Raw genomic sequence first — 57671 nt, 5'->3', positions numbered from 1 at the left:
TATCTAGCAAAGATAAACAATATTTTATCTATTCTGAAATTGAGCGTAATGTAGTCAGATTAAAATCCTCACGATAACGAAAACCAAAGGGACATTTCATGGCACGAGTACATTTTGATTGGCAAGATCCATTAAATCTAAATAGCTTATTAACTGAAGAAGAGCGCATGATCCGAGATATGGTTCATGACTATGCACAAGACAAGTTAATGAGTCGTGTGTTAACGGCCAACCGTGAAGAGCGTTTTGACCGCGAAATCATGAACGAGCTTGGTGAGCTAGGGTTATTAGGTTCTACGTTGCCAGAAAAGTACGGTTGCTCAAATACCAACTATGTCAGTTATGGTTTGATTGCCCGTGAAGTTGAGCGTGTGGATAGTGGCTATCGCAGTGCCATGAGCGTGCAATCGTCATTGGTTATGCACCCAATTAACGAATACGGCACAGAAGAACAAAAACAAAAGTATCTACCAAAACTCGCAACGGGTGAATGGGTAGGGTGTTTTGGTTTAACCGAACCAGATGCAGGTTCTGATCCGGGAGGCATGAAAACTCGTGCCGAGAAAATTGATGGTGGTTACCGATTAAACGGCAGCAAAATGTGGATCACTAATTCTCCGATTGCTGACGTGTTTGTCGTATGGGCAAAATTAGACGGTGAAATCCGTGGTTTTGTTTTAGACAAAGGCTTAGAAGGTTTATCGGCTCCTAAAATTGAAGGCAAGTTCTCACTACGAGCATCGATTACCGGTGAGATTGTGATGGATAACGTTGAAGTGGGCGAAGATGCGATTTTCCCTGATGTGAAAGGACTTAAAGGGCCATTTGGCTGTTTAAATAAAGCGCGCTATGGCATTGCGTGGGGATCATTAGGCGCTGCCGAATTCTGCTGGCACGCTGCTCGTCAATATGGCTTAGATCGTCATCAATTCAATAAACCACTTGCGGGAACTCAACTATTTCAAAAGAAACTGGCCGATATGCAAACTGACATTTCGACCGGTTTGATGGCTTGTATTCAGGCTGGGCGTTTAATGGATCAAGGTCAATTACCTGTTGAAGCCATTTCTCTTATCAAACGTAACTCTTGTGGTAAGGCACTCGATATCGCACGTGTTGCTCGTGATATGCACGGTGGTAACGGCATTGCAGACGAGTTCCATGTTATTCGTCATGTGATGAACCTTGAAGCGGTAAATACCTATGAAGGTACACATGACATCCACGCCTTAATTCTTGGTCGTGCTCAAACGGGTGTACAAGCCTTTATGTAGTCTCACTCACAAAGGGTAGAGCTGAGTATTCCTACCCTTCAAAACACAAATAATAATGTGAAGTAGAGGGTAGGAATGGAAGATAGAGCAATTGCCGTTGATAGGCAGTTTATCGAAAAAATTTTAAATCATGAATTTAATAATTTTCATCAGGGTTGGGATCATAAGCGTTTAGGATTAAGTGATGCTGATTTTGTTGGCATGTTTGAATCTCAATTAAAAAGCCGCTTGTTAGATATAGAATCACGACAAATGCGGGCTCGTAATCAAGGCTTTTATACGATTGGCAGTTCAGGGCATGAAGGTAATGCTACATACGCTAAAGCACTGCGTACTTCTGATATGGCATTTTTGCATTACCGCAGTGCCGCATTTTTGATTGAGCGTGGCCGCCATGAAGCGGGCGAAACTCAGCTTTGGGATATGTTACTTTCGTTTGCGGCGTCGAGTGACGATCCTATCTCTGGTGGTCGTCATAAAGTACTTGGTAGCAAAACTTTATTTGTACCACCGCAAACATCAACCATTGCTTCACATTTGCCTAAAGCAGTGGGCGCAGCGCTCAGTATTCCACTGACTGACCGATTAGACATAGACGCAGAACTTCCTCATGACGCAATTGTACTGTGCAATTTTGGTGATGCATCTGCGAACCATGCTTCAGCACAAACCGCAATCAATGCGGCGGGGTGGGCGTCTTATCAGCAAGTGCCGATGCCGTTACTTTTTGTTTGTGAAGACAACGGCATTGGTATTTCGACGTCAACACCGACAGGTTGGATTGCAGAAAACTTCAAACAACGTGGTGGCGTTAAGTACTTCCATTGCGATGGCCTAGATATTCTTGATTGTTATCGAGGAGCCAAACAAGCCGCTGATTGGGTACGTTTGCATCGTAAACCCGCATTTTTACATGTTCGAACCGTGCGTTTAATGGGGCATGCAGGCAGTGATGCTGAAATCGCTTATAAAACTCGCGAACAAATTTTAGAAAATGAAGCGCTCGATCCGCTGATTAACAGTGCAGCGCAGCTCATCGACGCAGGCTTGCTTAGTGCAGAGCAAATTATCAGTTGGTATCAGCAGTTAAAACAACAAATCGCTGCCGTGGCTCAAGTGGCAACCACTCGTCCAAAATTGCAAAACATTACAGATGCGATGAAGTCGATAGTCGCAACGGCACCAGATAAAGCGAGAGCTGAGAACGAGTTAACAACAGCTGAATTCAATCAGTTGATGAAAGCCGACAAAAACTCAATTGGCAAACCCGTGCATATGGGTAAGCTGATTAACTTAACCCTTACTGAGCTCATGGCACATCACTCAAACATCGTTGTGTGTGGTGAAGATGTCGGTAAAAAAGGGGGGGTCTATCACGTAACTTCAAGGTTGGTGGAACGCTTTGGTCCAAACCGAGTCATTAATACCTTGCTCGATGAAACCTCAATATTAGGCTTAGCCATCGGTATGGCACACAACGGTATTTTGCCAATCCCTGAAATCCAGTTCCTCGCTTACGTGCATAACGCTGAAGATCAAATTCGTGGCGAAGCTGCAACGCTGCCGTTTTTCTCAAACGGTCAATACGCCAACCCAATGGTGATTCGCATTGCAGGTTTAGGTTATCAAAAAGGCTTTGGTGGTCACTTTCATAATGATAATTCGTTAGCGGTGTTCCGTGATATTCCGGGGCTGATTCTCGCCTGTCCATCCAATGGTGCAGATGCCATGGGCATGTTACGAGAATGCGTTCGACTCGCACAAGAAGAAAAACGTTTAGTGGTATTTATCGAGCCAATTGCCTTGTACATGACACGTGACTTGCATGAAACAGGCGATAACCTATGGGCGAGTGAATATCAAAAACAATCAGAAGCCAAACATCTACCGTTCGGCGAAATTGGCGTTCATGGCAAAGGCAAAAAGCTTTGCATTATCAGTTATGCCAATGGTTACTACCTCAGCCGTCAAGCGGAACAGCAATTAGCCGAACAAGGCATTGAAACCACTATCATTGATTTACGCTATCTTGCACCGCTGAACGAGCAAGCCATCGCTCAAGTTGCGGGTGAGTGTGAGCATATTTTGATTGTCGATGAATGCCGCCGCAGTGGTAATGTCAGCGAGGCGTTATTCACCTGCTTGCAAGAACAGTTAGGGAAGAATTGTCCACCTGTTGCTCGTTTAACAGGTGCTGATTGTTTTATTCCATTGGCGGATGCCGCAACACTGCCATTGCCAAGTAAAGACGCCATTGTCGAAGCGGCAACAGCATTAATTAACAACAATAATTGAGACGTAAACATGAGTTCGAATGCAAAGGAAAGGGTCATTGTCGTTGCACCGGGAAGAGGTTGCTACAACAAAGAAGAGTTAGGTTATTTAGCTCGCTTTCATGCGGATAAGCTAGAGTTCATAGAAGAAATTGATGAATATCGTGCTGAGCAAAAACAGCGTTCCATTGCTGAGTTAGATGCTGCAAACAAGTATTCTTTTAAGCTGCACACTCCGGGCGAAAATGCCTCTGCACTTATTTACGCTTGCGCCTATGGTGACTTCTTAAATATTGACCGTGATAAATACGATATCGTGGCTGTAACAGGTAACTCGATGGGCTGGTACATTGCACTTGCGTTATCAGGTGCACTTCAACCTGAAGCTGCGATTCAAGTGATCAATACTATGGGCTCGATGATGCAAAATGGCTTAATTGGCGGCCAAATCATTTACCCAGAGATTGATGAAAACTGGCAAATGGACGCCAGTAAAACTGAACGTCTTGATGCAGTGGTTGAAGAGGTCAATCAACATGAGGGTTGTGAGCTCTTTACTTCTATTTACCTTGGTGGTTATCGAGTTCTCGCAGGTAATGAAGCAGGGTTAAAACTGGCAGAAGAAAAGTTACCTCAGCTTGATGCTCGTTACCCAATGCGACTTTATAATCACGGTGCGTTTCATACTCCACTCTTACAGGACATCAGTGATAAAGGGTTTGAGTTGCTGGGCGAAGATTTGTTTGAAAAACCAGAACTGCCACTCGTGGACGGTCAAGGTAATATTTGGAGCCCTTATTATTGTGATTTAGATGCACTGCGTGATTACACCTTAGGGCATCAAGTTACCGAGCCTTATGATTTCAGCAAAGCGATTGAAGTTGCGATTAAAGAGTTTGCACCAGATAAGATTATTGTTTTAGGCCCAGGGAATACCTTGGCGGGGCCAGTGGCTCAAGAGTTGATTAAACACAATTGGTTTGGTTGGCAGTCAAAACAAGATTTTGTTGATGCTCAAGCGGATGAACCTAAGTTGATTGCAATGGGGCATGGGGAGCAGCGTTCGTTGGCGGTATGATTTTTATCATACCCAAAGGTGATGAGTTGTGACTTTTGCTGTCACACTGATAAAAGCAGAAACTTCTTCGAAGTTTTTTAAAGTCGCGGAGTTGCACTCCACACCGGAAAAACCTTGGACTTTCAGTCCAAACCTGACCAAGAAAGGGTTCACCAGCAAACCCTCTCTTGGATCTCTCCGTGCCGCCCCGCAAAGTTAAACGTTATTCCTCTTATGACGCAAAATGCCTAACATTTTCGATGGTGCATCCTTGCACCTCGAAAATTAACGATGCGTCCATGCATCGTTTACGGCATTTTTCATCAACGATGAATAACAACTTTGCCATGGGGAAATGTTGTAGCCTGCAAGGTTTTCGGTAATAAAGCTAAGAGCAAAAATTTCACAGTTATTAACAAAAAAACCGTTCAAGGGCTGAACATTCCCATTTATCATGGGCAATTTCACGAAACTCCTGCGAAGTTTTAAAGTCGTGGAGTTGCACTCCACACCGCCCAAAGAGGAAACGAAGTAACGACAGTTTTGTATGTCGGTAATTCTCCAGCAAATTCCCCTTTGGAAACCCCAGTGCCGCCCCGCAAAGTAAAGCGTTATTCCTCTTATGACAACTTTCTATTTTAAAAGAGTATCTAACGCTTCTGATGGTGCATCCATGGACTCCAGAATCGAGCGCCGCATCCATGCTGCGCTTACGATATTTTTCACCAACGATGAATAACAACTTTGCCACGGGGAATGTTGTAGCCTGCAAGGTAGCTTGAAAAAATTTAAGAAAACAGGTTTTCTTTTATTTATTCCAATAACGTTCAAGGGCTGAACTCTCCCGTCGAAGCTGTTGAAGATATTGTTGAATACGAAATGACGTGGGCGAGACATGGACGTCGAGCCAAGCTCTGGGGTACAGGATGTACCATCAGAGCTGTTAGGCATTTATTCAACAATCTCTGAAACGCTTAGCTTCGTTGGGGCGGCATGGGATGATGCAAGAAGGGATTTGCTGGAGAATCCCTTTTTGCTCCGGTGTGGGTGGAAACCCACGACTTTTAAAGTGCGAAGCACTTTTTAGTGTTAATACCCCCAAATGTGTTAACTGATGATAATATGTTCAATTAAAAGGAGTGAGTAAAAATTTTTAATTTAATGAGGGAAGCATGATACAAAAAGGTAAAGACTTACGGTTTATTCTGATTACTGGTTTCATATTAATTTTAGCTTTATTTTGTTTTTATATATTTAACTTCCCAAATGGTCTATCTAAACTTAATGCTGATTGGGGGGCGTTTGGTTCATTTTTTGGTGGAATTCTTGGCCCATTGTTTAGCTTTGTAAGCGTAATTTACATTATAAAATCAACGAAAGAGCAAATTGCAGCAATGTCTGCGCTTACAAATAATCAAATTAAATCAGCAAATAAAAACTTTAATGAAGAAATTAGTGAATTGAGAAAAGAAAACCGCATACTAAAAATTTCCGATGTGTTAGATAGAATTGTTCAATCAGTTAATGATAAAGTTCTTAAAGAACGATCTTCATACAAGACTGTCCTCACCATTGTAGAAGAGTACCCAGATAATCTAGAGTTGATATCAGAAGAATCAGATAAAATTTATGTAATTAGAGAAAAGTCGACTGGTATAGAAACTAGAACTAAAAATGAACTCAATGCGCTTCAATGTCTTGCATACTATCAAGAAGTTGTAAATAAAGTAGAAGAGATTAGGGCAATCGAAAGTGATCCTGTTAAGTTTTCATACGAAAAAACAGTTGAAGATTTGATCAACAAAGATAGGGCATATATCTCTGGTGAAATAAATAACTTTAATAGTCAGTGCAGAGAAGTGTCGCATTTACTAAATAATATTGTCGCTGAGGGATATGATTTAAGCTTAACAAGGTACTACACAAATATATTTCTAAATCCATGTGTTTTTCTTTCCAGATTTTCATTAATTGATCAATATTCTCTAGCTAAGATAGCTTACATAGCATCTGCACCCGTTAAGCTAAACATGAACTTTGAAGCTGTTTTTACTTCCTTATTAAAAGAAGAGCTGAATGGTTGTATGCAAAAATCTTTTGAACCAAAACATTTAAAGTTAATATATCAAGATTGTAATATAAATCCTTTTGTAGATAATGATGTTTGTTTCGAATTTACTTTTGAACACATACCATCAGGTCAGAGGTTTCATCGCAGAAAACCCAAGGATTGGGTTATTTATCCTAACTAGAACGCTGTAAGAATTGTGTTCTTAAAAGTTTGCTAACACCAATTATAGTGCCGGCTCATTTATGTCAAAATAAAGAGCAGCAATAATCTTGCTGCTCAAAACTATGCCAAAAACCAATGCTGTGATTCCAACCACTTAATTAACAGGCAAAATAAAACCAGTCAATTTAACCAAACTCCTTAAACGTCTTACTAATAAACAAATCCTTTTGTTTAAGGTTTACCAAACATCCCCATGTTGAAACGGCAAATGGCAATTGCACAACTCCTGTCTTTTGGCCTGTTGCTACAAGTGCCATAAATGGGTGACGTTTGTACGGTTTGCTGGATGTTCTTTTTAGTTCACGTATAAATTTTGTTTAAAAACTCATGATTGGGTAGTGCTTCTTTAAAATGAAAAAACGCCTCATAAGCTAGAGGCGTGATAGGCCGTTATTGTTGAGTTACAGTCAAACTATATCCAGAAGTAGATTCTGTATCGGTTTCAATAATCATAAATAATTCTTTGGACTCTTCATTCAACGTTAACTCTGTCGAGTGAAGGATCGTGCTACTACCATCAAACGTTGCAATAGCAAATACTTGGTAAGTATTATTGATCAAAGTGATAGAGTTAGATTCTTCATAATCTACAATAGAGCTGTATTTCGCTGTTTCGATAGTTTCGTCACTGCGGACAAAGAAGAATTCAACGCTTTCGAAGTCATCATGATCTACAAGGTTTACCATAGTGATACCATGATCGTAGATACTTTCACGCTGACTATTAGGAACAATGATAGAGTTAATTTTTACTTCATACTCATCAACTTCCCCATCATCGTCTTCATCTACATCTCCGTCACCATCTTCATCTACCGCTTCTTCTTTGAGGTAGAAAAATACCGTACGAATTGCATTTTCAGGCATCGTCAGCAAGTGGTTTTTGAGTAATGGATCAGGTTCATTAGTTGCGGTAATGTCTATTCCGTAGTCACCCTTAGATAAGACTAAGTAGTCACTAAACACTCCAGCTTTTAATGATGATACATCTGCGCTGTCATCAACACCGCCAACATATAAGTCAAAGCTTGATTCGTAGCTTGGTATCAACTCATGCTCAGTAACGCCGTTATAAACTTTGAACATAGCGCTTGCATTTAAATCTTGATGTTCAGTTGTTGATGACGTTGAAACTCGATCCAAAGTATAGGGTGAATTCCCTGCACCCGAATTTCCCCTGATAACTAAAATATACTGTGAGGGATAATCAAAGCTCATTTCATCAGAGGTAAATAAAACGTCGGTTTCACCTGCTTCTGTAAGATAAAATGTGTAGTCATCTTGATCAAATTTTATATTGTCTGAAAGCTCTTTAGACTCTAACTGTACAATCGGTTTAGCTTCATTAAACGTTTCATTAGATTTAGAGAAGTGCAGTTCAATGCTCTTTGCGTTAGGGTGAACATTTAACGCTCTAAAATTAAATAAATCGTTATCATCATCGTCTTCTTCATCGATAACAGGGATATCGTAAAGAGTGGTTTCAGGCTGCACAATATCGCCAGTTAAAACGATGAGTTGAACCGCTTCATCTTTTATCTTTACTTGACCTTCTGCGATAAGCTGCAAGTCATCTCTGTCTTTGCTGTCATCATCTTGCCATCCTAATTCGTAAAATTGGTTTCCCGTAGGTACTGATTTGTCTGAAGTTGCAAAACCATATTCAACAGCACTGTACGTATTTTCAAAATCATCACTGTCGTTTGAGTTCAGATCTTCATCAACGGTCAAAAAAACCGCAGGTGCATTCTTGGAGGCGTTGTAAAATTTGATGTAACCTGTTTTATCATCATCATCACTACTGCCACAACCTGACAATCCGACAACAGAAGCTAATAGCAAAAACTTAGTTTTAGTAAAATAAGAAATACTACTTTTGTTCAAGTTCATTATTTTTCCTATCAAATGATTATCCATTAAAATTGGTACCTATTGCGCAGTAGGTTTTATGCAAATTTATAGCTTTAAATTCCAGTGTGTAGATAGGGGTAAAACGAAAAGGTTCAAAAGTAATAATAAATATTTTTTTGGAATATAAGCGAACTTTATTTTGAAAGGTGTTGTCGTAATCGATAATTGAACAGGTTTAGTAGCTATTGTTAAACTTAGGTTTATGGCATTAAAAAAATGTTTTTTTTAGGTGTATGATGTATAAGTTTGTGAATTTATATGCATTGAAGGAGGTTGACCAAAATAAGTTGGCCAACCAGTTGTGTGAGTATTATTTTCTATCTAACTTGTAAACCACTTCAACCAAATCGAGATTTTTTTCTCGCATTGCTGGTGGTTTATCTGCCGTACTATGACGAGCAAGCACCTCAATATCAAACTCTGCACCGAACAGTTCCAATACTTCATCTTCGGGTACTGAGAATGGTGGGCCATCATATTGAGATTGATCGTATTCGAGCGTGATCAGCAAACCAGTTTTTAAGTTAGGTGCAATTTGAGTTAGATTTTTAGCGTATTGTGCTCTTATGTCTTTTGGTAGAGCAATCAATGCGGCACGATCATACAGGTATTCTGCGTCAATACCGGCTGTTGGGATCTTAAAGTAATCACCTTGATAAATGGTGAAAGGTTGATCTTGCCATCGATTCAATTCGTTAACCGGTGTTATCAGTGGCGAAAGCTGATTCTCTTCAAAAAACGCTTTAATGCCAAGTTCTACTAACTCACAACCAATTACATTATGACCATGCTCTGCAAGGTAAATGAGATCAAGCGATTTTCCGCATAAAGGAACAAATACACTGGATTTTGAATTTGGACAGAGCTTCGTCCAGTATTCAACTAAGTTTGAGTTGAAATCAGGTTTATGGAAGTTAATTCGACCTTCTTCCCAGCGGTCATGCCAATGTGTTCTCATATCTATTGTTTCTATATGTTACTTAATGTTTTATTTTATCAAAATGTAAAAGCTAGAGAGCTTTTATTTTAGGGTCTGTTGATCTTTCGTGATTGTTTTTGCAGCGATAAATTGGTTATTTTATGCAAGGCAGCGCTTGTGCGGTTTGGTTATTACCGACATATAAAACTGTCGTTACTTCGTTTCCAAATAAACAAGCGATAACGCAGTACTTTTTATTTTGAAAGAGCGACCAATTTTCGCTTTCTCTTTTTTCGATGCTTTTTAGCGTTCACTGTTCTGTGTTGTGACCAGCTCACTTAGATGACTAAGCTTCACTGCTCACGCCTTGAACAGGTAAACGCTAAAATAGCACAAAATTTAATCCTGAAAGATCAACAGACCCTAGAGTTAATTTTCTTTTTTATGTTGTTCTTCATGTGTCTTCAGAAGTTTGAAAACTATTTCAGCTTTATCCCGCCAGCCACTTTGATTTTGGAGTAGAAAATGCTTCTCTCCATTATTTATCATCTCGGCATAATAGAGTGGTGATCGAGATCTTTTTGATGTTAACGTCGGAGATGCGCCAGATTGGAGAAGAGTTTCAACAAATTGCGAGTCTAGTTCTCGTACTGCATAACTCAGAGTTGAACTATTCTCACGATCAATTTGGTCAACAAACCCTGCTTTAAGAAGCTCGTCAACTAGTGAATGATCTTTATCTTTATGGGCACAGAAAATCAAAGGGCGAGTTAGTGGTATTTCTTTGAGTTGCTCCAAATAAGAATGCATAAGAGCGCTTTTCTGTGGCTGTTCAATCTTTCTTAATATTTGATACAGTTTTGGAACCCTATGAAGTACAGCATGTTCAAATACATCGTTCCAAGGCGTTAATGGAAATTCGCTCATTTTATCTATTGTTTGCTGAAATAACTCATCACTGCCTGACTTAGCAATGTGTTCAAAGTGCGACTCTTCAGAAAAAGATATAGATATTAATTTATCAACGTCTATAAGTGACACTAACCTTTCTGCCATGGACCAATTTTTGTTTCTTATCGCTAGGGAAAGTGGTCTAGCACCTGAAAAGTTGACTCTGTTTAAATCTTCATGTTGTTCGATAAGTAATTTGAGCACTTCTGGTTGGTTTGACTTTACAGCGTACCAGCAAGCATCATTTCCTAGACTATCTTGTTTTTTTAATGTTAAGTGGAATTTGATTCTTTTAAGATCAGGAATTTCTACAAGTTTACCTAACCATGTTTGTCCATCTGCACTTTGTTGGTCAATGATTATTGTTTCACATAAAAAATTGAAACGTTCATCTGGAAATTCTCTCGCTTTATATAGAAAGGGCTCATTAGGTTTTGCTTTTGATATTTCTTCAGCGTGAGCCGTTATACATTCCTCAAATTCTTTTTGTTCCATATGTCTTAACAGAAAAACTTGAATATCGGTTCTCTTAAATTCAACTGCTTTTTGAAATAATTCAGGAAGTTCGTTTTGGTGTGTCTTAAAAAAGTCAGTTGTCTCTGCTAAATGATTTAAAACACTGAGGTTATCACTTTCAATGCAAGTATTGACTAAGTCACATGTTATCAAGGTGGACTTTTCTGTTGACTTACCGTACTTATCTAAAAGCCATATTGCTCTTTGTGGGTAATAGGTCTTTGAGTTCTCATCCTTATCTCTTTTTCGAGCCGCATAGAGCATTGGTGTTCTACCTTCTCTATCAGCTTGCATTAGTATTGGTTGATGTTGCGTGTATTTAATGATCAAATTGAACACTATAATGTTATTATTTGCAGCTGCGTAGTGGACAATCGTTTCCCCTTTTTCTGTTACAGCATCGATTGGTGAATTACGCTCTAAGAAAAGTGTTACAACAGGCTCTGATTCAGAATGAACTGCCAAATGAAATGGGGTTTCTCCTGCTTTATTTTTATATTCTCTAGACTCTAGACAATTTTTTAATATAAATTCAACTGAAGCAGTTTTTTTAGCGGAGCAAGCAAGGTGAAGTGGAGTATTTCCGTTTTCATCAGTGCAATCGAGTTGATAACCAAGTTTAATTAACTTTTGCATCATTTCGACATTGCCTTTTTCTGCTGCGATATGAAGAGCACATTTATGTTTCATCTTACTTTTATCTTCATATGGTGCTTTTGACATTTCGATATCAGGGTAGTGCCCTCCACTTTTTACAATGAAATCAAATAACTCTTTATCCCCGTAACTTACAGTATGTTGAATAGGAAATTCGCCTGAGTCATTTGCTAAATGCTTAGATTGAGACGTCATCAACGCTTGGAGTATTTTTTGATCACTTCTCTTAAAAGAGGAGTTTTGTTTATACTTACCTCTCTCAGAGTGTGTTAGACAAGTACGTAATTGTTTAATGTATGGGGTGTTTTTCCAATAATCTTGTTCGTCTAAAAGTTCTGGACGTTTATCTGAAAAGCGAATAAATACTTCACATATTTCTGTTTGACCTTTGTTAATAGCAATAATAAAAGCTGTTTCGCCCTGACAATCAGTTACAGCAGTGTCGACTTGTTTTTCTAAAAGAGCCTCTACGACGTTTTTATAACCGCTTTCAACAGCTAAATGTAAAGGAGTTTTACCACGTTTATTTGGGATAAATAATTCGGGTTGATAAACTTTATCTAAGTATTCTATTAATCCTTTTTTGCACATTAGATGCAAAGGGGTATTTTCGTTACCGTCTTTTATTGTGACATCTGCACCAAGCTTTAAAAGAATCTCTATTGCCCAAGTTTTCCTCTCATCGATTGCGTATATGAGTAATGGTTTTTCAAAATGATAAAACAGATCCATTTTCCTGAGCTGCCTTCCTAAAAGTTCTCTAAACGTATCCTCATCATTTTTTTGTAGAGCTTCGATTAGTTCGGCTGGAGCTTTTATTCTAGTTTGAGGTTCAGCTTCTGTATCGATTTCAGGAGGAGTCGGTATTACATCACCCATTGGTTGCAGCTCATTGTTTTTCTCTAAGATGTTACTTGCTAATTCACATGTCTCGGTAAGTCTATCTTCATTTGTTTCCTTTTCTAAATATCCATCAGATGATGACAACTCTGTTTCATCTGGTTGTTGAGGAGTAATGCTTGTTTCAGCCTTATAAAGAGAGTAAGGATTTGATTTTACTTCTTCAAAATTACAATAATCCTCAAGTTCTGATACTGCTAATGTTAGAGGATCAGATTCTGCTAATGTTAGAGGAACAAAGTGTGATTTTGATTTGTTCTCTACTGAAGGACTTTCTTCATCAGGTTCTGCCAATGTTAGAGGAGCAGAGCGTGATTTTGTAGTGTTCTCTACTGAAGGACTTTCCTCATCAGATTCTGCTAATGTTAGAGGAACAAAGTGTGATTTTGATTTGTTCTCTACTGAAGGACTTTCTTCATCAGGTTCAGCTAATGTTAGAGGAGCAGAGCGTGATTCTGTAGTGTTCTCTACTGAAGAACCTTTTTCATCGGACTGGTTAATGCAAGGTTGCTTGGCCATGAGTAGAGGACTTTGATTTGATGCACACCCAGCAATGTCAGTAGGTTGAAGAGGTGGTTCGTTGACAAAAACTGTGAATGAACTATTTATACTTGAACACTTAGAATCTTTAGTTTCATATTGTGTTTGAGAAAGTACAGTTAAGTTTGTTAGCTCGCATTTTTTATGAGTAGGGTCTTTTATAGGTTTCGTTAAAGCAGAAGCAACTAACGAGTGTGTAAGTTTTTCGCTCATCTCAGCCAACGTCTTTACTAAATTAACATCTCATTAGTAATCAAATTATGGCTTAAGGTTCAAATACTCAAGTTAAAAGTAATTCATATTAAAGTTTGTTAATTCATACCTTTATAATTACCTAGCAGCCATCAAAAGATGGGCTGCTATTTATTGAGATTTAAAGCATTTGAATTTTAATCTGTTCAAATGGTTTTACTTGGCCACCAAATTCTTCAGCGAAAGCATCTGCATCTTCTTTAGCACTGAAGCTGGCTAAGGTTTTACCCATTGCACCCGTTTGGCTTGAACCAATTACAAAGAAGGCTTTGCGTGCGTCGATAAAGTAACTGTCATCAGGTTTGTCCCAGTGGCTTTTACTCATATCGTGTACGTAGACTTCTTTAACCTGTTTTTTATATTCGGGGTCGAGCAAGAAGCTGAACATATCGCGGGTGGAGCAGAACTTTTTCACCTTATTAGAGGTTTTGATGTAAAGCTCACCTTTAGGGCCTGGGAAGTTAGTGATGATCATGCCGCAAAGGTGGCATTCTTCACCGGCATGAATCGCTTGTGCTTGCCTTACCGTTACCTGCTCAGGCTCTTGGCTACATGCGGCTAAAACTAGCCCAGTAGCGAGTAATAAGATTTTAGTGAGAGTTTTCATAGCGTCTTCCTGTTAAAAATGATGCCGGCCAAGATGAGTGGAATCGCAATCCATGTAAATTGGAGCCCTAATAAACCTGTTGGTGAAATGCTACCGTTAATAGCTACAGCAAGCACACCGTTAACGTCTGAAGTATCTAGGCTAGCTAAGTTCACCATACGGAAAATATCAGCCGGATTAAGCAGCATTAAATTAACCAGCTGAGATTGTGATAAACCTTCTTCCATACCCACAAGTACGGCTAACAAACCTAGGTCGAAAACCAAGATGAAGAAGAACCATAAGATCAGTGCAAGCCCAGCGGCTTTTGACTTCTCAGTAACCAGTAAGCTAATAACGTAAGCGATAGCAATAAAACAAAGACCTAATAAAATCGCCGTGGCGATGAATAAGCCAAAGCTATGCAGAACGGACATGACATCGGTTTGAAAAGCTAACACAACAGCCGCACTGCCAAAGCCTAGAATCGTCGCTAAGGCCATAATGCCGCCTTGGCCAACAAACTTGCCGAGCAGTAATTGACGATGGCTGAGAGGATAGGTGAGCAATAGCAGTAACGTGCCTGACTCTTGTTCACCTACAAAACTGTCATAAGCCAACAATAATGCAATCAACGGGATTAAAAACACCGCAAGACTCGATAAACTAGCAATGGTTGAAGACAGTGACGTAATACCAATTTGCCCTGACGCTACCGCACCGTAATAACTCAAGCCAATAGAAAGCACCGCAAAAATTAAGGTAATGGAGATCAACCAGCGATTTCTTAACCCGTCTTGAAACTCTTTAATCGCAACAGCCAATATTGGATTCATGATTGTGCCTCCTCTGATGGTTTGCCAAGATAATACTGATAAACTTGCTCCAAGTTGGCAGGCTCAACTTGAATGTCGCTGATGTTCGGCATTTCAAGTAATTGACGGACGATGTGGAGTTTGTTGCTTTCTGGAACGGCTAACTCATCATTATTTACCACAAAATCACCAAAGCGTTCGTCTGCACGCAGTGCTCCGTTGAGTCCTTGGGTTTTTATGGTCACAGGCAGTTGTGCTTGCAGACGTAAATCAGCAAGGCTGCCATAAGCCAGCTGTTTGCCGCTGGAGATGATCATCGCTTTATCGATATGCTGTTCAACACCCGGTAATACGTGTGAGCACAGGATGATACTGGCACCGCTGCTTTTTAATTTGTCGACACTCTGATAAAACTCACGAGTGGCAATGGGATCAAGGCCAACAGTCGGTTCATCAAGTAATAACAGTTTCGGCTTACCTAAAAAGGCTTGCGCTAACCCCAAACGTTGTCGCATACCTTTGGAGTAGGTTTTTACAGGGCGCTTAATCGCATGAGTTAACCCGACTTGTTCTAACAATTCTTCAATCTGAGCTTTAGGCGCTTTCTTTAATCGAGCAAAATAAGTCAGGACTTCTTTACCGGTTAAGTGATCATAAAAGCTGACATTCTCAGGTAAATAACCAATGTGTTTGCGGCTTTCAAAGGCATCGGCTGACATTGGATCTGTATCTAATACTCGTACGTCACCATGAGTAGCTTTTATGACGCCTAATATCAGTTTCATCATGGTGGTTTTGCCTGCGCCATTGTGACCGAAGAGTCCTAACACCTCACTTGGCATTAGCTCTAAATTGACGCCTTGTAAGGCTTTGACTTTATCGTAATGTTTTTCGACATTACTCAGTTTTACGACTGGCTTCATCATTCTGAGCCCACCTTAATGTGTGTGATCTGTAATTCTTCGTCGGCTTTTGTCATATCCAGAGGCTTCATGAGCGGATGACTATCTTTAACGCCGACGGGTTTTAATACAGGAAATTGACCTTGAATCCATCGCAGGATTAACACGGCCGGACTGTCGAGTAGCATTTTAGCTTCGGGATATTGCCAAACCATTTTGTCGATGCCGTCATTGGGCTCAAATGCACTATCACCTAGGCCGTCACTGTTTAAATCCCAACCCAGATAATTACTCCAATAGTTGCCTACACCGTCTTTACTCCATTCTTCTTCACGATTTACCACGTACTTCACTTGCACAGGGTTGTTGATGAAGTTATTAGCAAAGACTTTGGTGTTTTCTGAGCCCGCGGTTAGATGAATACCTATTTCAGCGGTATCAACAATGTTATGGTCAATGCTGTTGTAAGCGCAGTTATAAACAAACAGCCCTTTACCTTCACGACCGAGCACTTTGTTTTCAGGCTTAGTCCAAACGTTATAAACCTGATTATGTTGAATGGTTGAGGAGGTAATGTAATTGAGCAGGAAACCGTAATCTTCACTGTCTCGGGTGACATTATTATGAATTTTCAGACGACGCGAACTCATTAGGGCATAGCCTGCACGAGTGTTATAGGCGAGGTTGTTTTTCACTTCGTTGTCGTAAGAATACATGTAGTGAATGCCGTAACGCAGCTCATGCATGGTATTGCCATCGAGCACGTTGAGTTGGCTTGAGATTACATATAAACCATCACGAACTAAGCTGATGTCATTTCCACGCACTTCGGTATGCTTAATATTAGCTAGCTGGATTCCGTTGCCACGATCTGCTGAACGTAATTTTGGATTACCAATTACGATGTTGTTTAATATTTTTAAGTGCTCACCCTTATTGAGCCAAATGCCAAAGCCAGAGCCTTTCAAATAGTTATTTTGAATAATGAGGTGGTTGTTGCCTTTTGATGTGGAAATACCTGCATCTTGAGCTGTTAAGTCATCACCCCAATTGAGAATTTTTAAACCGTCGATAGTGACGTTAGAAGCTTTGATAAAAAGTGCATGACCTTTTCCATTTGCGTCGATGATAGCCTGTTTGTCGTGTTTGGCTTTTAAGGTCAAGCTATGAGGAATAATAAAGTTACCGTGATATTCACCGTTGGCCAGAAGAATGACGTCGCCTTGCTCCGATTGATCTAAGGCTCTTTGTAAATCATCACCAGGTGAGATGGAAAGTGTGGCGCTGAACGCTGAGTGAGAGAGGAGCAGAAGTGCTGAGCCACTGAGAATCGAGTAACTTAATGTGAAAAAACTTTTACTGAATAAGCGTCTAATCATATTGTTTTCTTATAAAGAAACTCAAGCCTCATAAGAGGCTTGAGTAATGGTTAAGCTTACGCTTCTACCAACATACGACCACGCATTTCCATATGTAATGCATGGCAGAACCAGTTACAGTAATACCACTGTACACCCGGCTTATCGGCAATAAAGGTAATTGAAGACGTTGCTTGTGGGCCAACTTCCATTTGCAAACCGTGGTTTGTCATACAGAAACCGTGCGTCACATCTTCAACTTGGTCTAAGTTCGTCACTACGATAGTAACTTCATCACCCAATTTCACTTTGAACTCAGTTAATCCAAAGTTAGGTGCGATAGACGTCATGTAAACACGAACTTTGTTACCGTCACGGATAACTTTGTTGTCCATTTCAAGGGTTACACCGTCTTTCTTCGCCATAGCGACAGTAGGTGCAAAAATTGGGTCATCACGTGTCCAAAGTTTCTTAGGCTTCAACTTACTGCGGTGTACGATCATACAGTCGTGTGGCTCAGCGAAGGTTGGGCCATCGTGTACCAGTTTCATTTCGTCACCAGAAATATCAATCAATTGATCGTTTTCAGGACGTAATGGACCAACAGGTAAGAAACGGTCTTTTGAGAACTTACAAAGTGAGATTAACCATTTACCATCCGCATCACGTGATTCACCCGCAGACGTATGGTTATGACCCGGTTGATAATGAACATCTAATTTTTGACGTAGATAGTTCACTTTTTTACCTTGGTAATGCGCGATCGCATCTTCTACGTTCCATTTAGCGATTTGGCTATCTAGGAACAAAGTTGTATAAGCGTTACCACGGTTATCAAATGCTGTATGCAGTGGGCCTAAGCCAAGTTCTGGCTCAGCAACGATAGTCTCACGTGGCTTGATTTTGTCATTGAACAGATCATCCAACTTATCAATGGCAATCACAGAAACGGTTGGAGAAAGCTTACCGTTGGCAACAAAGTATTTGCCGCTTGGAGAAGTATTCAGACCATGTGGTGATTTAGGTACTGGAATATAACGAGTCAGCTCAGATCCTTTACGACCGTCAACGACTGGAATGTCATTGCCGTTATAAGTTTTGAAGTTACCCGCTTTAACAGCAGCTTCACAACGTGCAAGGTTAAATACCACCACGTGATCGCGCTCAGCTGAAATCATTTCGCCTAAGTTCATACCCATTTCTGAGTTATAACACGTCGACGCAAAGTACTTACCGTCGTAATCAGCATCCGTATTATCTAAGTTACCATCTACCATGACTTGGAAAGCCACTTCCATACTTTCTGCATCGATAACATTGAATAGTGAACGATAGGTGCTGACATCTTCCAATGACTCTTTGCCATCATTGTTCATTGGAATCTCAAATTCACCATTACAAATTACATATTTAGTGTATGGGACTTTTTGAACACGCAGACCGTGAATTGCTTGTACGTTAGGCACAGTTAGCATTTTATCGGTTTTCATTACGTCACAACGAATACGAGCAACACGGGTGTTGGCTTTATCGTTGATGAAAACGTATTTACCGTTATAGTGGCCGTCAGTCATACTCATGTGTGGGTGATGTGAATCACCAGCAAGTAGGTGAGCGCTGTCGCCTTTAATGGCTTTACTTTCGTTGGTTAAACCCCAACCTGTTGCACTGTCTACGTTGAAGACTGGAATACGCATTAGTTCACGCATTGAAGGAATACCTAAAATACGTACTTCGCCTGAGTGACCACCACTCCAGAAGCCGTAGTATTCATCCAATTCACCTGGGTGAACGAAAGGGCTGTTTTTACCAGCCTCTGAAGCTTGAGCTTTTGCCATTGAGGCAAACATTGCAGCCGTCATTGGTGCAGCAACAGCGCCGGCACCTAAAAGAGCTGATTTACCCATGAACCTGCGTCTGTCGACGTTTTGGACTTCTTGTGAAAGTTCCTTGTTTTCTTTGTCTTGCATGGTGCATCTCCATTGTGGCTACCGGCGTAGCCATTTAGTAGTAATTTCTGTTTAACCAACGTTTACTGCTGGTATTTGTTCTTCGTTTTTTCGGCGTTTATAGGCCATTTTTTTCAACGGTGGACATTTTTCTTCGTCGTAGTACGTCACCTGACAATCAAGGCAGTAATGACATTCCCGCATGTTGATCTCACCATTGGGATAAATTGCTTGGATTTCACATTCTTTGGCGCAAGTTTGGCAAGGTTGACCGCATTCTTTACGACGCTTCAACCAGTCAAATAAACGAATACCGTTACTGAAGGACAATGCTGCGCCGAGCGGGCATAGGTAGCGACAGAAGGTTTTTCGGTTAACCAAATTGATGAGGATTAATGCGCTGGCATAGATAACAAATGGCCATTCACGATCAAATTTCAGTAAGAATGTGGTCTTAAACGGCTCTACTTCAGCGAATTTTTCAGCAAGGGCTAGAGAGTCAAGTGATAAGCCAAATAGTCCGAGTAGGACTAAATATTTAATTGCCCATAAACGTTCATGGACGGCAAACGGTAATTCGATTTGTGGCAGCTTTAACCAACGTCCGAGTACATTGACTAATTCTTGTAGGGCACCGAATGGACATAGCCAACCGCAATACACGGCGCGCCCCCAAAGGACAATGGTTACAGCTGCAGCGCACCAAAGGGTGAAAATTACTGGGTCAAGTAAAAATAAGTCCCACGAGAACTTAGACATCAATGAGTTCAAGAAAGTGAATACATTGACCACTGAAAGCTGTCCGCCCCACATCCAGCCGATGCACACTACAGTAACTAAAAGATACCAGTGACGTAATTGATGCATAAATTTAGGGTATTTAACCAACACATCTTGGAAGAACAAGATAAGCAGTAGCACGATGACTAACAGTGAAATCACAACTACTTCAGGTGTTTTCTCTTTCCAGACTTGTTGAACCAAAGTCAATTCAGGCTCTGGATAAATAGCAGGTGGCGTATCAACGTATTTTTCTAAAGGGTCATATTGACCTTTGAAACTGGTAAATATGCTGTCAACGGGGCCTGTTTGACGGCGAACAAGTAACTCGAATTCCCATATTGCACCTGGGTCAAACTCATGATGTTCTTGCGCTCTAAAGAGTGACATTTCTTTAAAGCTTGGTGCGCCATCGATGTAAATATCAGTAAGACGCTGGTGGTCCAAGTCGCGAAATGCAATGGCATTTTCATTTTGATGAACTTGGATACGGTCAAAGATACCGCCACGAACATAACCTGAACCTTTAAATGAATAACCGTTACCGAATAGTGCGATCAGGTGCTCACCCGATTTCAATTGTTTCATTTGGTAGTCGTATTCAGCATCACCTAATAGATTGCGACCGATGGTTGGAATATCGACAAGCGTGTAATAGATTTCGGCAAACTGATCTTGTTTCTGATTTGGTTCAGCGTTTTCAATGAATTCTGCAGTGGTGCCAACAAAAGCTTGATCGACTTTTCCTCTGTTTAAAAACAACTTGCGAATCGAGCCGTCACCAGTCAGCGTCGTCCAGTCCGTTTTTTGAAAAACATCTTGTTTGATGGTTGAAATCGGTTGAATGACTTTCGACTTTGGCTCGATGATACCTAAAGAAATTGCCGCTTTATTTGCCGCTTTTACCACAGCAACATTCATTACCATTACGGTTACAGTTGCACCTGAAAGGCCATCAATATTGACTGTACCTTCAGTTTTATTGCCGCCGACTTTTAATCTGTCAGTAACTGAAAGCCCTTTATATTGAGCTGCAAAATCATCAAGTTTACTGGCTGGAATGCCGGCAAGAATGATAGGTTCATGATGCTCAAGTACTTTTGCATCAACATAATTGCCCTTCGGATCTATGATGACCAGCATATTAACTGGTTCACCTGAATAAGCGGGGATTTTTGCTATATCATTAGTTTCAAAGGCATAACCAAGAATTTCATCATTTTTGTATATTGGCCTGACAAGCGGGTCGCCTTGCTTATCGCCGATTTTTGTCGCATCGGGATAAACTTTTTCAATTAATGGAAGTGGATCTTTTGGCGGGCTAACAAATAAAGCATTCGCATTAAATGCACACAATACTAGAGTAATACTTATAAACATCATTACCCAGTAAGGCAGCTGACTGCGTTTATCGAAAAATTTGTTCACGTTCCGAGCCTTCTTTTCGAGGTTCATTGTCTCGATATAAACTGCGACAAAATGTCGCACCGTGAAGGCATCTTATCTGGTTATTTTTTGTGTAACTTGATCAAGGTCAATTCACATAGCGATTCTGAATACTAGGTGTATGATTTATGAGATGAGTGGGGTGTATTACAAACTGGGAGGGAAATCTTGGATATTGATTATGCCATGTACAAAATTTGCACATGGCACAAAAGAAAGCTTATTTTAAGCTCTCATAGTATGCTGCTACGTTAGCCATATCAGCATCACTTAATATCATAGCCATAGGTGCCATAACTGGGTCTTTACGAGTACCGTCTTTAAACGCTTTAAGCTGTTTAACGATGTACTGAGCTTTCTGACCTTTAAGGTTAGGATACATAGGGATCATAGAAATACCATCAGCACCGTGACATGCAGCACAAGTAGCAGACTTTGCTTTTCCAGCTGCTACATCAGCAGCGATTGCTGGCATAGATAGCGCACTAGCTACAGCAAGGATTAATAGCTTTTTCATTTTAGCTCCTTGGAGTTTGTTCCAAAATATTATTCTTACAACATTGATTGTTTTTGCACCAAAGTCACACTTTACTTCGGCTAACGTGTGCATTATGCCATTTTTATGGCAGTTTTTGGTGCAAAAAGTAAAAAAATAATAACGGAATGTAATTAACTGTAATTGACTTTGAACAAGTGAATTAAAAAAGTTTACTACCCCAGCCAAGTTTGTTTCTCAAAACGTGAAAGTAATTGTGCCCCTTAGGGTGGATAAGCTTAAGCTGGTCAGGGCTTTGGCTAATAATAATTTCATCGCCGGGGAGTACAGCTAAGTGTACATGTCCATCACAACTCACTTCTAAATTGTCGCCATTGTCTGGAGAAACGAGCAATTTAATCGTGCTGTTAGCGTCAATAACAATAGGACGACAAGACAGAGTATGTGGAAACATAGGAACCAAAATAAGAGCATTTAAATTAGGCGTTAAAATCGCACCGCCAGCAGAGAGCGAATATGCAGTTGATCCCGTCGGTGTGGATACAATCATTCCGTCGGCACGCTGACTGTACATAAAGATATCATCGATATAGACTTCAAACTCGATCATATGAGCTATCTTACCTGGGTGAAGTACAGCTTCATTCACTGCACTGTTACAGGCTTTTAATTTTCCGTGACGGTGAACTTCAGCTTCGAGTAAAAAACGGTGTTCTACTTCATACTCACCATCTAGAACATGATTTAAGCAAGTTTCAAAGTTATCAGGCGCTAAGTCAGTTAAGAAACCTAAGTTGCCACGGTTAACGCCAATCACTGCGATATCAAAGCGTGATAAGACTCTTGCTGCACCTAGCATATTACCGTCACCACCTACCACAATAGCAAGATCGCAACGATTACCGAGTTCAAGCAGATCCACTGACGTTGCTTGTGGTGCAACATCTTTAGCTACCCGTTCTTCAACGACAACATTAAGGTGTTTTTTGTTCAACCATTGATACAAAGACTTTAGTGTTGCGTTAGTGCCTTGATGATGTGGCTTACCAATAAGGCCAATAGTTTGAAATTTTCTGGTCATATGCTTAGTGATAGCTGATTTCTACTTGAAACGCCAAAAATGATCCCCATAATATGCGCATAGTATATAGAAACAAAGTATTTTCGGCTGGAGTAATAATGAATAGTGAATCTGAGAAGCCACAAGCAGAACCATTAAATGAGTCTGTTGAGCAAGTAGCAGAAGAAACGGAAGCGAGCCTTGTTGATGAACTCACTCAAGCTAATTTTCGCATTGAAGAATTAGAAAGAGCATTAGCTGAAGCAACAGCTAAAGTTGATGAACAAAAAGATGCAGTGGTACGTGCAGCAGCTGAAACAGAAAATATTCGTCGCCGTGCGGCTATGGATGTTGAAAAAGCGCGTAAGTTTGCGTTAGAAAAATTTGTAAATGAATTACTACCAGTCTTAGATAATATGAACCATGCAGTAGCTGGTTTAAATATTGAAGATGAAGAAGGCCCTATGAAGGCACTTCATGAAGGCGTTAATTTAACTCGTAAAACGTTAATGAATGCCGTTGAGAAGTTTGGTGTTAAAGAAGTTGATCCTCAAGGTGAAGCGTTTAATCCTGAACAGCATCAAGCCATTGGCATGCAACCTAGCCCAGATTTTCCTGCCAATACGGTTATGGCTGTTATGCAGAAAGGTTATCAGCTGAATGAGCGTTTATTGCGCCCTGCAATGGTAATGGTTTCTCAAGGAAGCTAATTACTTTATATTAATATGAGAAGAGCGTTTATTAGCTTTTCTCATATTAAAATTAAATTAAATTAAAATTAATGATAATTAAGTTCTTATAGTTAATGATGGTTTTCATCATTGCTATATAAAAATTTACCGATACTGCTTTTATTTACAATTAAACAAAAAACTGCAGTAATTAATATTTATTTTCTAGATAGATATTTTAAACTTCTTATTCTTTTTATCACCTTTACTCGACAGGTTACAGCCATAATAGCCTGCCCAGTTTTTATTTTTTCCTGTTTTCAACCTAAATATTACTCTATACATGTTAAGTTTAAAATCTCGATTTTTTACCCTTTTAAATGTTAAAGATGTATTTTTATTTTTATTTTTTATGAATTTTAAGATTGAAACTAGAAAAAAACTTTTCCTAGACAACTTTCAATATCATGACATTATCTTTTTCGCTTAAGTGAATTTTTATCGTAGTTAATGAAACATCTTTATTATTTCTATTACTTCAGTGATTATTATTAGGAGGCGTCATGCTTCAATCTTCAAAATTATCCTTAGCAGTTTTACTTGGTGCTTCAGCCTTTGCTTCTAATTTCGCATTTGCTGATGTTGCTGTTGATGCTCCATCCTGTGCTGGCCATGTCATGACTGTTAATATCCATAATGGACTTCCTGGACAGGTTTTATATTTTAGTGGTACTGGCTCAGATGGTGCGAATTCTCAGAGTGGTAAACTGTCAATAGTACCAGTTAATATTGCAAAAAATGGAATGGGCGCTGATCACAACGTAAACATTTGTTTTGACCAAAAAATGGGTGAAGATAACAGTACTTTCACTTTTAACCTTTCACCATACGTAGGCAAAGATCCCGATACTGGGAACTCAGTATTATTAAACCCAGAGACCGTAACTTTTAGTAATGCACCTTATGCAGACCCACAAACTGCAGGTTCAAATCCAACGTTTTTTGGTAGTCAGGAGCATAGAACCGTTACGGCTGGCCTGATGCATAATAGTAAGACTTGTGATGATAAATCCTGCCAAATTGAAGTAGATTACACACTATAGATGTTTATTTAACCGATAAAAAAGGCTGATTAACATCAGCCTTTTTTACATCAAATTGCTACTTATTTATCTATCTTATTCATCCAAGAAAGACTTCAAAATTTCTGAGCGAGAAGGGTGACGAAGCTTACGTAATGCTTTTGCTTCAATCTGACGAATACGCTCACGGGTAACGTCAAACTGCTTACCGACCTCTTCAAGCGTGTGGTCAGTATTCATATCAATACCAAAACGCATACGAAGTACTTTCGCTTCTCTTGCAGTTAAGCCTGCTAACACTTCATGCGTTGCATTTTTAAGACTTTCACCTGTTGCGCTATCAAGCGGCAATTCGAGGGTAGTATCCTCGATAAAATCACCTAAATGCGAATCTTCATCATCACCGATAGGGGTTTCCATGGAGATAGGCTCTTTAGCAATCTTAAGTACCTTACGGATTTTATCCTCAGGCATTTGCATACGTTCAGCAAGTTCTTCAGGTGAAGGCTCACGACCCATTTCTTGCAACATCTGACGTGAAATACGGTTCAACTTATTGATGGTCTCAATCATGTGAACCGGAATACGGATGGTACGAGCTTGGTCAGCAATAGAACGAGTAATCGCCTGACGAATCCACCAAGTAGCATAAGTTGAGAACTTATAACCACGACGGTATTCGAACTTATCAACTGCCTTCATCAGACCGATGTTACCTTCTTGAATTAAATCCAAGAATTGTAAACCACGGTTGGTGTACTTCTTAGCAATCGAAATTACCAGACGTAAGTTCGCTTCAACCATTTCTTTCTTAGCGCGGCGAGCTTTTGCCTCACCAATCGACATACGACGGTTGATGTCCTTAATTGCCGAAATGCTAAGACCTGTTTCTTGTTCAACAGCATGTAGTTTAGTGATACAGCGTAAAACGTCATCTTGAACACGGCCTAGTGCTTCTGAGTATGCTTTACCTGCATTTAATTCAGTTGTAAACCATTCAGAGCTCGCCTCGCTTCCGCCGAATAACTTGATGAAGTTTTTCTTCGGCATTTTTGCATGTTCAACAGTGAATTTCATGATCAAACGTTCTTGAACACGAACTCTGTCCATCATGCTACGCATGCTCTTAACTAGCATGTCGAACTGTTTTGGCATTAAGCGGAACTCTTTAAAATCTTCGCCAAGTTCGAATAATGCTTTTACAGAGTGGTGGTTATCGCGACCTTTTTCTGCAATGGTGTTTTGTGCTGTTTCATAGAGATTACGAAGTTGAGTGAATCGCTCTTTAGCTTCTTCAGGATCAGGCCCTTTGTTGCCTTCTTCCTCTTCATCATCATCGTCATCATCGTCGCTATCGAGTTCCTCTTGAGGAAGCTCTGAACCTACGTGGGTTGCCGTTGGTGCGACATCATCTTCATCAGGGTTTACAAATCCAGAGATAATATCGGATAAACGAATTTCTTCGGCTTCGTATCTGTCGAATTGCTCAAGCATCATTGAGATGGCTTGTGGGTATTCAGCAACTGAGCCTTGAACCGTGTTAATCCCTTCTTCGATGCGTTTTGCGATTACAATTTCGCCTTCGCGGGTCAGTAGCTCTACTGTACCCATTTCACGCATGTACATACGAACAGGGTCAGTGGTGCGACCAATTTCGCTTTCCACTGTTGCCAGCGCAGCTGCAGCTTCTTCTGCTGCATCTTCATCTGTGCTGTCTTCCGACATCATGATTTCATCGGCATCCGGTGCTTCTTCAAACACGCGTATACCCATGTCATTTATCATCTGGATAATATCTTCGATCTGGTCTGAATCGACCATGTCTGCAGGTAAGTGATCGTTCACTTCTGCATAAGTCAGGTAACCTTGTTCTTTACCTTTGGCAAGTAACAGCTTAAGTTGCGACTGCGGAGTATGATCCATAGATATCATCCAATTTGGGTAAAAGTTGGTAACAGTTTACGACGAACTGCTAAAATTCTGGGCGTAACCAAGAATTACGCAAAGCGTCAATTATACTCGTGCTATAGCAAGATGCAACTTGCTGTGTCACGAATATGTGCTCTTTTATACATCCTTGTATAAATCAAAAAGGTTAAAGAAAAGAAACGCCTTCTTTACTTCTGGCTTTTGATAATGGAGATCAGTTTTTGTAACTGAACTCGTTCTTCCTTCGTGTGTGTAGACTTCAAACTGAGCTCTTGATAACGCTGTTCTAAATATTGGTTATTTAACCAAACGAGCGACTTTTTAAACTCATGTTGAAGGTTTTCGTCCGTAATTTGGTGATCCCATTGCGCTAATTTCTTAAGAGTATTGAACTCTGGTTTATCTCGATAAAGCTCGATTAACTGAGCGCTGGTTAATTCCTCATTACGTGTTAAATCCAATAACTGGATCAACAAGTCCAACCCTGGCATTGATAAATGCGATAAGGCTGGTTGTATAGGTAGATTTGTACCTATAGTTGGCTTTTGCACTAAAAGCGAAATCGCTAAACGTAGTGGGGTACCACGGCCTTTTATGCCTTTGGCACCAAGTGGGTTTGCTTTAGCCGCTTGTGCGTTAAAACCTAATTTCTTTTTAAGTTCTTCGCTGCTGTTCATCCCGAGTTTATGGGATAAACTTTCCAACAGTAGGTTTTGTAAAATTGGATCTTTAATTTTACCAATTAAGTCCAGTGCAATTTTCGCAAACTTACTCTTATCACCATTAGCTTCTGAGCTCAAATTGGTGAACATAAAGTCATTGAGCGATTGCGCATTATTAATCAATTCTTCAAAAGCGTCTTTACCAATTTTACGTACCATAGAGTCAGGGTCTTCACCTTGCTCTAAGAACATAAATTTAATTTGATCGCCCGGCTTTAATAACGGTAATGCCGTCTCTAGTGCGCGCCATGCTGCTTCTTGCCCAGCTCTATCACCATCATAACAGCAGACAATCTGTTCAGCATTACGTAGCAAGAGCTGAAGTTGTTCTGCGGTCGTTGCGGTGCCTAGTGAGGCAACGGCGTAGTCAACATCAAATTGTGCGAGTGCAACAACGTCCATATAACCTTCGACAATCAGAATAGTCTTAGGGTTCCTGTGACGTTGTTTAACTTCATATAAGCCGTATAACTCATTACCCTTATGAAATATGGGCGTTTCCGGAGAATTCAAGTATTTTGGTGTGCCATCACCTAAAACTCGACCACCAAAACCAATGACTCGGCCTCGACGATCGCGAATAGGGAACATCAATCGGTCACGAAAACGGTCATAACGTTTACCATTATCATTTGCGATAACCATACCTGTGGTGACCAGCTTGTTCTGGGCATCTTGATTTTGGCGATATCGGCCTAAAAGATTATCCCAACCGTCAGGGGCAAAACCAATATTGAAATGCTCAACAACCTCTGAAGATAAGCCTCGATACTCAAGATATTTTTGGACTTTATCTTTGTCGGGATTCTGTTTGAGTTGGTTATGGTAAAAGCGGCTCGCTTCGTCCATTAACTCATACAAATCACGACTGACATTAGGATCTTTACGCTGACCTATGCCTTTTTCTTGTGGGACTTGTAATCCTAACTGTCCAGCTAAGTCCTCGATGGCATCGACAAACTCAAGTCGATCATACTCCATAACAAAGTCAATAGCGTTACCGTGAGCGCCACAACCAAAGCAATGATAAAACTGCTTGTCTTGACTAACAGTAAAAGAAGGCGTTTTTTCGCTGTGAAATGGGCAACAAGCAGAGTAGTTTTTACCTGCTTTTTTTAGTTGTACCTTACGGCCAACTAATTCAACAATGTCAGTACGAGCAACGAGCTCATTGATGAAATCACGAGGTATTGCCATAGTTCCACTTGATAAAGAAAATGTGTAAACCAGATAGTCTGGAAGAAGATAATAATCTTAGAAATTACAACTAAATAAGTCTAATAGTATTTTCTAAAAATATTAACTATTTAGCTTAGGTTTAAAACAAACAAGCCGCGCAAAGGGCACGGCTTGTTGTAACGTTAAAATGCTTTATTTCAATTTTGCACGAACTAGACCGCCAACGGCGCTCATGTCTGCACGTCCTTGAAGTTTGCCTTTCAACGCACCCATTACTTTGCCCATATCCGCCATGGATGCTGCGCCAACTTCTGCAACAGTTTCAGCTACGATAGCCTCGACTTCATCTGCAGTAAGCGGTTGAGGCAAGAAAGTTTCTAAAACAGAAATTTCCGCTGCTTCAATTTCGGCAAGCTCAGGTCGATTCGCTGACTCATATTGAGTTATTGAATCACGACGCTGTTTAACCATTTTGGTTAAGACCGCTATTACCTGATCATCATTCAGAGATTCGCGGGTATCCACTTCAATCTGTTTGATGGCTGATAATGCCAAACGAATTGTACCCAATCTTGCCTTCTCTTTGGCAATCATGGCTTTTTTCATTTGGTCTTTTAGCTGATCAATTAGGCTCATAACGGATTAGTATAAACGTACGCGACGTGCGTTTTCGCGAGAAAGCTTCTTAGCAAGACGCTTTACTGCAGCCGCTTTAGCGCGTTTACGTGCAGTAGTTGGCTTCTCGTAGAATTCACGAGCACGTACGTCAGCTAGAATTCCAGCTTTTTCACAAGAGCGCTTGAAACGACGTAGAGCTACGTCGAATGGTTCGTTTTCACGTACTTTAATGATTGGCATACGCCATCACCCCTTAGGTGTAAGTTGTGTCGAAAGTATCAGCTAAAAGCCGAAATCAATCGAGGTTGATTAAAAAATGGTTCGGAATTTTACACTCAGGACAGTTTGTTTGTAAAGAGGTAAACCGACAGATCATTTGATCATTTTACGATCTTAACTGATCTGCTGGTGTAATGATAACACAATCGGTAGAATTGCACGCCCTGTAGAATGTTAAGAATGATCAAAAAATGCGAATTTTAGGTATTGAAACCTCATGTGACGAAACGGGTATTGCCGTTTATGACAATAAACACGGTTTGTTGTCTCATACCTTATATAGCCAAGTTAAGTTGCATGCTGATTATGGTGGCGTTGTGCCTGAACTTGCCTCAAGAGATCACGTTCGCAAAATAATTCCACTAATTCGTGAAGCATTAAGCAAAGCTAACCTTAATTTTAGTGATATAGATGGCATTGCCTATACCAAGGGCCCGGGCTTGATTGGTGCAGTACTGGTTGGTGCTTGTGTAGGACGTTCACTTGCATTTTCACTTGGGATCCCGGCAATTGGTGTTCATCATATGGAAGGGCATCTACTTGCACCCATGCTCGAAGAAACACCTCCAGAATTTCCATTTGTGGCTTTGTTAGTTTCTGGCGGACATAGCATGCTGGTGGATGTTAAAGGCATTGGTCAGTATGAAGTCTTGGGCGAGTCTGTCGATGATGCTGCGGGTGAAGCTTTTGATAAAACGGCCAAATTGATGGGGCTGGATTACCCTGGTGGTCCACGTTTGGCAAAACTTGCTGCCAAAGGCGAGCCAGCTAAATACAAATTTCCACGCCCTATGACGGACAGACCTGGTCTAGATTTTAGTTTTTCAGGTTTAAAAACCTTCGCTGCAAACACGATTGCGGCTGAGCCAGACGATGAACAAACTAGAGCAAATATTGCCAGAGCCTTTGAAGAAGCTGTTGTTGATACGTTAATGATCAAATGTAAACGTGCCCTAAAGCAAACAAACAGAAAGCGTCTAGTGATTGCCGGTGGTGTGAGTGCAAACATTCGCTTACGTGCAGATTTAGCTGAAATGATGAAAAAACTGGGTGGTGAAGTTTTCTACCCTCGTTCAGAATTCTGTACTGATAATGGTGCCATGATCGCTTATGCGGGTATGCAGCGTCTGAAAGCTGGGCAAAATGAAGAACTTGCTGTTAAAGGTCAACCAAGATGGCCTTTAGATACGCTAGAAAAAGTGTAAATGCTCTATTATTTTTCTGTAATAAAATAGTAATTCGGTGGTACTTTTATGATCATTGTAAACTTTAAAAATTACCGAATTCCATTATGTATAGAGAGGAAGCTGCATTAGAGCACTCCGGAATTGTCCCGAACCATAAACAAGCGTTATTACAAACGGCAACTGAAAATAATTGTATTGTAATGGTTCGGCCTGTAAATAAACTTTCCACTGATCTTATCGCCGAAGGTTATGCCACTAAAGATCTGCATGTAAAAGGTAAGTCTTCGGATTGGGGGCCACAAGCTGGCTTTATTTGCTGTGATCAAAAGTTCAGTAAGCTAGCTAAAAAGAAGCCACAAGATGTTCCAAAGTTCAACGCTAAAGTTAAAGAGTCTCTTGTTGGGAATTATGCTAAGCAAGTTCCGCTTTTAATATCAGAAGATCGATTTAAATCGTTAATAAAGACCAAAATGCTGCATGTGATATCGCAAAATAATGGCATTTTTCAGGTGACAAATAACGGTGCGCCTCATCAAGAATTCATTCTTTATCCTAATACGCTGATGCCAACGGGCGATTACCCAAAGGTGTATCGTAAACACCTCAAGTCAATTCAAGTATTATTTAAACAGCTTCCATTGTTGAAACATGGATATTGGGTACTGGTTAAAGAAGACGCTTCAATCAATGAAATGATGGTGCTGGCTGAGTTTGAAAGTGGTGTCCCTCTAACCGCAGATTATGATTTATTCTGCGTTGCCCCCCATTTAAGTAACTTTTCGAGTGATAAAACTTCCGGTTTGAAATCGGCGGCGAATAAAGTACTTGCTGCACTGGCAACGAAAGAAAGACGCAATGCTGATGCAGATTTAGGAAAAATATCTGCTCTAACTCGTACAGTTAAAGATCAAATTAATAATAGAATTGGTGTAAAAAAGGTTGTCCACCATGGCTGTGAGGTTGATAACCCTGTTACCGAGTTAGATTATCCAGTTACTGCATTTACTCCTTGGAATCAGGTAATTGCTGCAAGTAATCAAAGTGAATTAGAAGCGATAATTAGAGATATCATTCGTTTAGGTTATGCGTTTTATGCAAACCGACTTTGGAGCCAAGCTGGAATCGTAAATACGAATCCTAAAGAGTCGGGGTACAGCAGAGACTATCAATGGAATACTAATATTTCGGCAGATGGATTATCAAACCTAGAAGTCCTTTCACCGAATCGATAGTGCTTTATATTTTTGCAGATGAAAATGAAATTAAGGAGCGATTGCTCCTTGATTTTTAATTGTCACTAAGCGCTGGGTTAGCGTAATTATTCTCGACAGGCTGCCCTTTAGTTGCAACGGTTACATTCAAGGTTTCAGCTTTTGTCGATGCTTGGATTTTATACGTCGTGAATCCTGGTTGTAAGCTTGTTATGCCGGAAAGAAAACCAAATGTTAGTTCGGTTTGGAATCTATCTAATTTTGGAGTAACACTTAAATTAGGTGTGTTTTCTGTGTCTCCACATGAGGTTAATCCAGCTTTACATCCTTGGGATTTAAATGACGTAGCTTCGATGTGTAATCTATCGCCACCCTTAAATGACTCTTTAGTAAAAGGCAAAGAGAATTGGTAGGTTTTGCCATTGTTACCATCAAGCTGAATGCATGAGTTAACTGGGATAATGTAAGGTTGAACTGCTGTGCCTGAACCTTGTAATCCTTTGAAGTCTTGTGCTTTAACACAGTTGATTTTTACTGTTGAATCATCAGCCAAAGCGGGTAATGAAAAAAAAGCTATAGATAGGGAAAATAACGCTCTTTTATTGAGAACCATACGTAACATGAGTCAAATTCCTCTGTTTAGGTAACTCATTGAGTATAGCTATTGAAAGTTGATTTACAATTGCAGTAACCGGGTTGCTTATTATCATTTATTTATAGTTATAACTGGATAATTACAGCAAATTGATCCCAAATAATTTTACAAATAAAGCAAAACCAAAAAAGCAGACAACAGAGATTAACGCACATAAACCTAATGTCACCCAAAAGCTAAATCTGGCGTGTAAAAATGGAAATGCCAAAAACATGGGTAGGGTAGGGACTACATACCAAAAAGTATACCAAGCATGGTTATTGAGTTTTTCTGTGCTCTGGCCTTCTACGTACATCCAGATTAAGGCCAAAATTGTCACCATAGGTAAAGCCGCAAGCAATGCGCCTAATCGATCACTTCTTTTTGCGACTTCAGAAATTGCAACGACTACGGCAGCCGTCAATAGGTATTTTGTGATGATCCAGTACATGTTATATCGAATACAAAAGATTGAGTGGTTCAATATAACATGTAGTGATAACGAATAACCTTAACGGGTTCGACTATTATAACGTTATCTCAGAATCAAGATATTGCTGGTAAGTATCTTCACCCCAAGCAACTAATTTGCTGTTAATGAAAAGCAGAGGAGTACATTCGTCTTTTGTTGTTTTTCCATCACCTTTTTTATGATGAGTACGGTAAAACAACACCAATAAGTTTTTTTCACCAGACGTTTTTGCTTCGCTAAAGTCTGCACCACCTAAAGACTGCCTCACAGAGTCAATCGATTGCCCTAGATTTAATAGAGTCAGGCTTTGTTGGTTGTGGGACTGTCTGTCTTCCCAATCCATGTCTTCTAATGTTGGCTCATGAAAAAACATGGTAATGCCAACAAACATTAAATATGAAATAAAAACGAAACCAATCACAACTGGGGCTTTAGAGTTCATCTTTCGATGTGTCCTTTTACGAAAGCAGATAAAATAATATTTTAAATGCAGATTCACAGTCGGACAACAATATAACAAATTTAGTTACAACTAAGATCAGTTTTTACTGGTTGGATCAGTCAATCTAAACTGATTTAGGCTTACTTTTAGAGGCATGTCTGTTTTTAACTGAGCGAGTTTATAGCTCAGCCTTGCCATCTCTTTACCTGCTTCCAATTTTTGAGCTTGTTTCTCACCAAGTTGCTCAAGAGAGCCATAGATGTTTTTTACTGAACGGAATGTACCAAGGAGTTGAGCTGCCGATTTAGGGCCAATACCAGGAACGCCTGGGATTCTGTTGCCACTAGAGCCTGCCAGTGACCAATATTCTAGAAACTGTTCTCTTTCGACACCAAGTTTTTGCTCATAGGCTTCGATATCAAAAAAGTGCTTTCCAAAATGATCCCATTGAGACACCATCGGGTGATTGAGTTGGCTGTAACCATTATCTGTTGAAACAATAATGGCTTGACCGTTTTTGGAGGCAAGCTTCATGGCTAGGGTCGCAACAACATCGTCAGCTTCCGAGTCGGCATCAATATGTTGCCACTTTCTATCGGACAGCTGTTGTTTAAGTCTATCAAGCCCTTTTTGAAGTGGTTCAGGCATTGGTTTTCTGCCTTTTTTATAGTCTTCATAAAGGGCTTTACGCCAAGAGTCCCCATCACCATCCCATACTAAAACCATGTGGGTTGGTGCATGGAATTTTATCAATTTATTAATGGCCGACGAGATACGAAGTTCAAGAGCGTCCATATCACTTTCGTCAGGCTGAGTGGCATGCATTCTTCTTACAAGATTCAGCGCATCAATAATTAATAAACGGTTCACTCTATCTTTCCCTATCTTAAACTCGAAGTACCCATGTCGGTATTACGAGTGTGTTACGTTATAGCAAGGAACGTATTCGCTCCCCGGTAGTTTCATTCTTTGCTGATCCACAAATGCTGAAAGTAGATTATCCATCATTTCCATTAACTTAGCATCACCATTAATTTCAAAAGGGCCATGCTTTTTGATTAACTGAATCGTTTCACCTTTCACATTACCGGCAACAACAGCTGAGAATGCTCTTCTTAAGTTTGCGGCCAGTTCCGCTTTATCCATATCAAATTCAAGTTTCAATTGTTTGACATTTTCATGATCCGGCACGTAAGGGTGCTGGAATGGAGAGTCGATTTTTAAAGACCAAGCATACTGATAAGAGTCGCCAATGGTGCGACGAAAAGCTTTGCTGTCTTCCATATTCTTCGACATATAACGAGCAACTTGTTGTGGATTATCAATAATAATTTGATATTTGTCTTGTGCTTCTTTACCTAGGGTTTGACCAATAAACTTATCGATTTCTTCAAAATAATTAGCTGCCTCTTTAGGGCCTGTAAGTACAACAGGTATGTGATATTCAGCGTTATCTGGGTGAAGTAAAATTCCTAGTAAATAGAGAAGCTCTTCAGCCGTGCCTGCACCGCCAGGAAAAATCACAATACCGTGCCCAATGCGCACAAACGCTTCGAGTCGTTTCTCAATATCTGGCAAAATAACCAATTCATTTACAATTTGGTTTGGTGGTTCTGCGGCAATAATGCTTGGTTCGGTTAATCCGATGTATCGAGCATTTTTAATACGCTGCTTTGCGTGACCTATCGTTGCACCTTTCATTGGTCCTTTCATCGCACCGGGGCCGCAACCTGTACAAATATCTAACTTTCTTAGCCCCATTCGATAGCCGACTTCTTTTGTATAAAGGTATTCATTTTGACGAATACTGTGACCACCCCAACAGACCACAATATTTGGCGTTGCGGGTTTCAGTAACTTTGCATTACGAAGAATGTCGAAGACAACGTTAGTAATATGAGTGGAGTTATTAAGGTCTAGGTTTTTTAGGCTGTCATATTTATTACTGAGATAAACGATGTCTCTAAGAACAGTAAATAATAACTCTTGTGTCCCTGCAATAATTTCGCCGTCAACAAAAGCTTGCTCTGGGGGATTTACAAGCTCTAATTTTACTCCTCGGGCTCGCTGAGCGACATGAATCTCGAAATCTTGATGTTCAGAAAATAAGTCTTCATCACTATCAGATTGAATTCCAGCACAAAGCACGGCAAGCGAACAACGACGGAATAATTGATATAACTCACTTGAAGCTCTTTTTTGTAAGCGTTGGACTTCAATTTGAGAAAGTTGCTCCATGCTTCCGCGTGGACTAACAAATACATTCATATGTACCTCCCACTATTAACTTGAAAGACCGTGACATATAAAAGATAAAATTTAAGGCTATCACGGGGGCAGAACACCCCCTAAAAAGAAAGAAATGAGGGGGTTATTTGTTAACTATCAACAACTACCCTATCACGATTTTGATCTTTTGCCCTATAAAGTGCAGCATCGGCTCGGTCAAAAGTATCTTCGATACGTTCTTTGTTATGTACTTTTGCAGCGCCAATAGACATGGTTACCGTAATACGTTTATTTTTAAACTTAAACGGAATGGATTTAATTCTTTCTCTAACTCGGTTAAGTATGGCTTCAATGTCAGCCTCTAACACATGAGGTAACAATAAGACGAATTCTTCTCCACCGTAGCGTGCAACAAACTCGGTATCACGAATTGAACTTTTAAGTGCTTTGGCAATAACTTGTAGAGTTTTATCACCAATGCTGTGTCCAAAATTATCATTAATGTTTTTGAAATGATCGATATCGGCGACAACGACCCATAGAGAGTTATTATTTTTTTGCTGTTTTTGATGTTCGAATGCCATACGATCTTCAAGAGCGGCTCGATTTGGCAACTGAGTTAATGAATCAGTAAGGTTCGTTTTTTGCTGCTCAAAGAGCTTCTCTTTATAATCACCAACTTCAGACGATAAGCTGCTAAGCTGTTGTTCCATCGTTTGTATCGAAAGGTGTAAGCCTTGCCTTTCTCGCTGCTCTAACTCTTCTTTTTGTGCCAAAGTTCTACGCAGCTCATGCAACTGGTGACGAACTTGTGATTTAAGCTCTTCAACATCATTAATTACGTGCAAAGAGAGATCGACATTATCTACGTGGTTCTGAATGGTGCTATTGAGCCTTGCTTTGTCACTCTCATTTTTATCACTTTGTGTCTGCATTGTGGTGGTAATGTCACCAACAGCGGACAAGGTTTCATTCAATGCGACTAAAAATTCTTGAGCAGAGCTCTTTTCATGCAAGAGGTTTTCGACCACTAAAGTCAAAATGGCTTGGTAAGCACTCAATAGAGAATTTACGCTTAAATCATTATTCAGAACAGCTTGAACAGTACAAACTTTATCGTGGCTTTCTGGTAAGAACTCTATGTCATCGATCAGAGACAGTAACTCATCAGCAAGTACTTTATGTTTTGATTCAAGTTCTAGATATTTACCATCAGAAAATTGCAGTTCTAAAACTTGCTCATAATGCTCAATTAATTGCTTTATTTTGGGAATATAGTCCCAAACAGTATGAAATGGTTTCGCAAGTTCTTGCTTAAAGTAGCTCAATTCACGTTTAGTTTTATCCGGTAACTCTTTTACTCTTTGTAATTGAGCGACAACACGGCTTAAACCATGACGACTATCATTGAGTTGAATTGTGATGTGACGATATTGAGATTTCAGGATTTTCTCAACTTCGCATATGCTTTGCACTGCATCAGAAAATGACTCGCTTTGAGGGAGTAACCTTCGGAGTTTTGCAAGTTTATTATCAAGCTCGAGATTTTGTCCTTTACAGGCAAAGCTCAACTGTGAAACAAAACTTAGTAGAACTTTGAATTTCTCATCATGCTCATGTTGAGCATGCTTCAGTTCAGCAGTAGCTGTATTTAGGTGTTTTTGAAGTTGCTGAACTTCTAAAGTTGAAGATGTCGATCCCTTCATTTTTTATGTTTCCCTACCGAACAATACCCATAAGAATGCGAAAAAATTAAAACAAATAAACGGGAAAATTTTTTTTGACATGTTATCGCATAGTGAGCCCGTAGCCAAAGAATAATTTGTCATATTTGTTGACTTTTTGTTGGGTTATTTGTTTTGTGATCCATGCTGTTGAAACTTAGTTGCGGTTGTTATAATGCGCTCCGCACAATAAAAAATAATTAGACAAAGGAAGCACAGTGAAAGCGAATAATCTTGCTTGGCTAACAGCAGCTACACTTTTTTCTGGCTCAGCATTGGCTGACGTTAATTACAAAATCGGTCTCACCCAATCTCCTGAGCATCATCTTGCGAATGTAGAAGTTGTATTCCCAAAAGCGGATTCAGATACTCTAACGGTCAATTTACCCATTTGGCGTACAGGTAAATACACGGTATTGCCAATATCTGATGGCATTCGTAAGTTCACAGCTAAAGATTCAAAAGGTAACGTACTGCCTTGGCAACGTACTGAAACCGGTGAATGGCAGGTTAAGTTGTCAAAGCCAACTCAAGTATCTGTTAGCTATCAGTTATACGCTAACGAGTTAGGCTCACGTACTCGTCATATCAGCGCAACTCATGCTTATTTAGATGCGAGTGCTGTATTTATGTATAGCCCTAAGTTTCGTGATGATGAAATTAACGTTGAATTAGAAGTACCTAACGGATGGCGTAGTTTTTCTGGCATGGACTACGGTTCAAACAAACACAGCTTCGTAGCACCGAATTACGATGTGTTAGTAGATTCTCCGATTGAAACAGGCATTAACCAACACCGTGAGTTTACTGCCGATGGTCGTGATTATGAGTTAGTGGTTTGGGGCGAAGGTAATTACGACGTTGACCAAATCGTTACTGACCTGAAGAAGATCAGTAGCCAAGCAGATCGTCTATGGGATGGTTATCCGTTCAAGCGTTACGTATATATGGTTCATGCAACCAGTGGTGCACGCGGTGCAACTGAGCATTTAAACTCGACCATTATTCAATTACCACGTTTTATGTTCAGAGAACGTAAAGACTATTTACGTTTTATCAGCACGGCTTCTCATGAGTTCATTCATACTTGGAATGTAAAAGCGTACCGTCCAGAGCAGATCGCAACTTACAATTATCAAAAAGAAGTGGTCACGCCATTACTTTGGTTAGCAGAAGGTTCGACAAGCTATTTTCAAAACCAACTGCTGTTGAGCGGCGGGGTGATGAAGCCAAAAGAGTTTTTTGCTGACTTGTCTAAACGTATTCAAGCCAATGAAAACAAACCGGGTAAAGAAACTCAATCTGCTGCAAGCACAAGTTTAGGAACTTGGGCAAGCACAGGTGGTGATTATGCGCATAACTTTAGCGTAAACATTTACTCTGAAGGTTATATGGTTTCGATGGCACTTGATCATAAAATCATGGCGCAAACGGATTTAGCTAAAAGCTACCGAGATGTACAACGAGAATTATATCGTAGCCATAAGGTACCAAAAGGGTATACCTCTGAAGATGTCAAAGGTATTGCTGAGTCATTAACAGGCAAGTCGTATGATGCATGGTGGGCTGAGCACATTGATTCTCCAGTAACGTTAGATTTTGATGCTTTGCTAAAACACGCAGGTTTAAAATTAGATCGTGGTGCTAAGACAGAAGTTTACACAGGTATTAAGCTTGGTCGTGGTGATAACGGGTTAGCGTTAAGTCGAGTTCAAAAAGACAGTCCGGCATGGAAAGCTGGAATCGGCGCTGGTGACCAATTGGTTGCGATTAACGGTTTGAAGGTAACCGCTAAAGGTTTTCAAAAACGTTTAGATGACTTTAAAGTGGGTGACGTGATTGAAATGGCGCTTTTCCAAGATGACCAACTTAATACAGTAAAAGTTAAGTTAGGTGAAAAAGCGAAAGGTAAGTATTCGATTAAGTCGGTTGAAAACCCAACTAAGCACCAAAAAGCATTTTTGAAGAAATGGCTAGGTATTGATTGGCCATTTGATGAAAATGGCAAGTTCATTAAATAATTTGTTGTTTTGATTGTAGAGTTTTTCAAGCCCACTTTAGCTGGGCTTTTTTATGAGATTTTTTGGACATAAGCTGGATAGGAACAGCTCATTGTAACTCTAATAATCTCCCCAAACTTTTGGATTACGATAGCACTTAAAAGTACACAAAATGGATTAACTATTGTTATGTTCAGTCATAAATATATTTGCGATGTCTTTTTCAAATTCACTTAAATGCACTCTATTATTAACTAGCGTGTTTGCAATCTTTTGAGCATCTGCTACAGATATAAACTCTAAGAATTCAGAATATTTAAACTTTGCAGTATATCTTGATCCTTCAGAAGAGCTACTTATTCCTCTTTGGATAAAAGCATTCAATAGTAAAGTCAAATTTTTGCTTTTTACTTGTTCTGAAACCCATTGAAATACGTGCTCTTCCGTTCCCCACTTTCTCCATGACCAAATTAGCGAATTCAAATATTTATGATTTGCTAGCAAGTCTGGCTGGTTTAAGGCAATGGCATTAAGTTTATTTACAAATAATTTTTTTAGCTTAGGAACGTCCTTAGGTTCAAGAAGAGGAATTCGATTTTTATTTCTGGCGTCAGCCATTAAAATTAGTTCAATTAACGGAAACGCTTGTTGAGACTTTTGAAAACACCTCTCTAACAGTTTAAATCGTTCATTTCTATGATCAATTCTTTCTAGAAACCATGTTAGCTGGCGATATAAGGTTAGATCAACACTATCGAATGCTGCTGCCAACTTATTGTTATCAGCGTCATCCGAAATATCGAGCATTCCTTGTACGTAGTTTTCTTTGTTTTCCAGAGGAATTTTCTCTATGTAAACTGAGAATTGATTTAACATACTCAGTGCATTATCTGATTCAAGCACTTGCTGAATCTTATATTTAAAATCTTGTAAATTCTTAGTTGACGATACTAAATCTTTAAGTTCGTAATTTGTTAATCCATTGGATTTTATCTGAAAAGTAAAATATTTATCGAATGAATGCTCATCACAAATGCGCATATCTCTTTTCCATTTGGCGTAATATTCTTGTGGGTAAGATTTATTATCAATCTTGTGTAGAGCAGGAAAGAGAATTTTTAAAAGTTCAGAAAGAGATTGCTTGTGTTCCGAATTACTTAAAATTGTATCTAAGTACTCAGAAGGCTCTGATGTACGTCTATCTGATAACGATAGTTGTAAAAAGAAGTCTTTTGAATTAAATAGTTCATTATATATTTCAGGTTCGAAAACTCTAATAGTTTCGATTGCTATCAAATCTACTGGATTAACTTCATAAGAGTTTTTAAATTCATAAGCGGTAAAATGGAAAGTAAAAGTTGATATAAATCTATATACATCTCTCAAGTTTTTAAAATAGACATGTAATCCTTTATTGAATATCCGAGCAAAATCGTCGATGTCATATAGAGAACTAGCATGTTCATTGTTATAGATAATTTCATCAATTTTTTCAAATAGCACATCATAAATTTTTTGGTTTTCAGTGTGAGGAATATCAAATGGAACTTGTATGATCTTTTCTAAAAAATCTCTTCCATTTTGTAATCCATCGTTCATTTTTTTTTCTACTATTTGTCTGTCAAAGAGCACTAGAAAAACAACATTAGAAAAATCACTATTTGCTTTAATTAATTGAAAAGTCATTTGCAGTTGCTGTGAGTTTAATCTATCAAGATCGTCCATAACTATAAGCAATGGTGTTGATCTTCGAGCCAACTCATTTTTTATATCTTTTCTTAACTGTTGACTTGTCTTCTCATTTTCTTTTGAAAAATCCTCTACATTTATATGTACTAACTTTAGTATCTTAGAGCCCGACCTTAAGAGGCCAGCAATAGAGCTAACAACTCCTATCGTGATAAGGGTTAATGTTTTGAGAAAAGATTCTTCAATGAACGCACCAGCAAAACCTAATAAAGCAAGGCTTACTATTAAATATGGAATAACTTTTAAAGCACCTGAGGCTATAACAGACCCAGTATTCAAATAGTTACCATATTTTTTTAATTTCAAGGCAAGTTGTTTACCACTCGTTGACTTATCAATCATTCCGACTGATTTGCTTATCTCTGTAAAAAAAGATGAGTTTATTCGTTCCTGACCAGACCACTCCCACGGTGAATATTCAATTACATCAGCCTCAATGTCGTTTGCTTTCCTTATATATTCAAGCGTCATATTTTTAATTGAGGACTTTCCGTCCCCCCACTTTCCGTGCAAAGCAAGCACTAAACTGTCTTTCTGCTTCCAACTTGTAATGGCATGAGCTAATGACTTGGAGAAATTCGCTCTGTTTAATAAATCTTCTGAAGAATTACTTATAGGTTTATCTGCTGTAAATTGTGCCACAGTTTATTGATCCGTTTTTTGTAACTAATAGTTAATATTTATGAAACTTAGCACTATATCGATTTCAATTAAAAGCATTAAAATCAATTGTAAATTGAATTACTTCAAATAAAATTTCTATCCAGCTTTGGGGCATTTAAGGGAAAGTGCTTTGCACTTTAAAGGTCGTAGAGTTGCACTCCACACCGCCCAAAGAGGAATTCTTCAGCAAATTCCCCTTTGGAAACCCCAGTGCCGCCCCAACGAAGCTAAGCGTTTCAGATATTGTTGAATAAATGTCTAACAGCTCTGATGGTACATCCTGTACCTCAGAGCTTGGCTCGACGTCCATGTCTCGCCCACGTCATTTCATATTCATCAATATCTTCAACAGCTTCGATGGGAAAGTTAAGCCCTTAAGCGGCATCTGAGTAAATAAGATTATTTCTAAAACTTTGCAGGCTACGATGATTCCCCATTGCAAAGTTGTTATGAGTTGTCAGTGAAAATATCGTAAGCGCAGCATGGATGCTGCGCTAGTTTCCGAGGTACATGGATGTACCATCGGAAACGTTAGAATATTTTTGCTGTAAGACGAATAACGCTTAACTTTGTGGGGCGGCACGGGGAGATGGAAGAGGGGAGTTTGCTGGTGAACTCCCTTCTTCCTCGGGTGTGGGCAGAAAGCCCACGACGTTATAAACTTCACAGAAGTTTCCCCTAATCGAAAACACGATTAACCAAAAACCTGGTTAGACCTCTTCTATTCCCCCCCAACCCTTGTTATAGTTTCAGCGAACAGGTGTAAGCTGGAATTTTATTTGATGTCACAAACCGCAATAACTCAATCACAGATAGATGGTTACAGTGTAAAAGAAGAAATCCTCAATGCGGTTACTCATGGCATTGGCGTAATTTTGAGTGTTATTGGGTTAATCAGCCTTTTAGCCTCAAATACGCACGGAGAGTTTGGTAAGCAGGTGTGCTATCTCATTTATGGAGCATCGATGATTGCATTGTTTACGGCCTCAACCCTGTATCATGCAGTCACTCACCCAACTGCAAAATCTGTATTGAAGATGGTAGACCATTGTGCCATTTATTTATTAATTGCAGGTACGTACACACCACTACTGTTCGCTTTACCGTCGAGTAAAGTGGGTAACATTATGTTGATAATCATCTGGGCATTAGCGGCCATTGGCATTGCTTTTAAACTGGTTTTTAAAAGTCGGTTCAAAGCGGTGTCATTAGCAACGTATTTAGGGATGGGGTTCGCAGCAGTGTTTATCTTGCCTGATATTTATCAAATGCTACCCGCTGGTGGTTTATGGCTGTTAGGGCTTGGCGGTGCAGCCTATACCTGTGGGGTGTTCTTTTATGTGCAAAAAAGAAAACAATATACCCATGCGATTTGGCATTTATTTGTTTTGGCAGGGGCGGGATTTCATTACGGGCTAATTTTTAATTATGCCTAATGAAGAAGAGAGTGCTACGCAAAAGAACTTTGCATAGCACTAAACATCGTTTAACTCGCTTCGTTATGCGGGTTACGGGTATCTTTTCCTTGCGGCAAATTTCTCAATAAAATTGCTTTATCTAAGTCTACTTCTTTCGGTATGTCTAAATACACGATGTGACCGTTACCTTTACCAGATTCTACCGCTTCACCTTTACGATTCTCTAAACCGTCAATCTTAAGGTTCATGTTGCCTTGAGGTGTCATCAGTTCAACGCTGTCACCTACAGAGAATTTATTTTTTACATCAATCTCTGCTAAACCAGCGTAGTTACGCTCACCCGTTAATTCACCACAAAATTGTTGTGAGTCACTAACAGAATATCCGTAATCATAATTCTGGTATTCATCGTGGACGTGACGACGTAAGAATCCTTCAGTGTAACCTCGATGTGCAAGACCTTCGAGTTGACGCATTAGGCTTGGGTCAAACGCTTTACCAGCAACAGCATCTTCAATTGCATTTCGGTAAAGCTGAGCGGTACGAGCTACGTAGTAGAACGATTTAGTACGGCCTTCAATCTTTAACGAATCCACACCCATTTTCGTTAAGCGCTCAACGTGTTGGATTGCACGAAGATCTTTTGAATTCATAATGTAAGTGCCATGCTCGTCTTCGAACGCTGGCATGTACTCACCTGGGCGATTGTCTTCTTGCAGAAGATAGATGTTATCCGTTGCAGTGCCTTCACCTAATGTAGGCTCAGGTGTCTGGATTTGAACGGCAGGTGCTTCTGGCTGGACAGCGACAACATCGCCTGTTTCATTTTCTTTTGCTTCATGTACGTCGTACTTCCAACGACACGCATTAGTGCAAGTGCCTTGGTTAGGATCACGTTTGTTAATGTAACCTGATAGTAAGCAGCGACCTGAGTAAGCCATGCACAGTGCGCCATGAACGAATACTTCTAGCTCGATGTCTGGGCAGCGTTGACGAATTTCTTCAATTTCATCTAATGATAATTCACGAGAAAGAATGACACGCTTGATGCCTTGCTGCTCCCAGAACTTAACCGACGCCCAGTTGATAGCATTGGCTTGAACTGATAAGTGTACTTCCTGCTCAGGGAAAGCTTCACGAACCATCATGATGAGACCAGGGTCAGACATGATTAATGCATCAGGCTTCATGTCGATAACAGGCTGCATATCTTTAATGTACGTTTTTAATTTTGCATTGTGTGGAGCAATGTTACTGACTACGTAGAGCTTTTTGCCTAAGTCGTGCGCTTCTTGAATGCCTTGGGCTAAGTTTTCAAGTTTAAAATCATTATTTCTTACGCGTAGGCTGTATCTTGGCTGGCCGGCATATACCGCATCTGCACCATAGGCAAACGCATAACGCATGTTTTTAAGGGTTCCGGCAGGAGACAGAAGCTCAGGCTTAAACATATTTATTCTCACATTTACTCAAAATAATCATTGCTGGGTATTGATCAACAATGAAGAAATATCGCTATCGAGTTTTAATCAATAACAACGCAATAATTCGTTACTACTTTATGGGTAGTAATGGGCGGCGTATTTTACTGGTTGAGGTGAGCGATATGCAAATTAATTGAACAAACAAACCGTGGCTAAGTCACGATTTGAAAATAAGAAAAATTATCGAAAGTGTCTTATCCTTAAATATCCACAACAAAAATTGATTGATAATAGGGATGTTTATCAATGGACGTTGAACGTATCGTCACCGAAGAGCTTTTTCGAAAGCTTCAAGAGGATTCACTGATTTTGCCTTCTTTACCTGATGTGGCTATTGAGGTCGAAAACGTGATGAATCGACCAAGTTCTAACATTAAGCAAGTGGTAGAAGTAGTAAAAAAAGACACGGCAATTACGGCAAAAGTCATTCGTGTTGCTAACAGTGCAATGTATTGTCGTGGACGTCAGGCTGATAATTTACAATCGGCCATTGTTAGGATTGGTTTCGACCAAATTAAATCAATTGTGACGTCATTGGCACTAGAGCAACTGTTTATCTCAAGTAATGAGATGGTCTGGAAGGTGATGGATGAAGTATGGAATTGTTCCGTCGATATTGCCGCTGTTTCATGTTCTTTATTAATTCAATACCAAAAAAATAATCCACAAAGTAAGTTGGATGTTGAAACGCTAACGCTTGCAGCACTGGTGCATAATATTGGTGCATTGCCAGTACTGGCCGAAGCTGAAATACACCCTGAATTATTCGAGGATGTTTCAGTACTCAGGAAAGTAATTCAGCAAGTGCAAACACCAATTGGAACTGCGATTGTAAAGTGTTGGGATTTTACCGATGAAATAATTGAAGTAATAGAACATTTGAGTGATTTTAATTACATCACTGATGAAGTAACTTACTTGGACTTTATCAGGGCTGCAGCACTTTACTTAGGAATGCTTAAATCACAACAATCTATTGCAAGTAAAATGGACTTTTACACCATAAAAGGTTTACCTACCAGTGGAGAAGAGCTTGCAAGCGATGCTTTTTTAGCCCAATATCGAGATATAAAGAAAAGTTATCAATAAGTTATTGTTAGGTTGATATTTACGTTAACGTAATAGTTTTATTATAAATTAATTATAAGCTACGAAAATGCAGTACATTTTTTTAAGGTGCCGAAAAATAAGGATAATGGCATGCTTTTTTATGGGAGTATTTCAGCGTTAGTTATCGTCTTGTTCAGTTATGTCGTCATTGCGTGGCGTATAAAACGAAAAGAAAATGAGGAAGATGAATTTATCAATCGACTTTCTATGAAGGTCTCTTCTCAAATTGATAAACGCTCAAAATTGAATTTATACGATGTGCCTTTTCGCTTTAGAGGACTTTATAACTCTATTGACGGTTTACTGCGTGTGTTACCACCGCCTACTGGCCTCGATAAATTGACTGGCGTAATGAACCGATTAGGTCTTAAGCGTCGATTAGCGATGTTGATGCCGATTCAAACGGGTGTTTTTATATTAATTGATATTCATCGCTTTCGTTACGTGAATGACTTGTTTGGATTTACACTCGGTGATCAGCTGCTCAAACGCATGTCAGAGCGTTTAAAGTGTCTACCTCAAAAGCCAAAGTTATTAGCTCGAATGAGTGGCGCTGAGTTTTTTATGTATCTAGACTCAGGTACGACTTACGATGAACTTCAGTCTCTTCAACAGCATCTGCAATCCCCGTTCGATATAAAAGGCACACCCATCAGTATTCGCCTTAAAATAGGCGTACTTGATGTAAATGAACATTTTGCAGATGTAAGTGTAATGCTTAAAAGGCTAGATTTAGCGATTAAAAAAGCCAGTGACCATCCAGAGCTTATCGCTGGCTATCGTGAAGGCGATGATAGTGTACAACTAAGAGAACTTGAGATCATTGGTGCAATTCCAAAGGCGTTAGAGCGCAATGAACCTTATATTGTTTATCAGCCGAAAGAAGAGTTGGTTGATGGTGGTTTCAGGCAAGTTGAAGCATTGATTCGTTGGGAGCACAAAAAATTTGGTCCACTTTCACCATCTGAATTTATCCCGTTAGCTGAAAGGGCTGGAATTATTGATTTGATCAGTCGTTGGACGCTTGAGCAGATTTTTATCCAGCAACGAGATTGGCGAGCTGCCGGGCTCTATACTCGTGTCGCTGTTAACTTATCATCTGAAGATTTATGCAGTGATACTTTAGTCGATGATATTAAATCTGGATTTGAGCGTTATAAGTTACCCCCTGATTGCTTAATGATCGAAATAACAGAAAGTAGTTTGATGGAAGATACCGCAAAGGCGATTCAAATCTTAACCTCGCTCAGAACTCTCGGTGTGAAAATTGCGATGGATGATTTTGGAACTGGTCATTCATCATTAGCATATTTAAAAAACCTCCCTATTGATGAAGTTAAAATTGATCGCTCTTTCTTGGCGGGTATTTTTAATGAAAAGGCTTCACTCTTTATCCTTGAGGCGAGTATCAGTCTCCCCAAAAAATTAGGGTTAGATGTTACTGTTGAAGGCGTAGAAACAGCAAAGGTTCGTGAATTGATGGTACGACTTGAAGTCGATAAAATCCAAGGCCAGTTCTACGCTAAACCCATGCGCCCATTTGAATTAGAGCTAAAATGGAATGAACTTAATCGACTTACTGGCGCAAATACACCTATCACTTTGGCATATGGGCTTAATGGGTAATTGCTGTTGAGAGCTCTTTAATCAGTGCTTCTGGCATTGCCGTTAATTGACGTTGCGTATTCATACATACCATTTCGATGATACTGGTTACAGCTGGCTTTTTAGCATTAGGTCGCCAGATTTCTTGATGCCAAACAGTGCGATATTGGCTTTCTATGTAAAAGCGAGTTCTTACATCAATAATATCAGCAAACTCAACGCCCTCACTGCAGGTCATTTCAGTTTTATACACTGCAAATCCTAACTTCTGTTCAAGCCAAAGTTCATTTAACCTATTTGCACCAATGACATGCTCTCGGGCTCTTTCAAAGTATTTTAAAAAGTTAGGATGGTAAACCACGCCTGAAAAGTCCGTATCCTCGTAATAGATTTGGACAGGAAAATGAAACGTGTTGCTAAAGACGTGTTTGCTATTCATTATCTTAATAATTCTGGTGTTATTTCATGAAATTGAGTGGCTGAATCTATGAGTGATTTCGCGGTAAGTGATGGAACACCATAAACTTGAGTTTCTATCTGATATTTATCAGTCACTTTTTGTAGAAGTAAACTAAAATCGCCGTCTCCAGATAATAAAATAATGGTATCAACTTCAGAAGCTGCTTCTAATACATCAATCGTGATGCCAACATCCCAATCACCTTTTGCACTTCCATCAGCACGTTGAATGAAAGGTTTCAGCTTGACGTTAAAACCAATATGCCTTAGCGCATCTTGAAACTTAATCTGGCCATCATCTTGTCTCGCAATAGCGTAAGCATTAGCGAACACAATATCACCCTCGTAGCTCAAAAACTCCCAAAGCTTGCGGTAGTTAAATTGGCGATTAAAAGCTTCTTTAGTGGTGTAATAGATGTTTTGTACATCTACGAATATCGCAATTTTTTTCAAAAGATACTTTGTGTTTGAATGTTAGGCACAATTCTGCCTTGTTCTTTTTAAAATCGCTATCTTATTTTGAGTCCAGCGAGGCAATTGTTCTGAGTCTACTGGTTGTACTTAAGGAGAAAATTTAGGTAGGACTGATAACCAGTTGAATCATAGTTTTCAGAGTGTTGATTCATAAAGCCATGTAGATAAGGTGCTTTTGTCATTTCAAGCTGCGCTTTTTGTTCGAGTGCATCCATCAATTCGTCAATATTAAAATGAGTTTCGTGCTTGGGGAAAATAAGGTAAGTGGGAACTGATGGTTCTACTTCAGTTATTTTTCTGATCTGAGAACCATAAAACCCGATGAACTTGTAACAGCCAAGTTCATGAAGTTGTTCCGACAGTTTCCATGCAGCACTAGCTCCCATGCTAAAGCCAATCAATGTATAAGATTCTTTTTGATTTTGAAGTTCTCTACGCAGGTGCTCTACATAATTGTTTAAGCCAATGTTTGTTTGGAAGTAATCGTAAGCTTCTTGTTCTTGCTTAAACCTAAAATCTGTTCCGTTAAAGGGATCGATAATTTGCACATTATTGAAGGATTGCGCCAGCTTTTCTAAAGCAGGTGTTTTCCCCCAAATATCAGTAATAACTATTCCTTTCATCAGTGCTTCCATGTATTTAATTTATAATTCGACCGAGGCCAAAAACTTTATTTAGACGTTTACTGTGCCAATTTAAGAGTCGCTACGCCAGCAATGATAAGCAATATCCCCAAATAGCGTCCTAGACTAGAGGCATCTCCATAAAATAGGATGCCAACAATAAATGTCCCAGCTGCACCAATACCTGTCCAAACGGCATAAGATGTACCTAAAGGAATTTGTTTTTGTGCTAACCATAAAAACAAACCACTCAGAGCCATAAAGAATATTGCGACAGCAATACCAGTAATTCTTGTTTCACTTTCTTGAGCCATTTTTAGACCTACTGGCCAACCAATCTCGAATAATCCCGCCAAAACTAAATAAACCCAAGGCATTCAGGTGATTCCTTATTTAATCGCTTATATATTCACTGAATATAGCTTGAAAATTCGGTTTATTAAAATAGCATTTTTATGGTGAATAATAGACTTGTGAATAACTAATGATTGACGAATGTAGAGTGTTTATTTGCAGAAAGCGGGCAGGGTGGGAGTTCTATTTTATGCAAAAAGGGCAGAGATAACTCTACCCTTATTTCACAAGAGTGCTTATTTACTAATACGTTTGTACTTAAGGCGGTGTGGTTCAATCACATCTGTCCCTAAGTGTTCTTTCAACCAAGTCGAGTACTCAGTGTAGTTACCTTCATAGAAGTTCACTTGGCCTTCATCACGGTAATCAAGAATATGAGTACAAATACGGTCTAAGAACCAACGGTCATGCGAGATAACCATGGCACAACCCGGGAACTCAACAATCGCTTCCTCTAGTGCACGTAGTGTTTCAACGTCGAGGTCGTTGGTTGGCTCATCGAGAAGTAACACGTTACCGCCAGACTGTAATAGCTTAGCCAGATGCACACGGTTGCGTTCACCACCAGAAAGTTGGCCGATGATCTTTTGTTGATCGCCACCTTTGAAGTTAAAGCGACCTACATATGCACGACTAGGGATCTCGGTATTATTGATGTGAATGATATCTTGACCACCTGAGATTTCTTCCCAGATGGTGTTTTTGTCATTCATTGAGTCACGAAACTGCTCAACAGAAGCTAGTTGCACGGTATCACCAAGTTCAACTGTGCCACTGTCAGGTGTTTCTGTACCTGAAAGCATGCGGAATAAAGTCGATTTACCCGCACCATTAGCACCAATAATGCCGACAATGGCACCTTTTGGCACCGTAAAACTCAAGTTATCAATGAGTAATCGATCGCCATAAGATTTTGATAAGTTATTTACTTCAATAACTTTATCACCTAAGCGAGGTCCTGGTGGAATGAACAGCTCATTGGTCTCGTTTCGTTTCTGGTAATCGTTGGTATTCAGCTCTTCGAAGCGAGCCATACGCGCTTTACCTTTGGATTGACGTCCTTTACTACCTTGACGAACCCATTCTAATTCTTTAGCAATGGTTTTTTGACGAGCAGATTCCGTTGCCGATTCATGCTTTAGACGGTCATCTTTTTGCTCAAGCCAAGATGAATAGTTACCCTCCCATGGAATACCTTCACCGCGATCAAGCTCTAAAATCCAGCCAGCAGCGTTATCAAGGAAATAACGGTCATGGGTAATTGCTACAACAGTGCCGCTATATTCGTGAAGGAAGTTCTCTAGCCACGCAACAGACTCAGCATCTAAATGGTTGGTTGGTTCATCAAGAAGCAGCATTTCAGGTTTTTCAAGTAGCAAACGACAAATTGCAACACGACGACGTTCACCACCAGATAGCACTTCAATTTTTTGATCCCATTCAGGTAGACGAAGTGCGTTAGCGGCACGTTCTAAAACGGTATCTAAATTATGAGCATCAGTGGCTTGGATAATGGCTTCAAGCTGGCCTTGCTCTTTAGCAAGTGCATCAAAGTCTGCACCTTCTTCAGCGTATTCAGCATAAACTTCGTCAAGACGTGTTAATGCGTTTTTTGCTTCCGAGACTGCTTCTTCAATTGCTTCTCGCACGGTTTGGCTTTCATCAAGTTTTGGCTCTTGAGGCAGGTAACCGATCTTAAGGCCGGGCATTGGCCTCGCTTCACCTTCAATCTCAGTATCAAGTCCGGCCATAATTTTAAGCAGGGTGGACTTACCAGAACCGTTTAAACCAAGTACACCAATCTTGGCGCCAGGAAAAAAGCTTAAAGAAATGTCTTTAAGGATTTGCTTTTTTGGAGGGACAACTTTGCCCACTCTCAGCATGCTATATACAAATTGAGCCATAAGTAATCAATCTTGTGGTTAAGTTCTTGACGCAGATTGTACTTTAAGGGCGAAAGAACAAAAAGATTTATCCTGTAAAATTTTATGCTTAGATGCTTGGGTTGTAACCTATAACCAAGTAGAATACGTCCAGCTAAAAATACAAAGCCCTTAACCCTAATAAACTGTTCATTGATCCCATCACTGAACAGACATGTATTGATAAAAATATCGGTTTACCGGAGTAAGCAATGCTAAAAAAAGATATGAATATCGCTGATTTTGATCCAGAACTATTTGGCGCAATGGAAAAAGAATGTGTTCGTCAAGAAGAGCACATTGAATTAATTGCTTCGGAAAACTACACCAGCCCACGTGTAATGGAAGCGCAAGGTTCGATGCTTACCAATAAATACGCAGAAGGTTATCCAGCTAAACGCTACTATGGTGGTTGTGAGTATGTAGATGTTGTTGAAACTTTAGCGATTGACCGTTTAAAAGAACTATTTGGTGCAACTTACGCTAACGTGCAGCCTCATTCTGGTTCTCAGGCAAACTCTGCGGTTTACATGGCATTGCTACAACCGGGTGACAAAGTGTTAGGTATGAACCTAGCACACGGTGGTCACTTAACTCATGGTTCCCCAGTAAACTTCTCTGGCAAGTTATATGACATCGTGCCTTACGGTATCGATGAGTCTGGTCAAATTGATTATGCTGAGCTTGAACAGCTTGCATTAGAGCATAAACCAAAAATGATCATCGGTGGATTTTCTGCATTCTCAGGCGTTGTAGATTGGGCTAAAATGCGTGAAATCGCAGATAAAATTGGCGCATACTTCTTTGTTGATATGGCGCACGTTGCTGGTCTGATTGCAGCAGGTGTTTATCCAAACCCTGTTCCACATGCACACGTTGTAACTTCAACTACGCACAAAACGTTAGCTGGCCCTCGTGGTGGTATTATCATCTCAGCTGCTGATGATGAAGCTTTATATAAAAAGCTTAATTCTGCAGTATTCCCAGGTGGCCAAGGCGGTCCTTTAATGCACGTTATTGCGGGTAAAGCCGTAGCATTTAAAGAAGCGCTATCTCCTGAGTTTAAAGCTTACCAAACCCAAGTGTTAGTAAATGCTAAAGCTATGGTTGAAGTATTCCAAGAACGCGGTTACAAAATCGTTTCTGGTGGTACTGAAAACCACCTAATGCTGGTTGACCTTATCGACAAGGGCATTACAGGTAAAGAAGCAGATGCTGCATTAGGTCATGCAAACATTACCGTTAATAAAAACTCAGTACCTGATGACCCACGTTCACCATTTGTAACGTCTGGTATTCGTATTGGTACGCCTGCGATTACTCGTCGTGGCTTTAAAGAAGCTGAAGCAAAGCAATTGACTCAGTGGGTTTGTGACGTATTGGATGACGTAAACAACCAAGATACGATTCAAACTGTTAAGTCACAAGTGCTCGAACTTTGTTCACGCTTCCCGGTTTATGCTTAATTCAGTGGGATTTAGGCTAAATCTAAGTTAAAATTTAATGGCTGCATTTGCAGCCATTTTTTTAGCAGGAGACGCTAATGCATTGTCCATTTTGCAATACGACCGATACAAAAGTCATTGATTCGAGGCTGGTTGCAGACGGTCATCAAGTTCGCCGACGTCGTGAATGCCTCCAGTGCCATGAACGTTTTACCACTTTTGAAGGCGCAGAGTTAGTCATGCCGAGAGTGATAAAAAGTGATGGTTCTAGACAGCCCTTCGACGAAGATAAATTACGCCGTGGCATATCAAAAGCAGTAGAAAAACGCCCGGTTTCAATGGATCAAATTGAACAGGCTCTTACCAAGATCAAATCTACTTTACGTGCAACGGGTGAACGTGAAATTGGTTCTGAAATGATTGGCAATTTGATGATGGATCAACTGATCGAATTAGATAAAGTTGCTTACATTCGTTTTGCTTCGGTTTATCGCGCTTTTGAAGATGTTTCTGAGTTTGGTGACGCTATTGCGAAGCTAGAAAAGTAATTCTCTTTTAGTTAACGGAAATTTTATGTGGTCAACCTTTGATAGACAAATGATGACCCGAGCAATTCAACTTGCTCGCCAAGGCCAATATACCACCCGGCCAAATCCTAATGTGGGTTGTGTGTTCACAAAAGGTGAGCAGGTTCTTGGTGAAGGGTTTCATCAAAGAACAGGGCAACCTCATGCAGAAGTTAACGCTCTAATTGATGCAGACTATCGAGTTGAGGGTGCTACCGCTTACGTTACCCTTGAACCATGCAGTCACTTTGGTTTAACGCCTCCTTGCGCTCAAGCACTCATCGATAATAACGTTTCCCGTGTTGTTGTTGCATGTTTAGACTCAAACCCACAAGTATCTGGCCGTGGCATCTCAATGCTTGAACAAGCCAATATTCAAGTAGATGTCGGTTTATATGAACAAGAAGCAGCAAATCTAAACCTTGGGTTTTTAAAGAAAATGGCGACTGGAACACCATGGGTTACTGTTAAAGTTGCTGCTAGCCTTGATGGTAAGACAGCGTTAGCGAATGGTGTTTCAAAGTGGATCACTGGAGCTGAAGCTCGCCGTGATGTTCAGCGTTTGCGTCTTAAACATTGTGCTGTTGTTACAGGTATTAATACTGTATTGGCTGATGATTGCAGCCTAAATGTTAGGAAGTCGGAGTTAGGCTCAATTGCAGAACGTCTTGATGAAGTGCTACAACCTTTGAGAGTCGTTTTAGATTCGAATTGTCGCATGCCTATCGACAGTAAAATGCTCCAAATTGAGTCGCCAGTACTTTTGGTTTCAGCTCAGCCTTATCCTGATGCTTTCACGAAAAAATTACCAAATTATGTGACGACGTTGACACTCAGTACGGTAAATACACGTATTGATTTAAACGCATTACTCGGCTATCTAGGTAACGACTGTAATTCAGTCCTAATTGAAGCCGGTTCAACGCTTGCTGGTAGCTTCATTGAACTCGGTTTGGCTGATGAACTGATGCTATATCAGGCCCCGAAAATCTTGGGTAGTCGAGGTCGTAATATGCTGGAGTTGCCAGATTATAGTGCAATAACAGAAATCCCCAATTTAACCCTAATTGATGAACGCAAGTTAGGTATTGATACTCGCTTTCGTTTTCAGCTAAGAGAGTAAAGATGTTTACTGGAATTGTTGAAGCTGTAGGTCACATTGGCAAAATTGAGCGCCAAAGTGATGATATTCGTTTAACCATTAACAGCGAAAAGCTGGATCTTACTGATGTTCGACTCGGTGATAGTATTGCAACCAATGGCGTTTGTTTAACGGTTGTTAAAATTAATGCCGATGGTTATGTTGCAGATGTTTCTGCTGAGACGGTTGCATTGACAGGTTTTGCCACGTATCAAGTTGGTCAAAAAGTTAATTTAGAGAAAGCCGTTACGCCGACGACTCGTCTCGGCGGACATATGGTGTCAGGTCATGTTGACGGTATTGCGACCATTTATCAACGTGAGTTAAGAGGCAAAGCGATTGAGTTTTGGTTAGAATCACCAGCAGAATTAAGCCGATATATTGCTCATAAAGGTTCTATCACTATCGATGGTGTGAGTTTGACGGTCAATGAGGTTGATGGTCACCGTTTCCGCTTAACCATCGTGCCGCACACTGCAGATGAAACCACGTTAATCAGCTTACAAGCTGGCGATAAAGTGAATATTGAGGTGGATTTGATTGCTCGTTATTTAGAGCGATTAATGCAAGCTAAAACTGAACCACAGCAAAGTGGCGGCGTAACCCTAGAAACTTTGGCGAAAGCCGGTTTCATGCGCTAATAAAATATTAAGTGAATAACCGTCACTCCCGTTTGTTGTAGGAGAGAATGGTAGTAACGACAATTTTGTTTGTCGATAATCCAGTACTTTTGTGTTGAACAAAAGTTATTAGACTCCCGCTTACGTAGGAGTGACGATAAGAATTTAAGCAGTAAATAAGAAGGTCTGAAAATGGCGTTACACAGCATAGAAGAAATCATCGAAGATATTCGTCTAGGTAAAATGGTTATCTTGATGGATGATGAAGACAGAGAAAATGAAGGTGACCTGATTATGGCTGCCGAGCTGGTGACTCCGGAAGCCATTAACTTTATGGCGACACATGGTCGAGGTTTAATTTGTCAAACCATGACTCGTGAGCGTTGTGAGCAATTGAACTTGCCTTTAATGGTCAGTAATAACAATGCGCAGTTCACGACGAACTTTACTGTATCGATTGAAGCGGCAGAAGGTGTGACTACAGGTATTTCTGCGCATGATCGTGCGGTAACCGTGCAAGCGGCTGTTAAAAAAGATGCCAAGGCAGCAGATTTAGTTCAGCCTGGTCATATCTTCCCGTTGATGGCACAAGAAGGCGGTGTATTAGTTCGTGCAGGGCATACTGAAGCAGGCTGTGATTTAGCACGTCTAGCAGGTCTAGAGCCATCTGGCGTAATTGTTGAAATTCTAAACGAAGATGGCACCATGGCGCGTCGCCCTGATTTAGAAGTTTTCTCAGAAAAGCATGACGTTAAAATTGGCACCATTGCAGATCTCATTGAGTACCGTAATACCAAAGAAACGACAGTAGTGCGTGAGTCAGAATGTAAACTACCTACTCGTTTTGGTGATTTCCAAATGATTACCTTCCGTGACACCATTGATAATCAAGTGCATTTTGCATTAGTTAAAGGTGAAATTACAGAAGATGTACTTGTACGCGTTCATCTTCAAAATGTGATTAATGACTCTCTATTCTCTGAGCGAAACCAGCAGCGCAGCTGGCCATTGGATCTTGCTATGGAGCGTATTGCGGATGAAGGTGGGGTGCTTGTACTATTAAGTAGCCATGAAACTGCTGACGAACTATTAGCAAAAGTCAGAGCATTCGCCGCTGAAGACGAAGGTCAACCTGCTGCTGCAAAATGGCAGGGCACATCTCGTCGTGTTGGTGTAGGCTCACAAATTTTAGCTCAGTTAGGCGTGACTAAAATGCGTTTATTGAGCTCTCCAAAACGTTATCACTCTTTGTCAGGATTTGGTCTTGAAGTGACGGATTACATTTCTGAGTAAAGATTTTTAGGATGTTTCTCTTGTTAATAAACGAAGAGAGACAGAGCACAAATTATTAATTAAATTGCCGAAGACTGGCTGAATAATTATGGTATCATTGCGCCAAATTTTCAGCCCTGTCGTGGCACAACGTAACTTCGTAGGTAAAAACATGAACGTAGTTCAAGGTAATATCGAAGCCAAAAACGCTAAAGTGGCTATCGTTGTTTCTCGTTTTAACAGTTTCTTAGTGGAAAGCTTGTTAGAAGGAGCTATCGATACGTTAAAGCGCTTTGGTAATGTCAGTGAAGACAATATCACAGTTGTACGTGTCCCCGGCGCATTTGAGTTGCCATTAGCTGCACGTCGTGTAGCTGCAAGTGGTAAATTCGACGGTATCATCGCACTAGGTGCAGTGATCCGTGGTGGCACACCACACTTTGATTTCGTTGCCGGTGAATGCAACAAAGGATTAGCTCAAGTAATGTTAGAGTTTGATACGCCAGTTTCGTTTGGTGTATTAACAACAGATACTATCGAGCAAGCAATTGAACGCTCAGGAACTAAAGCGGGTAACAAAGGTGGTGAGGCTGCTTTAGGAATGCTGGAAATGGTTAACGTCTTAGACGAACTTGAGCAACAGTTGTAAAGGACAAAGCATGAAGCCTTCAGAGCGCCGCAAAGCACGCCGTCTTGCGGTACAAGCCATCTATTCTTGGCAAATAAGTGGCAATAACACTGCCGATGTAGAACACGAGTTCTTAACCGAGCAAGAAGTTAAAGGTGTTGATATCGCTTATTTCAGAGAGTTATTCTCTGGCGTAGCGACTCGTGCATCACAATTAGATGAAGCCTATGCTCCGTTTTTAGACCGTAAAGTTGAAGATGTATCTCCGGTCGAAAAAGCGATTGTACGTTTGGGTTCATTTGAATTGACCTATCGTAAAGATGTTCCATTTAAGGTTGCAATTAACGAAGCAATCGAATTGGCGAAAGCCTTTGGAGCAGACGATAGTCATAAATTTGTGAATGGTGTGTTAGATAAACTGGCCGCCAGTCAGAAAAAATGAATAGAAAAAACGGTATCTTAGGATACCGTTTTTTTATGCAAGAATATTGTATACAGAAAACTTATAAGCTATTTGCTAGCGATAACGAGATTCTTGTCTATATTTTGATTTTTAAAATTATTCTCTGGATGTAATGGATTTTTAAGTGAAAGAGTTTCAAATAATCGAAAAATATTTTTCTGAGCTTGGGCCAAAGCGCAAGGATGTAGAGCTTGGAATTGGGGATGACTGCGCACTCGTTAACCCTGTAGATATTAAAGCCATAGCGATCTCCTGTGACACTTTAGTGGAAGGTACTCACTTTCTGCCACAGATGCCAGTTGAAGATCTAGGTTATAAAGCGCTAGCGGTAAACTTGTCTGATCTCGCAGCAATGGGCGCA

Annotated in this window: 49 protein-coding genes (1 of these 49 running past the window's edge); 20 read left to right on the top strand and 29 right to left on the bottom strand. The window is 40.0% G+C overall.

Annotated elements, in window-relative coordinates; all coding sequences use genetic code 11:
• Positions 1–98 precede the first annotated feature (98 nt).
• The 4 genes from AC1EU2_RS07165 to AC1EU2_RS07150 all read left to right on the top strand — a co-directional run bounded on the left by AC1EU2_RS07165 (position 99) and on the right by AC1EU2_RS07150 (position 6856).
• A complete protein-coding gene (locus AC1EU2_RS07165) occupies positions 99–1274 on the top strand; it encodes an acyl-CoA dehydrogenase (RefSeq protein ID WP_480297416.1) in 1176 nt (391 codons plus the stop codon).
• Between the two features lie 75 nt (positions 1275–1349).
• Positions 1350–3569 carry a dehydrogenase E1 component subunit alpha/beta gene (locus tag AC1EU2_RS07160; protein ID WP_480297414.1) on the top strand — a complete coding sequence of 740 codons (2220 nt, stop codon included), beginning with the start codon at positions 1350–1352 and terminating at the stop codon, positions 3567–3569.
• Between the two features lie 9 nt (positions 3570–3578).
• Complete coding sequence (locus tag AC1EU2_RS07155) at positions 3579–4625, top strand: ACP S-malonyltransferase (protein WP_480297413.1); 1047 nt, start codon at positions 3579–3581, stop codon at positions 4623–4625.
• Positions 4626–5776: 1151 nt separating this feature from the next.
• Positions 5777–6856 (top strand): hypothetical protein, encoded by a 1080-nt coding sequence (locus tag AC1EU2_RS07150; protein ID WP_480297412.1) that lies wholly within the window; start codon positions 5777–5779, stop codon positions 6854–6856.
• A gap of 431 nt (positions 6857–7287) precedes the next feature.
• Here AC1EU2_RS07150 and AC1EU2_RS07145 read toward each other — a convergent pair whose 3' ends face one another.
• The 11 genes from AC1EU2_RS07145 to nadK form a co-directional block, all read right to left on the bottom strand.
• Positions 7288–8787 carry a hypothetical protein gene (locus AC1EU2_RS07145; RefSeq protein WP_480297411.1) on the bottom strand — a complete coding sequence of 500 codons (1500 nt, stop codon included), beginning with the start codon at positions 8785–8787 and terminating at the stop codon, positions 7288–7290.
• A gap of 331 nt (positions 8788–9118) precedes the next feature.
• On the bottom strand, positions 9119–9766 hold the full coding sequence (locus tag AC1EU2_RS07140; RefSeq protein WP_480297410.1) for a thiopurine S-methyltransferase: 648 nt from the start codon (positions 9764–9766) through the stop codon (positions 9119–9121).
• Positions 9767–10156: 390 nt separating this feature from the next.
• Positions 10157–13504 carry an ankyrin repeat domain-containing protein gene (locus AC1EU2_RS07135; protein WP_480297409.1) on the bottom strand — a complete coding sequence of 1116 codons (3348 nt, stop codon included), beginning with the start codon at positions 13502–13504 and terminating at the stop codon, positions 10157–10159.
• 160 nt (positions 13505–13664) lie between these two features.
• A complete protein-coding gene (locus AC1EU2_RS07130; protein WP_480297408.1) occupies positions 13665–14150 on the bottom strand; it encodes a nitrous oxide reductase accessory protein NosL in 486 nt (161 codons plus the stop codon).
• A complete protein-coding gene (locus AC1EU2_RS07125) occupies positions 14147–14965 on the bottom strand; it encodes an ABC transporter permease (protein WP_480297407.1) in 819 nt (272 codons plus the stop codon). The genes AC1EU2_RS07130 and AC1EU2_RS07125 overlap by 4 nt, the downstream gene beginning before the upstream one ends.
• Positions 14962–15870 carry an ABC transporter ATP-binding protein gene (locus tag AC1EU2_RS07120; RefSeq protein WP_480297406.1) on the bottom strand — a complete coding sequence of 303 codons (909 nt, stop codon included), beginning with the start codon at positions 15868–15870 and terminating at the stop codon, positions 14962–14964. The genes AC1EU2_RS07125 and AC1EU2_RS07120 overlap by 4 nt, the downstream gene beginning before the upstream one ends.
• On the bottom strand, positions 15867–17225 hold the full coding sequence (locus tag AC1EU2_RS07115; RefSeq protein WP_480297405.1) for a nitrous oxide reductase family maturation protein NosD: 1359 nt from the start codon (positions 17223–17225) through the stop codon (positions 15867–15869). Before AC1EU2_RS07115 ends, AC1EU2_RS07120 begins: the two co-directional genes overlap by 4 nt.
• A gap of 56 nt (positions 17226–17281) precedes the next feature.
• Complete coding sequence (gene nosZ / locus AC1EU2_RS07110; RefSeq protein WP_480297404.1) at positions 17282–19174, bottom strand: TAT-dependent nitrous-oxide reductase; 1893 nt, start codon at positions 19172–19174, stop codon at positions 17282–17284.
• Positions 19175–19225: 51 nt separating this feature from the next.
• Positions 19226–21316 carry a transcriptional regulator NosR gene (gene nosR / locus AC1EU2_RS07105; protein ID WP_480297635.1) on the bottom strand — a complete coding sequence of 697 codons (2091 nt, stop codon included), beginning with the start codon at positions 21314–21316 and terminating at the stop codon, positions 19226–19228.
• A 283-nt stretch (positions 21317–21599) separates the two neighbouring features.
• Complete coding sequence (locus AC1EU2_RS07100; RefSeq protein ID WP_480297402.1) at positions 21600–21896, bottom strand: c-type cytochrome; 297 nt, start codon at positions 21894–21896, stop codon at positions 21600–21602.
• Between the two features lie 181 nt (positions 21897–22077).
• The gene (gene nadK / locus AC1EU2_RS07095) at positions 22078–22956 is read right to left on the bottom strand and encodes an NAD(+) kinase (protein ID WP_480297401.1); all 879 of its coding nucleotides are present in this window, start codon (positions 22954–22956) and stop codon (positions 22078–22080) included.
• Positions 22957–23054: 98 nt separating this feature from the next.
• Here nadK and grpE point away from each other — a divergent pair, with 98 nt between their 5' ends.
• Together grpE and AC1EU2_RS07085 are read left to right on the top strand one after the other, a co-directional pair.
• Positions 23055–23645 carry a nucleotide exchange factor GrpE gene (gene grpE / locus AC1EU2_RS07090; protein WP_480297400.1) on the top strand — a complete coding sequence of 197 codons (591 nt, stop codon included), beginning with the start codon at positions 23055–23057 and terminating at the stop codon, positions 23643–23645.
• Between the two features lie 524 nt (positions 23646–24169).
• On the top strand, positions 24170–24709 hold the full coding sequence (locus tag AC1EU2_RS07085; protein WP_480297398.1) for a hypothetical protein: 540 nt from the start codon (positions 24170–24172) through the stop codon (positions 24707–24709).
• 75 nt (positions 24710–24784) lie between these two features.
• Here AC1EU2_RS07085 and rpoD read toward each other — a convergent pair whose 3' ends face one another.
• The 4 genes from rpoD to rpsU all read right to left on the bottom strand — a co-directional run bounded on the left by rpoD (position 24785) and on the right by rpsU (position 29376).
• Positions 24785–26611, bottom strand: a complete 1827-nt coding sequence (rpoD, locus tag AC1EU2_RS07080) for an RNA polymerase sigma factor RpoD (RefSeq protein WP_480297397.1) — start codon at positions 26609–26611, stop codon at positions 24785–24787.
• 194 nt (positions 26612–26805) lie between these two features.
• Positions 26806–28536 carry a DNA primase gene (gene dnaG, locus AC1EU2_RS07075; protein WP_480297395.1) on the bottom strand — a complete coding sequence of 577 codons (1731 nt, stop codon included), beginning with the start codon at positions 28534–28536 and terminating at the stop codon, positions 26806–26808.
• Positions 28537–28710: 174 nt separating this feature from the next.
• Positions 28711–29154 (bottom strand): GatB/YqeY domain-containing protein, encoded by a 444-nt coding sequence (locus AC1EU2_RS07070; RefSeq protein ID WP_480297394.1) that lies wholly within the window; start codon positions 29152–29154, stop codon positions 28711–28713.
• A gap of 6 nt (positions 29155–29160) precedes the next feature.
• Positions 29161–29376, bottom strand: a complete 216-nt coding sequence (rpsU, locus tag AC1EU2_RS07065; protein WP_006080725.1) for a 30S ribosomal protein S21 — start codon at positions 29374–29376, stop codon at positions 29161–29163.
• 230 nt (positions 29377–29606) lie between these two features.
• On the opposite strand from rpsU, the gene tsaD reads away from it, so the two are divergent.
• A complete protein-coding gene (gene tsaD, locus AC1EU2_RS07060; RefSeq protein WP_480297387.1) occupies positions 29607–30620 on the top strand; it encodes a tRNA (adenosine(37)-N6)-threonylcarbamoyltransferase complex transferase subunit TsaD in 1014 nt (337 codons plus the stop codon).
• Between the two features lie 86 nt (positions 30621–30706).
• Positions 30707–31834: an anthrax toxin-like adenylyl cyclase domain-containing protein gene (locus AC1EU2_RS07055; protein ID WP_480297386.1), complete on the top strand. Its 1128-nt coding sequence runs from the start codon at positions 30707–30709 to the stop codon at positions 31832–31834.
• Between the two features lie 55 nt (positions 31835–31889).
• Here AC1EU2_RS07055 and AC1EU2_RS07050 read toward each other — a convergent pair whose 3' ends face one another.
• The 6 genes from AC1EU2_RS07050 to AC1EU2_RS07025 all read right to left on the bottom strand — a co-directional run bounded on the left by AC1EU2_RS07050 (position 31890) and on the right by AC1EU2_RS07025 (position 37296).
• Positions 31890–32435 carry a hypothetical protein gene (locus AC1EU2_RS07050; RefSeq protein ID WP_480297384.1) on the bottom strand — a complete coding sequence of 182 codons (546 nt, stop codon included), beginning with the start codon at positions 32433–32435 and terminating at the stop codon, positions 31890–31892.
• 112 nt (positions 32436–32547) lie between these two features.
• Positions 32548–32898, bottom strand: a complete 351-nt coding sequence (locus AC1EU2_RS07045) for a DUF3147 family protein (protein ID WP_480297383.1) — start codon at positions 32896–32898, stop codon at positions 32548–32550.
• 76 nt (positions 32899–32974) lie between these two features.
• Positions 32975–33361, bottom strand: coding sequence for a DUF3192 domain-containing protein (locus AC1EU2_RS07040; RefSeq protein WP_480297381.1), 387 nt, complete (start codon positions 33359–33361; stop codon positions 32975–32977).
• A 96-nt stretch (positions 33362–33457) separates the two neighbouring features.
• The gene (gene xni / locus AC1EU2_RS07035) at positions 33458–34231 is read right to left on the bottom strand and encodes a flap endonuclease Xni (protein WP_480297380.1); all 774 of its coding nucleotides are present in this window, start codon (positions 34229–34231) and stop codon (positions 33458–33460) included.
• Between the two features lie 42 nt (positions 34232–34273).
• Complete coding sequence (gene ppnN, locus AC1EU2_RS07030) at positions 34274–35629, bottom strand: nucleotide 5'-monophosphate nucleosidase PpnN (protein WP_480297379.1); 1356 nt, start codon at positions 35627–35629, stop codon at positions 34274–34276.
• Between the two features lie 110 nt (positions 35630–35739).
• The gene (locus tag AC1EU2_RS07025; protein ID WP_480297377.1) at positions 35740–37296 is read right to left on the bottom strand and encodes a GGDEF domain-containing protein; all 1557 of its coding nucleotides are present in this window, start codon (positions 37294–37296) and stop codon (positions 35740–35742) included.
• Positions 37297–37532: 236 nt separating this feature from the next.
• Between AC1EU2_RS07025 and AC1EU2_RS07020 the strand changes: the two genes are divergently transcribed.
• Entirely contained in the window at positions 37533–39335 is a 1803-nt protein-coding gene (locus AC1EU2_RS07020; RefSeq protein WP_480297375.1) for a M61 family metallopeptidase, read from the top strand.
• A 156-nt stretch (positions 39336–39491) separates the two neighbouring features.
• On the opposite strand, the gene AC1EU2_RS07015 is transcribed toward AC1EU2_RS07020, so the two are convergent.
• Positions 39492–41705 carry a KAP family P-loop NTPase fold protein gene (locus AC1EU2_RS07015; RefSeq protein ID WP_480297374.1) on the bottom strand — a complete coding sequence of 738 codons (2214 nt, stop codon included), beginning with the start codon at positions 41703–41705 and terminating at the stop codon, positions 39492–39494.
• A 136-nt stretch (positions 41706–41841) separates the two neighbouring features.
• A complete protein-coding gene (locus AC1EU2_RS07010; RefSeq protein ID WP_480297372.1) occupies positions 41842–42036 on the bottom strand; it encodes a hypothetical protein in 195 nt (64 codons plus the stop codon).
• A 472-nt stretch (positions 42037–42508) separates the two neighbouring features.
• Between AC1EU2_RS07010 and trhA the strand changes: the two genes are divergently transcribed.
• On the top strand, positions 42509–43162 hold the full coding sequence (gene trhA / locus AC1EU2_RS07005; protein WP_480297371.1) for a PAQR family membrane homeostasis protein TrhA: 654 nt from the start codon (positions 42509–42511) through the stop codon (positions 43160–43162).
• Between the two features lie 50 nt (positions 43163–43212).
• On the opposite strand, the gene trhP is transcribed toward trhA, so the two are convergent.
• Positions 43213–44595 (bottom strand): prephenate-dependent tRNA uridine(34) hydroxylase TrhP, encoded by a 1383-nt coding sequence (gene trhP, locus AC1EU2_RS07000; protein WP_480297370.1) that lies wholly within the window; start codon positions 44593–44595, stop codon positions 43213–43215.
• Between the two features lie 279 nt (positions 44596–44874).
• On the opposite strand from trhP, the gene AC1EU2_RS06995 reads away from it, so the two are divergent.
• Both AC1EU2_RS06995 and AC1EU2_RS06990 read left to right on the top strand, forming a co-directional pair.
• The gene (locus AC1EU2_RS06995; RefSeq protein ID WP_480297369.1) at positions 44875–45717 is read left to right on the top strand and encodes an HDOD domain-containing protein; all 843 of its coding nucleotides are present in this window, start codon (positions 44875–44877) and stop codon (positions 45715–45717) included.
• A 111-nt stretch (positions 45718–45828) separates the two neighbouring features.
• On the top strand, positions 45829–47364 hold the full coding sequence (locus AC1EU2_RS06990; RefSeq protein ID WP_480297367.1) for a putative bifunctional diguanylate cyclase/phosphodiesterase: 1536 nt from the start codon (positions 45829–45831) through the stop codon (positions 47362–47364).
• Here the strand turns inward: AC1EU2_RS06990 and AC1EU2_RS06985 are convergent.
• The 5 genes from AC1EU2_RS06985 to ettA form a co-directional block, all read right to left on the bottom strand.
• The gene (locus tag AC1EU2_RS06985; protein ID WP_480297365.1) at positions 47354–47782 is read right to left on the bottom strand and encodes a thioesterase family protein; all 429 of its coding nucleotides are present in this window, start codon (positions 47780–47782) and stop codon (positions 47354–47356) included. The two genes, AC1EU2_RS06990 and AC1EU2_RS06985, sit on opposite strands and share 11 nt — an antisense overlap.
• Positions 47782–48255 carry a LabA-like NYN domain-containing protein gene (locus AC1EU2_RS06980; protein ID WP_480297364.1) on the bottom strand — a complete coding sequence of 158 codons (474 nt, stop codon included), beginning with the start codon at positions 48253–48255 and terminating at the stop codon, positions 47782–47784. Before AC1EU2_RS06980 ends, AC1EU2_RS06985 begins: the two co-directional genes overlap by 1 nt.
• Before the next feature lie 95 nt (positions 48256–48350).
• Positions 48351–48899 carry a dienelactone hydrolase family protein gene (locus AC1EU2_RS06975; protein ID WP_480297363.1) on the bottom strand — a complete coding sequence of 183 codons (549 nt, stop codon included), beginning with the start codon at positions 48897–48899 and terminating at the stop codon, positions 48351–48353.
• Positions 48900–48958: 59 nt separating this feature from the next.
• Positions 48959–49276 carry a DMT family transporter gene (locus tag AC1EU2_RS06970; RefSeq protein WP_480297361.1) on the bottom strand — a complete coding sequence of 106 codons (318 nt, stop codon included), beginning with the start codon at positions 49274–49276 and terminating at the stop codon, positions 48959–48961.
• 213 nt (positions 49277–49489) lie between these two features.
• Entirely contained in the window at positions 49490–51157 is a 1668-nt protein-coding gene (gene ettA, locus AC1EU2_RS06965; protein ID WP_480297359.1) for an energy-dependent translational throttle protein EttA, read from the bottom strand.
• 230 nt (positions 51158–51387) lie between these two features.
• On the opposite strand from ettA, the gene glyA reads away from it, so the two are divergent.
• From glyA to thiL, 8 genes are all read left to right on the top strand, one after another.
• Positions 51388–52641 carry a serine hydroxymethyltransferase gene (gene glyA / locus AC1EU2_RS06960; protein ID WP_480297357.1) on the top strand — a complete coding sequence of 418 codons (1254 nt, stop codon included), beginning with the start codon at positions 51388–51390 and terminating at the stop codon, positions 52639–52641.
• A gap of 77 nt (positions 52642–52718) precedes the next feature.
• Entirely contained in the window at positions 52719–53168 is a 450-nt protein-coding gene (gene nrdR, locus AC1EU2_RS06955) for a transcriptional regulator NrdR (RefSeq protein WP_129946689.1), read from the top strand.
• A 25-nt stretch (positions 53169–53193) separates the two neighbouring features.
• Positions 53194–54309, top strand: coding sequence for a bifunctional diaminohydroxyphosphoribosylaminopyrimidine deaminase/5-amino-6-(5-phosphoribosylamino)uracil reductase RibD (gene ribD / locus AC1EU2_RS06950; protein WP_480297356.1), 1116 nt, complete (start codon positions 53194–53196; stop codon positions 54307–54309).
• Between the two features lie 2 nt (positions 54310–54311).
• Entirely contained in the window at positions 54312–54968 is a 657-nt protein-coding gene (locus tag AC1EU2_RS06945; protein WP_480297355.1) for a riboflavin synthase, read from the top strand.
• 171 nt (positions 54969–55139) lie between these two features.
• Complete coding sequence (gene ribBA, locus AC1EU2_RS06940) at positions 55140–56240, top strand: bifunctional 3,4-dihydroxy-2-butanone-4-phosphate synthase/GTP cyclohydrolase II (RefSeq protein ID WP_480297354.1); 1101 nt, start codon at positions 55140–55142, stop codon at positions 56238–56240.
• Positions 56241–56391: 151 nt separating this feature from the next.
• Positions 56392–56868, top strand: a complete 477-nt coding sequence (gene ribH / locus AC1EU2_RS06935; RefSeq protein WP_129946685.1) for a 6,7-dimethyl-8-ribityllumazine synthase — start codon at positions 56392–56394, stop codon at positions 56866–56868.
• Positions 56869–56878: 10 nt separating this feature from the next.
• Complete coding sequence (gene nusB / locus AC1EU2_RS06930; RefSeq protein WP_480297353.1) at positions 56879–57289, top strand: transcription antitermination factor NusB; 411 nt, start codon at positions 56879–56881, stop codon at positions 57287–57289.
• A 145-nt stretch (positions 57290–57434) separates the two neighbouring features.
• A protein-coding gene (gene thiL, locus AC1EU2_RS06925) for a thiamine-phosphate kinase (protein WP_480297352.1) crosses the window boundary here: on the top strand, positions 57435–57671 show its beginning. It continues 720 nt past the right edge of the window; only the first 237 of its 957 coding nucleotides appear in the window; it begins with the start codon at positions 57435–57437; its stop codon lies beyond the right edge, outside the window.

Source organism: Parashewanella sp. 2304DJ23-3 (assembly GCF_056591695.1).
This window is presented reverse-complemented; position numbering and strand designations above follow the sequence as displayed.

Excerpts from the sequence above, each read along its gene's own strand:
- AC1EU2_RS07165 (WP_480297416.1), top strand. The coding sequence starts at position 99 with ATGGCACGAGTACATTTTGATTGGCAAGATCCATTAAATCTAAATAGC.
- AC1EU2_RS07160 (WP_480297414.1), top strand. The coding sequence starts at position 1,350 with ATGGAAGATAGAGCAATTGCCGTTGATAGGCAGTTTATCGAAAAAATT.
- AC1EU2_RS07155 (WP_480297413.1), top strand. The coding sequence starts at position 3,579 with ATGAGTTCGAATGCAAAGGAAAGGGTCATTGTCGTTGCACCGGGAAGA.
- AC1EU2_RS07150 (WP_480297412.1), top strand. The coding sequence starts at position 5,777 with ATGATACAAAAAGGTAAAGACTTACGGTTTATTCTGATTACTGGTTTC.
- AC1EU2_RS07145 (WP_480297411.1), bottom strand. The coding sequence starts at position 8,787 with ATGAACTTGAACAAAAGTAGTATTTCTTATTTTACTAAAACTAAGTTT.
- AC1EU2_RS07140 (WP_480297410.1), bottom strand. The coding sequence starts at position 9,766 with ATGAGAACACATTGGCATGACCGCTGGGAAGAAGGTCGAATTAACTTC.
- AC1EU2_RS07135 (WP_480297409.1), bottom strand. The coding sequence starts at position 13,504 with ATGAGCGAAAAACTTACACACTCGTTAGTTGCTTCTGCTTTAACGAAA.
- AC1EU2_RS07130 (WP_480297408.1), bottom strand. The coding sequence starts at position 14,150 with ATGAAAACTCTCACTAAAATCTTATTACTCGCTACTGGGCTAGTTTTA.
- AC1EU2_RS07125 (WP_480297407.1), bottom strand. The coding sequence starts at position 14,965 with ATGAATCCAATATTGGCTGTTGCGATTAAAGAGTTTCAAGACGGGTTA.
- AC1EU2_RS07120 (WP_480297406.1), bottom strand. The coding sequence starts at position 15,870 with ATGATGAAGCCAGTCGTAAAACTGAGTAATGTCGAAAAACATTACGAT.
- AC1EU2_RS07115 (WP_480297405.1), bottom strand. The coding sequence starts at position 17,225 with ATGATTAGACGCTTATTCAGTAAAAGTTTTTTCACATTAAGTTACTCG.
- nosZ (WP_480297404.1), bottom strand. The coding sequence starts at position 19,174 with ATGCAAGACAAAGAAAACAAGGAACTTTCACAAGAAGTCCAAAACGTC.
- nosR (WP_480297635.1), bottom strand. The coding sequence starts at position 21,316 with ATGATGTTTATAAGTATTACTCTAGTATTGTGTGCATTTAATGCGAAT.
- AC1EU2_RS07100 (WP_480297402.1), bottom strand. The coding sequence starts at position 21,896 with ATGAAAAAGCTATTAATCCTTGCTGTAGCTAGTGCGCTATCTATGCCA.
- nadK (WP_480297401.1), bottom strand. The coding sequence starts at position 22,956 with ATGACCAGAAAATTTCAAACTATTGGCCTTATTGGTAAGCCACATCAT.
- grpE (WP_480297400.1), top strand. The coding sequence starts at position 23,055 with ATGAATAGTGAATCTGAGAAGCCACAAGCAGAACCATTAAATGAGTCT.
- AC1EU2_RS07085 (WP_480297398.1), top strand. The coding sequence starts at position 24,170 with ATGCTTCAATCTTCAAAATTATCCTTAGCAGTTTTACTTGGTGCTTCA.
- rpoD (WP_480297397.1), bottom strand. The coding sequence starts at position 26,611 with ATGGATCATACTCCGCAGTCGCAACTTAAGCTGTTACTTGCCAAAGGT.
- dnaG (WP_480297395.1), bottom strand. The coding sequence starts at position 28,536 with ATGGCAATACCTCGTGATTTCATCAATGAGCTCGTTGCTCGTACTGAC.
- AC1EU2_RS07070 (WP_480297394.1), bottom strand. The coding sequence starts at position 29,154 with ATGAGCCTAATTGATCAGCTAAAAGACCAAATGAAAAAAGCCATGATT.
- rpsU (WP_006080725.1), bottom strand. The coding sequence starts at position 29,376 with ATGCCAATCATTAAAGTACGTGAAAACGAACCATTCGACGTAGCTCTA.
- tsaD (WP_480297387.1), top strand. The coding sequence starts at position 29,607 with ATGCGAATTTTAGGTATTGAAACCTCATGTGACGAAACGGGTATTGCC.
- AC1EU2_RS07055 (WP_480297386.1), top strand. The coding sequence starts at position 30,707 with ATGTATAGAGAGGAAGCTGCATTAGAGCACTCCGGAATTGTCCCGAAC.
- AC1EU2_RS07050 (WP_480297384.1), bottom strand. The coding sequence starts at position 32,435 with ATGTTACGTATGGTTCTCAATAAAAGAGCGTTATTTTCCCTATCTATA.
- AC1EU2_RS07045 (WP_480297383.1), bottom strand. The coding sequence starts at position 32,898 with ATGTACTGGATCATCACAAAATACCTATTGACGGCTGCCGTAGTCGTT.
- AC1EU2_RS07040 (WP_480297381.1), bottom strand. The coding sequence starts at position 33,361 with ATGAACTCTAAAGCCCCAGTTGTGATTGGTTTCGTTTTTATTTCATAT.
- ppnN (WP_480297379.1), bottom strand. The coding sequence starts at position 35,629 with ATGAATGTATTTGTTAGTCCACGCGGAAGCATGGAGCAACTTTCTCAA.
- AC1EU2_RS07025 (WP_480297377.1), bottom strand. The coding sequence starts at position 37,296 with ATGAAGGGATCGACATCTTCAACTTTAGAAGTTCAGCAACTTCAAAAA.
- AC1EU2_RS07010 (WP_480297372.1), bottom strand. The coding sequence starts at position 42,036 with ATGGACGTCGAGCCAAGCTCTGAGGTACAGGATGTACCATCAGAGCTG.
- trhA (WP_480297371.1), top strand. The coding sequence starts at position 42,509 with ATGTCACAAACCGCAATAACTCAATCACAGATAGATGGTTACAGTGTA.
- trhP (WP_480297370.1), bottom strand. The coding sequence starts at position 44,595 with ATGTTTAAGCCTGAGCTTCTGTCTCCTGCCGGAACCCTTAAAAACATG.
- AC1EU2_RS06995 (WP_480297369.1), top strand. The coding sequence starts at position 44,875 with ATGGACGTTGAACGTATCGTCACCGAAGAGCTTTTTCGAAAGCTTCAA.
- AC1EU2_RS06990 (WP_480297367.1), top strand. The coding sequence starts at position 45,829 with ATGCTTTTTTATGGGAGTATTTCAGCGTTAGTTATCGTCTTGTTCAGT.
- AC1EU2_RS06985 (WP_480297365.1), bottom strand. The coding sequence starts at position 47,782 with ATGAATAGCAAACACGTCTTTAGCAACACGTTTCATTTTCCTGTCCAA.
- AC1EU2_RS06975 (WP_480297363.1), bottom strand. The coding sequence starts at position 48,899 with ATGAAAGGAATAGTTATTACTGATATTTGGGGGAAAACACCTGCTTTA.
- AC1EU2_RS06970 (WP_480297361.1), bottom strand. The coding sequence starts at position 49,276 with ATGCCTTGGGTTTATTTAGTTTTGGCGGGATTATTCGAGATTGGTTGG.
- ettA (WP_480297359.1), bottom strand. The coding sequence starts at position 51,157 with ATGGCTCAATTTGTATATAGCATGCTGAGAGTGGGCAAAGTTGTCCCT.
- glyA (WP_480297357.1), top strand. The coding sequence starts at position 51,388 with ATGCTAAAAAAAGATATGAATATCGCTGATTTTGATCCAGAACTATTT.
- nrdR (WP_129946689.1), top strand. The coding sequence starts at position 52,719 with ATGCATTGTCCATTTTGCAATACGACCGATACAAAAGTCATTGATTCG.
- ribD (WP_480297356.1), top strand. The coding sequence starts at position 53,194 with ATGTGGTCAACCTTTGATAGACAAATGATGACCCGAGCAATTCAACTT.
- AC1EU2_RS06945 (WP_480297355.1), top strand. The coding sequence starts at position 54,312 with ATGTTTACTGGAATTGTTGAAGCTGTAGGTCACATTGGCAAAATTGAG.
- ribBA (WP_480297354.1), top strand. The coding sequence starts at position 55,140 with ATGGCGTTACACAGCATAGAAGAAATCATCGAAGATATTCGTCTAGGT.
- ribH (WP_129946685.1), top strand. The coding sequence starts at position 56,392 with ATGAACGTAGTTCAAGGTAATATCGAAGCCAAAAACGCTAAAGTGGCT.
- nusB (WP_480297353.1), top strand. The coding sequence starts at position 56,879 with ATGAAGCCTTCAGAGCGCCGCAAAGCACGCCGTCTTGCGGTACAAGCC.